Source organism: Streptomyces sp. NPDC092369, from assembly GCF_044755245.1.
In the GTDB taxonomy this organism is placed as follows: Bacteria; Actinomycetota; Actinomycetes; order Streptomycetales; family Streptomycetaceae; genus Streptomyces.
The window spans coordinates 2,139,962-2,197,632 of the sequence record NZ_JBIVQP010000001.1 but is presented as its reverse complement, the minus strand read 5'-3'; the positions used below and the strand labels follow the sequence as shown (position 1 = coordinate 2,197,632).

At 69.5% G+C, this 57,671-nt stretch carries 46 protein-coding genes and 1 pseudogene (1 of these 47 cut by a window edge); 33 read left to right on the top strand and 14 right to left on the bottom strand.

Going from position 1 to position 57,671, the window contains the following annotated elements; all coding sequences use genetic code 11:
• Nucleotides 1-850: the 3' portion of a M1 family metallopeptidase gene (locus ACIQI8_RS09540; RefSeq protein ID WP_402346557.1), read on the top strand. It extends 683 nt beyond the left edge of the window; only the last 850 of its 1,533 coding nucleotides appear in the window; its start codon lies off the left edge, out of view; its stop codon occupies nt 848-850.
• A gap of 176 nt (nt 851-1,026) precedes the next feature.
• Complete coding sequence (gene hflX / locus ACIQI8_RS09535) at nt 1,027-2,520, top strand: GTPase HflX (RefSeq protein WP_402346554.1); 1,494 nt, start codon at nt 1,027-1,029, stop codon at nt 2,518-2,520.
• An 81-nt stretch (nt 2,521-2,601) separates the two neighbouring features.
• Here hflX and ACIQI8_RS09530 read toward each other — a convergent pair whose 3' ends face one another.
• Entirely contained in the window at nt 2,602-3,828 is a 1,227-nt protein-coding gene (locus ACIQI8_RS09530) for a trypsin-like serine peptidase (RefSeq protein WP_402346552.1), read from the bottom strand.
• Nucleotides 3,829-4,053: 225 nt separating this feature from the next.
• On the opposite strand from ACIQI8_RS09530, the gene ACIQI8_RS09525 reads away from it, so the two are divergent.
• The 6 genes and pseudogenes from ACIQI8_RS09525 to ACIQI8_RS09500 all read left to right on the top strand — a co-directional run bounded on the left by ACIQI8_RS09525 (nt 4,054) and on the right by ACIQI8_RS09500 (nt 13,290).
• Nucleotides 4,054-4,686, top strand: coding sequence for a DUF1345 domain-containing protein (locus ACIQI8_RS09525; protein WP_402346550.1), 633 nt, complete (start codon nt 4,054-4,056; stop codon nt 4,684-4,686).
• 138 nt (nt 4,687-4,824) lie between these two features.
• A complete protein-coding gene (locus ACIQI8_RS09520) occupies nt 4,825-5,760 on the top strand; it encodes a Dyp-type peroxidase (protein WP_402346548.1) in 936 nt (311 codons plus the stop codon).
• 240 nt (nt 5,761-6,000) lie between these two features.
• A pseudogene (locus tag ACIQI8_RS09515) lies at nt 6,001-6,375 on the top strand (formate dehydrogenase); the annotation flags it as partial.
• A gap of 1,139 nt (nt 6,376-7,514) precedes the next feature.
• Entirely contained in the window at nt 7,515-9,488 is a 1,974-nt protein-coding gene (locus ACIQI8_RS09510) for an IucA/IucC family protein (protein ID WP_402346546.1), read from the top strand.
• A gap of 167 nt (nt 9,489-9,655) precedes the next feature.
• Complete coding sequence (locus ACIQI8_RS09505; protein WP_402346544.1) at nt 9,656-10,498, top strand: GNAT family N-acetyltransferase; 843 nt, start codon at nt 9,656-9,658, stop codon at nt 10,496-10,498.
• Between the two features lie 725 nt (nt 10,499-11,223).
• Nucleotides 11,224-13,290 (top strand): ATP-dependent DNA helicase, encoded by a 2,067-nt coding sequence (locus ACIQI8_RS09500; RefSeq protein WP_402346542.1) that lies wholly within the window; start codon nt 11,224-11,226, stop codon nt 13,288-13,290.
• 162 nt (nt 13,291-13,452) lie between these two features.
• On the opposite strand, the gene lexA is transcribed toward ACIQI8_RS09500, so the two are convergent.
• Nucleotides 13,453-14,232 carry a transcriptional repressor LexA gene (gene lexA, locus ACIQI8_RS09495; protein WP_123997280.1) on the bottom strand — a complete coding sequence of 260 codons (780 nt, stop codon included), beginning with the start codon at nt 14,230-14,232 and terminating at the stop codon, nt 13,453-13,455.
• 563 nt (nt 14,233-14,795) lie between these two features.
• Between lexA and nrdR the strand changes: the two genes are divergently transcribed.
• Both nrdR and ACIQI8_RS09485 read left to right on the top strand, forming a co-directional pair.
• Complete coding sequence (gene nrdR, locus ACIQI8_RS09490; protein ID WP_402346539.1) at nt 14,796-15,347, top strand: transcriptional regulator NrdR; 552 nt, start codon at nt 14,796-14,798, stop codon at nt 15,345-15,347.
• A gap of 164 nt (nt 15,348-15,511) precedes the next feature.
• Nucleotides 15,512-18,412: a vitamin B12-dependent ribonucleotide reductase gene (locus tag ACIQI8_RS09485; protein ID WP_402346537.1), complete on the top strand. Its 2,901-nt coding sequence runs from the start codon at nt 15,512-15,514 to the stop codon at nt 18,410-18,412.
• Nucleotides 18,413-18,527: 115 nt separating this feature from the next.
• On the opposite strand, the gene ACIQI8_RS09480 is transcribed toward ACIQI8_RS09485, so the two are convergent.
• The gene (locus tag ACIQI8_RS09480; RefSeq protein WP_123997277.1) at nt 18,528-19,061 is read right to left on the bottom strand and encodes a TerD family protein; all 534 of its coding nucleotides are present in this window, start codon (nt 19,059-19,061) and stop codon (nt 18,528-18,530) included.
• A 159-nt stretch (nt 19,062-19,220) separates the two neighbouring features.
• Here ACIQI8_RS09480 and ACIQI8_RS09475 point away from each other — a divergent pair, with 159 nt between their 5' ends.
• The 3 genes from ACIQI8_RS09475 to ACIQI8_RS09465 all read left to right on the top strand — a co-directional run bounded on the left by ACIQI8_RS09475 (nt 19,221) and on the right by ACIQI8_RS09465 (nt 21,523).
• A complete protein-coding gene (locus tag ACIQI8_RS09475) occupies nt 19,221-19,826 on the top strand; it encodes a YdbC family protein (RefSeq protein WP_402346535.1) in 606 nt (201 codons plus the stop codon).
• Between the two features lie 119 nt (nt 19,827-19,945).
• Nucleotides 19,946-20,605, top strand: a complete 660-nt coding sequence (locus tag ACIQI8_RS09470; protein ID WP_402346533.1) for a histidine phosphatase family protein — start codon at nt 19,946-19,948, stop codon at nt 20,603-20,605.
• A gap of 12 nt (nt 20,606-20,617) precedes the next feature.
• Nucleotides 20,618-21,523: an ADP-ribosylglycohydrolase family protein gene (locus ACIQI8_RS09465; RefSeq protein ID WP_402346531.1), complete on the top strand. Its 906-nt coding sequence runs from the start codon at nt 20,618-20,620 to the stop codon at nt 21,521-21,523.
• 360 nt (nt 21,524-21,883) lie between these two features.
• Here the strand turns inward: ACIQI8_RS09465 and ACIQI8_RS09460 are convergent, their stop codons facing one another.
• On the bottom strand, nt 21,884-23,416 hold the full coding sequence (locus ACIQI8_RS09460; RefSeq protein ID WP_402346529.1) for an MFS transporter: 1,533 nt from the start codon (nt 23,414-23,416) through the stop codon (nt 21,884-21,886).
• 229 nt (nt 23,417-23,645) lie between these two features.
• On the opposite strand from ACIQI8_RS09460, the gene ACIQI8_RS09455 reads away from it, so the two are divergent.
• The 3 genes from ACIQI8_RS09455 (at nt 23,646) to ACIQI8_RS09445 (ending at nt 25,763) form a co-directional block, all read left to right on the top strand.
• Nucleotides 23,646-24,269 carry a TetR/AcrR family transcriptional regulator gene (locus ACIQI8_RS09455; protein ID WP_402346527.1) on the top strand — a complete coding sequence of 208 codons (624 nt, stop codon included), beginning with the start codon at nt 23,646-23,648 and terminating at the stop codon, nt 24,267-24,269.
• An 82-nt stretch (nt 24,270-24,351) separates the two neighbouring features.
• Nucleotides 24,352-25,053, top strand: coding sequence for a ribonuclease HII (locus ACIQI8_RS09450; protein WP_402346525.1), 702 nt, complete (start codon nt 24,352-24,354; stop codon nt 25,051-25,053).
• Nucleotides 25,054-25,121: 68 nt separating this feature from the next.
• Nucleotides 25,122-25,763 (top strand): hypothetical protein, encoded by a 642-nt coding sequence (locus ACIQI8_RS09445; protein ID WP_402346523.1) that lies wholly within the window; start codon nt 25,122-25,124, stop codon nt 25,761-25,763.
• Between the two features lie 161 nt (nt 25,764-25,924).
• Here the strand turns inward: ACIQI8_RS09445 and ACIQI8_RS09440 are convergent, their stop codons facing one another.
• Entirely contained in the window at nt 25,925-26,548 is a 624-nt protein-coding gene (locus ACIQI8_RS09440) for a hypothetical protein (RefSeq protein ID WP_402346521.1), read from the bottom strand.
• Nucleotides 26,549-26,866: 318 nt separating this feature from the next.
• Between ACIQI8_RS09440 and ACIQI8_RS09435 the strand changes: the two genes are divergently transcribed.
• The 8 genes from ACIQI8_RS09435 to ACIQI8_RS09400 all read left to right on the top strand — a co-directional run bounded on the left by ACIQI8_RS09435 (nt 26,867) and on the right by ACIQI8_RS09400 (nt 40,355).
• A complete protein-coding gene (locus ACIQI8_RS09435; RefSeq protein WP_402346519.1) occupies nt 26,867-29,026 on the top strand; it encodes a RecQ family ATP-dependent DNA helicase in 2,160 nt (719 codons plus the stop codon).
• Nucleotides 29,027-29,372: 346 nt separating this feature from the next.
• A complete protein-coding gene (locus ACIQI8_RS09430) occupies nt 29,373-29,801 on the top strand; it encodes a cold-shock protein (protein WP_402346517.1) in 429 nt (142 codons plus the stop codon).
• Nucleotides 29,802-30,136: 335 nt separating this feature from the next.
• On the top strand, nt 30,137-31,747 hold the full coding sequence (locus ACIQI8_RS09425; protein ID WP_402346515.1) for a DUF4192 family protein: 1,611 nt from the start codon (nt 30,137-30,139) through the stop codon (nt 31,745-31,747).
• A 275-nt stretch (nt 31,748-32,022) separates the two neighbouring features.
• Nucleotides 32,023-34,287, top strand: a complete 2,265-nt coding sequence (locus ACIQI8_RS09420) for a glycogen debranching N-terminal domain-containing protein (protein ID WP_402346513.1) — start codon at nt 32,023-32,025, stop codon at nt 34,285-34,287.
• Nucleotides 34,288-34,427: 140 nt separating this feature from the next.
• Nucleotides 34,428-35,186 (top strand): NUDIX hydrolase, encoded by a 759-nt coding sequence (locus ACIQI8_RS09415; RefSeq protein ID WP_123997261.1) that lies wholly within the window; start codon nt 34,428-34,430, stop codon nt 35,184-35,186.
• 92 nt (nt 35,187-35,278) lie between these two features.
• A complete protein-coding gene (locus ACIQI8_RS09410) occupies nt 35,279-37,336 on the top strand; it encodes an ATP-binding cassette domain-containing protein (RefSeq protein WP_402346511.1) in 2,058 nt (685 codons plus the stop codon).
• A 161-nt stretch (nt 37,337-37,497) separates the two neighbouring features.
• Nucleotides 37,498-38,388, top strand: a complete 891-nt coding sequence (locus ACIQI8_RS09405; protein ID WP_402346509.1) for a FadR/GntR family transcriptional regulator — start codon at nt 37,498-37,500, stop codon at nt 38,386-38,388.
• A gap of 422 nt (nt 38,389-38,810) precedes the next feature.
• Nucleotides 38,811-40,355 (top strand): RNA polymerase sigma factor, encoded by a 1,545-nt coding sequence (locus tag ACIQI8_RS09400; protein WP_402346507.1) that lies wholly within the window; start codon nt 38,811-38,813, stop codon nt 40,353-40,355.
• Nucleotides 40,356-40,495: 140 nt separating this feature from the next.
• On the opposite strand, the gene ACIQI8_RS09395 is transcribed toward ACIQI8_RS09400, so the two are convergent.
• From ACIQI8_RS09395 to ACIQI8_RS09365, 7 genes are all read right to left on the bottom strand, one after another.
• Nucleotides 40,496-41,152 carry a hypothetical protein gene (locus tag ACIQI8_RS09395; RefSeq protein ID WP_402346505.1) on the bottom strand — a complete coding sequence of 219 codons (657 nt, stop codon included), beginning with the start codon at nt 41,150-41,152 and terminating at the stop codon, nt 40,496-40,498.
• Nucleotides 41,149-41,709, bottom strand: a complete 561-nt coding sequence (locus tag ACIQI8_RS09390) for a hypothetical protein (protein ID WP_402346503.1) — start codon at nt 41,707-41,709, stop codon at nt 41,149-41,151. Before ACIQI8_RS09390 ends, ACIQI8_RS09395 begins: the two co-directional genes overlap by 4 nt.
• A gap of 88 nt (nt 41,710-41,797) precedes the next feature.
• Nucleotides 41,798-42,229, bottom strand: a complete 432-nt coding sequence (locus ACIQI8_RS09385) for a hypothetical protein (protein WP_402346501.1) — start codon at nt 42,227-42,229, stop codon at nt 41,798-41,800.
• 134 nt (nt 42,230-42,363) lie between these two features.
• A complete protein-coding gene (locus ACIQI8_RS09380; RefSeq protein ID WP_402346499.1) occupies nt 42,364-43,641 on the bottom strand; it encodes a putative T7SS-secreted protein in 1,278 nt (425 codons plus the stop codon).
• 47 nt (nt 43,642-43,688) lie between these two features.
• Nucleotides 43,689-43,988: a WXG100 family type VII secretion target gene (locus ACIQI8_RS09375; RefSeq protein ID WP_402346497.1), complete on the bottom strand. Its 300-nt coding sequence runs from the start codon at nt 43,986-43,988 to the stop codon at nt 43,689-43,691.
• A gap of 23 nt (nt 43,989-44,011) precedes the next feature.
• Nucleotides 44,012-45,052 carry a hypothetical protein gene (locus ACIQI8_RS09370; RefSeq protein ID WP_402346495.1) on the bottom strand — a complete coding sequence of 347 codons (1,041 nt, stop codon included), beginning with the start codon at nt 45,050-45,052 and terminating at the stop codon, nt 44,012-44,014.
• On the bottom strand, nt 45,040-45,702 hold the full coding sequence (locus tag ACIQI8_RS09365) for a hypothetical protein (protein WP_402346493.1): 663 nt from the start codon (nt 45,700-45,702) through the stop codon (nt 45,040-45,042). Before ACIQI8_RS09365 ends, ACIQI8_RS09370 begins: the two co-directional genes overlap by 13 nt.
• 322 nt (nt 45,703-46,024) lie before the next feature.
• On the opposite strand from ACIQI8_RS09365, the gene ACIQI8_RS09360 reads away from it, so the two are divergent.
• The gene (locus ACIQI8_RS09360) at nt 46,025-46,900 is read left to right on the top strand and encodes a serine protease (protein ID WP_402346491.1); all 876 of its coding nucleotides are present in this window, start codon (nt 46,025-46,027) and stop codon (nt 46,898-46,900) included.
• Between the two features lie 104 nt (nt 46,901-47,004).
• On the opposite strand, the gene ACIQI8_RS09355 is transcribed toward ACIQI8_RS09360, so the two are convergent.
• Entirely contained in the window at nt 47,005-47,235 is a 231-nt protein-coding gene (locus ACIQI8_RS09355) for a hypothetical protein (protein WP_123997256.1), read from the bottom strand.
• A 440-nt stretch (nt 47,236-47,675) separates the two neighbouring features.
• Between ACIQI8_RS09355 and ACIQI8_RS09350 the strand changes: the two genes are divergently transcribed.
• The 6 genes from ACIQI8_RS09350 (at nt 47,676) to ACIQI8_RS09325 (ending at nt 54,987) form a co-directional block, all read left to right on the top strand.
• Entirely contained in the window at nt 47,676-49,796 is a 2,121-nt protein-coding gene (locus ACIQI8_RS09350; RefSeq protein ID WP_402346490.1) for a type IIA DNA topoisomerase subunit B, read from the top strand.
• A gap of 516 nt (nt 49,797-50,312) precedes the next feature.
• Nucleotides 50,313-50,837, top strand: coding sequence for a DUF1453 domain-containing protein (locus ACIQI8_RS09345; RefSeq protein WP_402346488.1), 525 nt, complete (start codon nt 50,313-50,315; stop codon nt 50,835-50,837).
• The gene (locus tag ACIQI8_RS09340) at nt 50,834-51,985 is read left to right on the top strand and encodes a sensor histidine kinase (RefSeq protein ID WP_402346486.1); all 1,152 of its coding nucleotides are present in this window, start codon (nt 50,834-50,836) and stop codon (nt 51,983-51,985) included. The genes ACIQI8_RS09345 and ACIQI8_RS09340 overlap by 4 nt, the downstream gene beginning before the upstream one ends.
• Nucleotides 51,982-52,668 (top strand): response regulator, encoded by a 687-nt coding sequence (locus tag ACIQI8_RS09335; RefSeq protein ID WP_402346484.1) that lies wholly within the window; start codon nt 51,982-51,984, stop codon nt 52,666-52,668. Before ACIQI8_RS09340 ends, ACIQI8_RS09335 begins: the two co-directional genes overlap by 4 nt.
• A gap of 163 nt (nt 52,669-52,831) precedes the next feature.
• Nucleotides 52,832-53,398 carry a DUF485 domain-containing protein gene (locus tag ACIQI8_RS09330; RefSeq protein ID WP_402346482.1) on the top strand — a complete coding sequence of 189 codons (567 nt, stop codon included), beginning with the start codon at nt 52,832-52,834 and terminating at the stop codon, nt 53,396-53,398.
• Nucleotides 53,395-54,987: a cation acetate symporter gene (locus tag ACIQI8_RS09325; protein ID WP_402346480.1), complete on the top strand. Its 1,593-nt coding sequence runs from the start codon at nt 53,395-53,397 to the stop codon at nt 54,985-54,987. Before ACIQI8_RS09330 ends, ACIQI8_RS09325 begins: the two co-directional genes overlap by 4 nt.
• An 84-nt stretch (nt 54,988-55,071) precedes the next feature.
• Here the strand turns inward: ACIQI8_RS09325 and ACIQI8_RS09320 are convergent, their stop codons facing one another.
• Nucleotides 55,072-55,764, bottom strand: a complete 693-nt coding sequence (locus ACIQI8_RS09320; protein WP_402346478.1) for a response regulator — start codon at nt 55,762-55,764, stop codon at nt 55,072-55,074.
• A 161-nt stretch (nt 55,765-55,925) separates the two neighbouring features.
• Between ACIQI8_RS09320 and ACIQI8_RS09315 the strand changes: the two genes are divergently transcribed.
• Nucleotides 55,926-56,741 carry an ABC transporter ATP-binding protein gene (locus ACIQI8_RS09315; RefSeq protein ID WP_402346476.1) on the top strand — a complete coding sequence of 272 codons (816 nt, stop codon included), beginning with the start codon at nt 55,926-55,928 and terminating at the stop codon, nt 56,739-56,741.
• Entirely contained in the window at nt 56,731-57,597 is an 867-nt protein-coding gene (locus ACIQI8_RS09310; RefSeq protein WP_402346474.1) for an ABC transporter permease, read from the top strand. The genes ACIQI8_RS09315 and ACIQI8_RS09310 overlap by 11 nt, the downstream gene beginning before the upstream one ends.
• Nucleotides 57,598-57,671: the final 74 nt, after the last annotated feature.

The window sequence follows — 57,671 nt, the reverse complement described above, 5'->3', positions numbered from 1 at the left end:
CTGGACGTACCGCACCCAGCACCCCATGGCCACCGAGCTCGCCCAGGTCTCGATCGGCCGCTCCAGCGTGGTGCACCGCGACGGGCCCAACGGGCTGCCGGTGCGGGATGTCGTGCCCACCAAGGACCGCGCGGCGCTCGAACCGTGGCTCGCCAAGACGCCCGACCAGATCGCCTGGATGGAGAGCAAGGTCGGCCCGTACCCCTTCGAGACGTACGGCGTGCTCATGGCTGAAGCCACCACGGGCTTCGAGTTGGAAACTCAAACCCTCGCCCTCTTTGAGAAGGACCTCTTCACCGAGCCCGCCTACCCGAAGTGGTACGTCGAGTCGATCATGGTGCACGAGCTGTCCCACCAGTGGTTCGGCGACAGCGTCAGCCCGCGCGCGTGGTCCGATCTGTGGCTCAACGAAGGACACGCGACCTGGTACGAGGCCCTGTACGCGCAGGAGAAGGCGGGCCGGTCGATGGAGGCGCGGATGAAGGCCGCGTACGGCGCCTCGGACCGCTGGCGTGCCGCCGGGGGACCGCCGGCCCGGCCCAAGGCGCCCGCCCCCGGCCAGAAGATCAGCATCTTCCGCCCCAACGTCTATGACGGTGCCGCGCTCGCCCTCTACGCCCTGCGCGAGGAGATCGGCCGCTCCGACTTCGAGCGCCTGGAACGCACCTGGGTCGAACTCCACCGCGACGGCACCGCGACGACCGCCGACTTCGAACAGCTCGCCGCCGAGATCTCCGGCCGCGACCTGAACGACTTCTTCAAGGACTGGCTGTACGGCGAGAAGACCCCGCCGATGCCCGGTCACCCGGACTGGAAGGCCGTCGAGCCGGTGAAGAAGGCCGGGAAATAGGCGGCCGAGACCGGAAAGGAAGGCACCGTGGCCGGGAAATAAGTCGGTGACGAGACGACGCGTCCCGTGCGACCATCGTCGGGTCGGCGCGGGACGGGACACGGGAATCTCCCGGGGTACTCGGACGTTGAGACTGATGAGCGCCGTATCGCACTCCCCATCTACGTAAGGATCCAATGACCTCCTCTTCTTCCCCTTCCCAGGACGCCAAGCGCTTCGCGCACGACAACCCCGACGGTCTTCGGGCCGATGCCCTGATGGAAGAGGACGTCGCCTGGAGCCACGAGATCGACGGAGACCGGGACGGCGAACAGTTCGACCGCTCCGAGCGCGCGGCCCTGCGTCGCGTGGCCGGCCTCTCCACCGAGCTCGAGGACGTCACCGAGGTCGAGTACCGCCAGCTCCGGCTGGAGCGGGTCGTCCTCGTCGGCGTGTGGACCACGGGAACCGCACAGGACGCGGAGAACTCCCTCGCGGAGCTCGCCGCCCTCGCGGAGACCGCCGGCGCACTCGTGCTCGACGGCGTCATCCAGCGTCGCGACAAGCCCGACGCGGCCACCTACATCGGATCCGGCAAGGCGACCGAGCTCAGGGACATCGTCCTGGAGACCGGCGCCGACACCGTGATCTGCGACGGTGAGCTCAGTCCGGGCCAGCTCATCCATCTCGAGGACGTCGTCAAGGTCAAGGTCATCGACCGTACGGCCCTGATCCTCGACATCTTCGCCCAGCACGCCAAGTCCCGAGAGGGCAAGGCGCAGGTCGCGCTGGCGCAGATGCAGTACATGCTGCCGAGGCTGCGCGGCTGGGGCCAGTCGCTGTCCCGGCAGATGGGCGGCGGCTCGGGCGGCGGCCTCGCCACCCGTGGTCCCGGTGAGACCAAGATCGAGACGGACCGGCGACGGATCCGCGAGAAGATGGCGAAGATGCGCCGGGAGATCGCGGAGATGAAGACGGGCCGCGACATCAAGCGCCAGGAGCGCAAGCGCCACCGGGTGCCGTCGGTCGCCATCGCGGGCTACACCAACGCCGGCAAGTCGTCCCTGCTCAACCGCCTCACGGGCGCGGGTGTCCTGGTCGAGAACTCGCTGTTCGCGACCCTGGACCCGACCGTCCGCAGGGCGGAGACCCCGAGCGGCCGGCTGTACACGCTGGCCGACACCGTCGGATTCGTCCGGCACCTGCCGCACCACCTGGTCGAGGCGTTCCGCTCCACCATGGAGGAGGTCGGCGAGTCCGACCTGATCCTGCACGTGGTGGACGGCTCGCACCCGAACCCGGAGGAGCAGCTGGCCGCCGTGCGCGAGGTGGTCAGGGATGTCGGCGCCACGAAGGTGCCCGAGATCGTCGTGATCAACAAGGCGGACGCGGCCGACCCGTTGACGCTCCAGCGGCTGATGCGGATCGAGAAGCGCTCCATCGCGGTCTCGGCCCGTACCGGCCAGGGCATCACGGAGCTCCTCGCGCTCATCGACAACGAGCTGCCGAGGCCGTCCGTCGAGATCGAGGCGCTCGTGCCGTACACCCACGGCAAGCTGGTCGCCCGCGCGCACGACGAGGGCGAGGTGATCTCCGAGGAGCACACCCCGGAGGGCACGCTGCTCAAGGTGCGGGTGCATGAGGAACTGGCGGCGGAGCTCATGCCGTACGTTCCGGCGCCGCTGGTCTGACCGCCGTAGGACGTCTGTCCTGTTGAACGGCCCGAAGGCCCGCCCCCGTTGGTTCGGGGGCGGGCCTTCGGCGTTGCCCGCTCACTGACCGGCGAACTTCTCGCTCACCGAGTCGTACACACCCTTCGCCACATCGCCCAGACGCGGACCGGCCAGCCAACCCGCGGTCACCGGGCCGATCGAGGTGTTGGACACCAGCGCCGGCTTGCCGTCCGAGCCCGTCGCGACCCAACCCCCGCCGGACGAACCGCCGGTCATCGTGCAGCCGATCCGGTACATCGTCGGGTCCGCGGCATTGATCGACAGCCGCCCCGGCTTGTCCTGGCACTGGTACAGCAGTTGGCCGTCGAACGGCTCCGCCGCCGGGTAGCCGGTCGCGGTGATGCTCGGCACCTTCGGCACGGCCGGAGCCTTGAAGTTCACCGGCAGCGCCGAACCGACCGTCTCCTCAAGGGACTTGCCGCTACCGCCCTTCTCGGGCGTCACATGAATGACGGCGTAGTCGTACGAGGCACCGTCGCCGCCGGTCTCGCCACCCTGCTCGATCCACTGCTGGGAGGTCTGCGCCCAGTCACCCCAGTACACGCCGTAGGGAGCGGTCTCCTCGCGGGTGGCGTTCTCCAACTCGGCCGCCGACTTGCCCTGGTCGTTGTACGACGGCACGAACGCGATGTTGCGGTACCAGCCGCCCTTCTTGCCGGCGTGCACGCAATGGCCCGCCGTCCAGACCAGGTTGGACTTGCCCGGGTGCGCCGGGTCCTGGACGACCGTCGCCGAGCAGACCATCGTGCCCTCGGGGGAGTCGAAGAACACCTTGCCCGCCGTCGCCGCGTTGTCGTGGTACGTGGGCGGCACGGCCTTCGCGTCCACCGGCTCGGGCGTCGGGTCGGTCACGCCCTGGTCGCCCGTGAGGTCGCTGGCGTCGACGCCCTTGTCCGGGTCGTCGGCGTCCCGCATCCGCTCCGGGTTCCACAGGCCCTTGATGATCGGGTTGACGAAGTCGTCGGCCTCGCGCAGCCAGTCGTCCTTGTCCCAGTTCTTCCAGGCGCCGTCCTTCCACTTGTCGATGTCGATGCCGTGCTCTTTGAGCTTGTCCCTGATGTCGTCCGGGATCCTGATCCGGCCGTCGTCCGACGCGGCGGCCGTGGCCGAGGCCCGCCCGTCCGCGTTCGTGTCGTCGCCGGAGTCACAGGCGGTGGCGGTCAGCGCCAGCGCGGAGGCGAGGGCGACGGCGGTCAGCACGGGGGAGACTCTGCGGCGCGCACTCCTCCCCGGGCGGGTGGTGAAGGACGGCCGGATGGGTCGCATGGTCTGACTCCCCCTGGGTTCAACGGAATTCGGCGGAACGGCACCACAGACTATGGGTCCGCTGTGGGTGTCGTCGCACGGAACGGCAACGGTTCGGCTACAAGCGGTCTGACCTGGGGGTCAAGGGTTCTGACCTGGTCGTCGAGGGGGCGGGCGCGATCCGCTGCGCCGACCCGGCGGGCCCTACCGGGCCGGACGGTGCCGATGGGGCTACCGTGTTCACTCATGGGGACTCGTCAGCCGCTGAACGCCCTGTCCAGGCTCGCCGGCGCGATCGTCCTCGGGGCCGTCGTCGGTGTGGGCGTCGGACTGTTGACCGACCGGATCCTGGGCATGCTCGCCGGCATCGCCGCCACGCAGCTCATCTTCGTCGTGACCGGCTGGGTGGTGCTGTGGCCGATGGACGCCGACGACACCCACCGCAACGCCCAACGCGAGGACTTCCGGCCACTCGTCGAGGAACTCTTCGTCATCGCGGTGGCCCTGTGCGGACTGATCGCCATCGTGCTGCTGCTCGTGCGCGGCAGATCCGACCCCGGCCACGCCGCCGCCACGACCGCCCTGTGCGGGGTCTTCCTGGCCTGGGCCGCACTGCACCTGATGTACGCCGCGCGCTACGCGTACGTGTACTACGAGACCGGCAAGGGCATCGACTTCAACTCCGACCAGCCGCCGGCGTACCGGGACTTCTTCTACTTCAGTTACAACCTCGGCATGACCTACCAGGTCTCCGACACCGACGTCTCCAGTACGGAGATCCGCGCGATCGTGCTGAGGCACTCGCTGCTGTCCTACGTCTTCGGCACCAGCATCCTCGCCACTGCCATCAACCTCGTCGTGGGCCTTGTCGGCGGCTGAGTCGGCTGAGTCGGCCAAGTCGGCTGAGTCATCGTGTCCTCGTGCGGATTTCCCGGGGACACAGCAGGATGACGGGAAACGGACCCACCCCGGGACCCCTCGCGGGACCCGTCTCGTACAGGTTGAGGAGGCCGACCCGTGGTCGAGTCGCAGCCAGTGATCGTCCCTCCGCCCAGGGCCGCCATGTTTCTCGTGGTCACCATCGTGCCGGGGCAGGAGGAGACGGTCCGGGATCTGCTGGAGGACGTCTCGGGGCTGCGGCGCTCGGTCGCCTTCCGCGCCCCCGACGACGAACTCACCTGTGTCGTCGGCATCGGATCGGACGCCTGGGACCGGCTGTTCAGCGGACCGCGCCCGCGGCAACTGCATCCCTTCGTGGAGCTGGCCGGAGACCGGCATCGGGCCCCGGCCACGCCGGGGGACCTCCTCTTCCATGTACGGGCCCGTCGTATCGACCTCTGTTTCGAACTGACCCAGCTGTTCGCGGAACGGCTGGCCGGCGCGGTCACGGTCGTCGACGAGGTGCACGGCTTCAAGTACTTCGACCAGCGCGACCTGCTCGGCTTCGTCGACGGCAGCGAGAACCCCGAGGGCCGGCTCGCGTCCGACGCCGTGCTCATCGGCGACGAGGACCACGCCTTCAAGGGCGGCAGCTACGTGATCGTCCAGAAGTACCTGCACGACATGACGGCGTGGAACGCCCTGCCGGCCGACGAGCAGGAGAACACCATCGGCCGCACCAAGCTGACCAACCTCGAACTCCCCGACGACGTCAAACCCGCCGACTCCCACGTCGCCCTCAACGTCATCACCGACGAGGACGGCAACGAGCTCAAGATCGTGCGGGAGAACATGGCGTTCGGGACCGTGGGCGCCGGCGAGTTCGGCACGTACTTCATCGGCTACGCCCGTACGCCCGACGTGACCGAGCGGATGCTCCGGAACATGTTCCTCGGCGACGGCAGGGCCAAGCACGACCGGATCCTCGACTTCTCGACCGCGATCACGGGCTGCCTCTTCCACGTGCCGACCATCACCTTCCTGGACGACCTGCCTGCGGCCCCGACGGGCTGACCTGCGCGGACTGGAAGGGTGGTGCGGAAGGGGGCGGCGGTTCGGGGGGTCCGGGAGGTCCGGGAGGTCCGGGAGGTCCGGGAGGTCCGGGAGGTCCGGGAGGTCCGGGAGAGAGCCTGCCGTGCCGAATCGCGTCGGCGTGGGCCCTATGGAATCGTGGATGTTCGCAAGAGTGTGGTTATCCCGGTACCTCGCACGGGACTGCGGGGTGTCCGCCCGGACGGGGAGAGGGTGGGTCCGTTGACCACCACGCACGACGGCCAGAATGATCCGCAGCCGCACGTGGGGCCCGATCCGCAGGGCGAACCGCAGTTCCACCCCTACCACCACCCCACCGCGGGCTGCGGCGCGGCCAAGAGCGTGGGCAAGGTGCTGGTGCGCGAGGGCGCGCTCGTGCAGGGGCCACGGGCGATCAAGCGGATGAACCACGAGAACGGCGGCTTCGACTGCCCCGGGTGCGCCTGGCCGGACGACACCAAGGGCCTGCACCTGGACATCTGCGAGAACGGCATCAAGCACGTCACCTGGGAGATGACCCCCAAGCGGGTCGACCGTGACTTCTTCGCCGCGCACTCGGTCAGCGAACAGTCCGGCTGGAGCGACTTCGACCGCGAACGCGGCCTCGCCGAGTTCGACCCCGTCGACACCACCAGCACCGCCAAGGACGGCAGCCGCCGCCACCTCAACGGCTACCTGGCCATCCCCTTCGACATCCCGCGCGGCTGCGCTGCCGGCTACATGCGGGAGATGAATGTCCTGTGCGCCATCGGCGACTTCAGCACCCAGAGCGACCAGCCCCTGATGAAGCACGTAGAGGTCACCATCGAACCGGCCCCCTGGCAGCGCGGCTTGGGGCGCGACGATGCCAATGACCCTGACCCGCCAAGGATCTTGAGGCAACCCGTAACCCGGTGAACGCTGCGCGGTTGGTAGCGATGGGGGTCCCGCTGTCCGCGTCCGGTCCCCGCGTTGGCGAAGCCCTTTTGCGCGGCGAGAGGACGGAGAGCCTTGGCCGAGTCCGCAGTTGGCGAGCCGGCGGTGGGAGAGACCACGCCGGAGCGGCGCCGCCACGAACATGCCGGCACCCATCGATCCCGGTCCGGCGCAAGCGTGGGAGCGGCTGCGCAACCCGCGCCCGCGGCAGCGCCCGAGACCTCGACCGCCCACGCGATACGCACGGTCCGTGCGGTGCATGAAAGCACCCGGCGGCGGCAGTTGAGGCGGGAGGTGGGGCCAGAGATCTGCGCCCGCGCCCTGCCGCCCGGTATCGCCGACCCCGCGCGTATGCAGTTCCGCCGGCTGTTTGCCACACATGACCGATAACCCCCTAACCCCTTGTACGTAGCGCGATGACCAGACGAGACCCGAAACGCGAGACCAGGCAGAGCCCCAGGTAGACCACCAGGACGAGCCGCTAGCGCGAGCCAACCAGCACGGCCCAGAACCACCCTTGAGGAACCACCTTGAACACCACCTCCGCACCCGATTCCCACGCACCGACGCCGACACCGGTGCACCGCCAACAGGGAGACACCTCGGAGCGTGAACGGCTGTCCGGCGAAGCGAGACGGACGGGGGAGCCGGGGGCAGCGAGGGCGACCGCCGCGCTGGGGGCGGGCTCGGCTGTGGGGACGGAGCCAGAGGGGTGCGGGAAGTCAGAGGAGTGCGGGAGGGTGGAGGCGTCACGGGCGTCACAGGAGTCACGGGCGCCAGAGGAATCAGGGGAATCTGGGGCGTCGGCGGTTGAGGCCTGGGTGCGAGCCAGGGTTCCGGAGCAGGCCAAGGCACCGTACGACTCGGCCCCGGACCCGGCGCAGAGCCGAGCCTCGCTCGCTGAGTCTTCCCGACCGGCTCACCTTCTCGCCGATCCACTGGAACATGCCGACCCGGTCACCGCAGCCGACGCCGCCGCCGTCGAAAACCTCCTCCGCTGCTGGGTACGCGAGGCCGACCTTCCGGCTCCCATCGACGGCACCCTCCGCATCCCCCTTCCTGCAAGCGGTACGACTCTGCACGCCCCGATCCGCTACTGGTCCCCCACCGGCTGGCACCGGTTCGGTCTCCCGTACTTCGCCGACACCCCCGACCCGGACCGGTCCCCACCGGCCGACGCGGTCACGGTCGCGGCGCTGCTCGCCCGGGAGACGCCGGTCGGTGTCGACGACTACCTCGGTCCCGATGGGAGGGACGATGACTCCGACGTTGGGGACGCCGCCCAACCGTCCGCAGACTCCGCAGCCAACCCCGCGTCCGCACCTGACTCCAACTCCGCATCCGGTCCCGATCTAGTCGCCCGGGTCATCGACTCCCTCCGCCGTACCGCCACCTTCCTCACCGAACGCCGCCGACGTCCTTCCGACGGCCTCGACCTCTTCCTCGCGGCCGAACAGGCCCTCCTCCTCGGGCACCCCCTGCACCCGACCCCCAAGAGCCGCGAAGGCCTCTCCGAGTCCGAAGTGCAGCTGTACTCACCGGAATTGCGCGGCTCCTTCCCCCTGCACTGGCTGGCCGTCGCCCCATCCGTACTCGCCGCCGACTCCGCCTGGACTGAGCGCGGTCGGCTTATCCCAGCGGCCCACCTCACGGCACAACTCGCAGGTGACGAGCGTCCGTTGTCGGTGCCGGAGGGCTATGCGGCTCTGCCCATGCACCCCTGGCAGTTGCGCGAGGTCCGCCAGCGCAGCGAAACCGCGGCTCTGCTCGACGCCGGCCTGCTCCGCGACCTCGGGGCACATGGCCCCCCGTGGCACCCCACCTCCTCCGTACGAACCGTCCACCGCGCCGGCGCCCCCGCCATGCTCAAGCTGTCTCTGGCCCTCCGCATCACCAACTCCCGTCGTGAGAACCTCCGCAAGGAACTGCACCGAGGCGTCGAGGTCCACCGTCTGCTGCGCAGTGGCCTGGCCAAGCAGTGGCAGGCAGCCCACCCCGGGTTCGACATCGTCCGCGACCCTGCCTGGCTCGCCGTCGACGATCCGAACGGTGCCCCGGTCGCCGGCCTCGACGTGGTGATCCGGCACAACCCGTTCAGCCCATCGGACGACGTCTCCTGCATCGCCGGACTCGTCTCGCCCCGACCGCGCGACCCGGAGGAGGGTCGGTCGACCCTGCGGTCCCGACTTGCCGACATCGTCACGACCCTGGCCTGCCGAACCGGCCGTCCGTGCGGAGCCGTTGCCGCCGAGTGGTTCCTGCGCTATCTCGAACACGTCGTCCGACCCGTGCTGTGGCTGGACGCGGAGGCCGGGATCGCGCTGGAGGCCCACCAGCAGAACACGCTGCTTCTGCTGGACGCCGACGGTTGGCCCGCAGGCGGTCGTTACCGTGACAACCAGGGCTACTACTTCCGGGAGTCACGTCGCGCGGAACTCGACGCCCGGCTGCCCGGTATCGGCGAGCACAGCGACACCTTCGTCTCCGACGAGGTCACCGACGAGCGGTTCGCCTATTACCTCGCCATCAACAACGTGCTCGGCCTCATCGGCGCGTTCGGCTCCCAACGTCTGGCCGACGAACGCGTGTTGCTCGCCGCTTTCCGCCGCTTCCTCGGCGACGTCGCCTCCGGTCCCGCCCGGCTGCGCACTTCCCTGCCCGCCTACCTGCTCGACTCACCTGTACTGCGCTGCAAGGCCAACCTCCTGACCCGACTGCACGGCCTCGACGAACTCGTCGGTCCGGTCGACACCCAGTCCGTCTATGTCACCATCGCCAATCCCCTCCATGCCTGACGCCTGCCGCTCGCCATCTCCAACTTCCTTTCTCCTAGTACCACTTCACCCTGTCCTTCCTTCATCTCTGAGTGCCTGCACACCTGCACACCTGGGCCCCTGAGCCCCTGAGCCCCCCAGGGACATGTCCCATCCCGTCTACTGAGACCTCTGAGAGGAGCGTCACCGTGCCTCCCACCGACGCCGGTGCGAACGCAGCCCCAACCGCCGCCTCCGCCGCCTCTGCCTCCGCCGTCACCGACCGAGGCGCCGGCATCGGCTCCGAGTGCGAGGACACACTGGACCTGCGTCTGCCCGACGAGCTGATCGCGCTCTTCGCTCAGGACACCGGCGCGGGCATCCGTACTGGCACCGGCGTTCGCACCCGCACCCGCACCCGTACCGGCACCGGCACCGGCACCGGCACCGGCACCGGCACCGGCAGTGACCGAGTCTCCGACGACCTCCTCGACCACGTCGCCGAGTGGGGCCCGGCCCCCACACCCGCGGGCGTGTTCCAACTCGTCCCCGTCCACATCGAGCGAGACCTTGCGCTGATCAGCCGCTGGATGAATGACCCCGCCGTCGCGGAGTTCTGGGAGTTGGCCGGCTCCCCGACCGTGACCGAGGACCACCTGCGAGCCCAGCTCACCGGCGACGGACGTAGCCTCCCCTGTCTCGGTGTGCTTGAGGGCACGCCAATGAGCTACTGGGAGATCTACCGGGCGGATCTGGACCCACTGGCCCGCCACTACCCCGCTCGACCTCATGACACCGGAATCCACCTCCTCATCGGCGGCGTCGCCGATCGCGGGCGAGGGCTCGGCAGCACGCTCCTCCGAACCGTCGCCGACCTCGCCCTGGACAAGCGGCCCGCCTGCGCACGTGTTATCGCGGAACCCGACATGCGCAACACCCCTTCCGTAGCTGCCTTCCTGCGCGCCGGGTTCCGCTTCTCCGCCGAGGTTGACCTGCCCGCCAAGCGAGCGGCACTCATGATCCGAGACCGGTCCCTACGCGACCTGCTGTAACGTTGTGTCGCGACATCGCTACTTTTGGTACACCGCTCGGGTCGATCCGGTTCCCAGTTCTTCCGAACCGATTTCCGCGCTCGCGGATCGGCTGCCGCGGTGCCGAACACTGCCGCAGGCCCGCCGCCAGCCTCACTCCCAGCCGAGCTTCCGGACACGTCGCTTTCGGACACCCGGACTCGCGACCGGGTCCCGCACGACCCCTTTTCGCGACCGCGTTCTCCGCGATCCCAACGCGAAGCCGTTCCCGTGCCCCATGCCATCCCAACGCGGAGGAGTCTCGTGCGCTTCGCACCCCCACTCGCGACGACGCCACTCCCCAACACACCGCCTCGACCACGAGTCGACGAACGCGCGCAACCCGGCACCGCACCCGCAGGCACCGGGCACCGGGCACCACCAATGTCCGCTACCCGCACCCGCATCGCACCGCTCCCTGCGGCCACGTCCACGTCCACGCTCACGCGGTCACACCCACGTCCGCCCTCACCCCACCCGCGTCACACCGTGCCCCCCACCCCCACCCACGTCCCACCGATCGGACCCGATGCCACACCGACCACAACCGATCCCCACTCGGCGCGATCCGATCCGACCCCGATCGGACTCCGACCCCACGCCACTCCATTCCGGTCACCGACCGAGACGAGCAAGGTCTTGATCCCATCGCTCTCACCAGGCTTGATCACCCGCTTGTCAGTCCCGGGCCGTAGGGTGGTCGCCCTATGACGAAGTCCTCACTCCCCGAACTCCTGCATGCTGCCGTCACTGCTGTCGGCGGTTCGGAGCGCCCTGGCCAGGTGACCATGGCCGAAGCCGTCGCGGAGGCTTTCGACGGCGGTTCCCATCTGCTGGTCCAGGCCGGCACCGGCACCGGAAAGTCGCTGGGCTATCTGGTGCCCGCGCTCGCGCACGGGGAGCGTGTCGTCGTGGCGACGGCCACCCTCGCCCTGCAGCGCCAACTCGTCGAGCGCGACCTGCCGCGCACGGTCGACGCACTGCATCCGTTGCTGCGCCGCCGCCCAGAGTTCGCGATGCTCAAGGGCAGGTCGAACTACCTGTGCCTGCACCGTCTGCACGAGGGGGTTCCGCAGGACGAGGAGGAGGGCCTCTTCGACCAGTTCGAGGCGGCCGCGCCGACCAGCAAGCTGGGCCAGGACCTGCTGCGCATGCGCGACTGGGCGGACGAGACGGAGACCGGCGACCGCGACGACCTCACGCCCGGCGTCTCCGACCGCGCCTGGGCCCAGATCTCGGTCTCCTCCCGTGAGTGCCTGGGCGCGACCAAGTGCGCATACGGCGCCGAGTGCTTCGCCGAGATGGCCCGCGAGCGCGCCAAGCTCTCCGACGTGATCGTCACCAACCACGCGCTGCTGGCGATCGATGCCATCGAGGGCGCCCCGGTCCTCCCGTCGCACGAGGTGCTGATCGTCGACGAGGCGCACGAACTGGTATCCCGAGTCACCGGTGTTGCCACCGGCGAGCTCACGCCCGGCCAGGTAAACCGAGCCGTTCGCCGCGCCGCGAAGCTGGCCAACGAGAAGGCCGCCGACCAGCTCCAGACTGCCGCCGAAGGCTTCGAGCGGCTGATGGAGCTGGCTCTGCCGGGGCGTCTGGAAGAGATCCCGGAGGATCTCGGGTACGCGCTCATGGCGCTGCGTGACGCCTGTCGTACGGTGATCTCCGCGATCGGCGCGACGCGTGACAAGTCGGTCCAGGACGAGGACGCGGTCCGCAAGCAGGCCCTGGCGTCCGTGGAGAGCGTCCACGACGTGGCGGAGCGGATCACGAACGGCTCCGAGTGGGACGTCGTCTGGTACGAGCGCCACGACCGCTTCGGCGCCTCCCTCCGGGTGGCCCCGATGTCCGTGTCGGGCCTGCTCAGGGAGAAGCTCTTCACCGACCGTTCCGTGGTCCTGACCTCGGCCACGCTGAAGCTCGGCGGTGACTTCAACGGCGTCGGCGCATCCCTCGGACTGGCCCCGGAGGGCACCGAAGGCGAGGACATCCCGCAGTGGAAGGGCGTCGACGTCGGCTCGCCCTTCGACTACCGCAAGCAGGGCATCCTGTACGTCGCCAAGCACCTGGCGCGTCCGGCGCGCGACGGTGACCGCGGGGACATGCTGGACGAGCTGACGGAGCTGATCCAGGCGGCAGGCGGACGCACCCTCGGCCTCTTCTCCTCGATGCGGGCGGCTCAGCTCGCCGCCGAGGAACTGCGTTCCCGGATCCCGGAGTTCCCGATCCTGCTGCAGGGCGAGGAGACCCTCGGCGAGCTGATCAAGAGCTTCGCGGTCGATCCGAAGACCTGCCTCTTCGGCACCCTCTCCCTCTGGCAGGGCGTCGATGTCCCGGGAACGAGCTGCCAGTTGGTCGTCATGGACAAGATCCCGTTCCCCCGCCCGGACGACCCCCTTATGAGCGCCCGCCAGAAGGCAGTTGAGGACGCCGGGGGCAACGGCTTCATGGCGATCGCCGCCACCCACGCGGCGCTGCTCATGGCCCAGGGCGCCGGCCGCCTCGTACGCGCGTCGGGGGACCGTGGCGTGGTCGCCGTACTGGATCAGCGCCTTGCCACGGCGAGGTACGGCAGCTATCTGAAGGCGTCGCTGCCCGACTTCTGGTTCACGACGGACCGCAATCAGGTCCGGAAGTCCCTCGCCGCGATCGACGCGACCGCGAAGAAGGCCGAAGAGCAGGCTAAGGCGGAAGTGCAGGCGAAGGCGGAAGAGCCGACGACTGCGGCAGACCAGACGACTGCCGAGGTCGAGGAGGACGCGGAAGACGAGTGATGGGGGTGGGGGGGGGGGGGGGGGCGCCCCCCCCCCCCCCCACCCCCATCCAGATCCAGCATCCGTCGGGGTCCGTGCACAACACAGGGCCCCGGAACCGGCGCAGGGGTCCCGGGGCCCGGTCAGGGAGCGGGGTCCGTCAGGGCCCGCCCGTCGCGGCTGTCACACGCGCCGCAGGACCGCCACCACCTTGCCCAGGATGGTCGCGTCGTCGCCGGGGATCGGCTCGTAGGCCGAGTTGTGCGGGAGGAGCCAGACGTGGCCGTCCTCGCGCTTGAAGCGCTTGACGGTGGCCTCGCCGTCGAGCATCGCGGCCACGATGTCACCGTTCTCGGCGACCGGCTGGCGGCGGACCGTGACCCAGTCCCCGTCACAGATCGCGGCCTCGATCATCGAGTCACCGACGACCTTGAGGACGAACAGTTCACCGTCACCGACCAGTTGGCGGGGGAGGGGGAAGACGTCCTCGACCGACTCCTCCGCCAGGATCGGGCCACCGGCGGCGATGCGGCCCACGAGGGGGACGTACGACGCGGCGGGCTTACCGGCGGTGTCGGTGGGCTGCACGGATGCGGCCTGGTCGGAACCGCGTACCTCGTACGCGCGCGGGCGGTGCGGGTCGCGGCGCAGGAAGCCCTTGCGCTCCAGAGCCATCAACTGGTGTGCGACCGAGGAGGTGCTGGAGAGGCCGACGGCCTGTCCGATCTCTCGCATCGACGGCGGGTAGCCGCGCCGCTGCACCGAGTCCCTGATGACCTCGATCACCCGGCGCTGCCGGTCGGTGAGCCCTGAGCTGTCGGCCCGGATGCCTGGCGGTCGCCCTGGTAGGGAACGCTTGTGTCCCTCGGGATTCACGGCTTCGTTCATCGCATGCACCGGCTCGAGTCGGCCCTGGGAGCGGTCCTGGGCAGTGATGGTGGCACTGTCTGCGGTGGTGGTCACGTCGGCCCCTCTCGATGGTCTCCCTGCTGGACAACGGTAGTTGCTTTCGAAAGGTTGCGCCAAACACACGTTCGAGTGAAAAACCGTGGATAACCTGACTTGATCATGTGTCTGGGTGTATGGCTGACGCGCTTCCGGCGGACGAAGGGGCCCGAGTTCGTGCTCTTCACCGCCGGGGTGGTGGCCTCGTGGGTCGTTGCCCCAGTCTGCCATCCGGCGCCCCGCCCACCGGGTACCGGCCCCCATCTGTGCGGGAGTCGCACGGCCTCTCCGTGTGGCGCTCACGGTATCTCCGCATGTGTCGTATCGGTACGGTCATGCCCGCTCGTTTCCGGCGTGGCGGGTACAGGCGTACGGCACATGCCAATACGTGCGCGACACGAGTGTTCGGCGTGTTTGACGCGCCAATCCCCACATCTAGTGGTTGGATTGCGGCAGCAGCCCAGAAGTTGTGGTCCCCCGGGTCCTCGAACGCTTGGCGATCGCCTATGCTGGGGGCTGCTTCGAGGGTCCAAAGGGCCCGGCGAGGCCATTGAGTCTGCTGTGAGGAGGGTTGGGAGATCATGCACTGCCCCTTCTGCAGGCACCCCGACAGCCGTGTCGTCGACAGCCGTACGACCGACGACGGCACGTCGATCCGCCGGCGCCGCCAGTGTCCGGACTGCTCCCGTCGTTTCACGACCGTGGAGACGTGTTCGCTCATGGTGGTCAAGCGGTCCGGGGTCACCGAGCCGTTCAGCCGTACCAAGGTCATCAACGGTGTGCGCAAGGCATGCCAGGGGCGACCTGTCACCGAGGACGCACTCGCCCAGCTCGGCCAGCGGGTCGAGGAGGCGGTGCGCGCCACCGGAAGCGCCGAACTGACCACCCATGACGTCGGGCTGGCCATACTCGGCCCCTTGCAGGAGCTCGACCTCGTCGCCTATCTGCGATTCGCCTCCGTCTACCGGGCGTTCGACTCGCTCGAGGACTTCGAGGCCGCGATCGTGGAACTGCGGGAAGCGACGCCAGGCCCCGCCGCGGACGACGAAGACGCGGGATCGGGGAACCAGGAAGACGACGGCGGGTCCGGAGGGACTGTTCAGGTCCCCGTGCCCGCCCACTCCGCCGACTGACCGACGGGCCGGAACCGGGCGGGAGCCCCGGGTCCGGCCGGGCAGCGGCGAACCAGGACTTGTCGCGGAGCCATGAGCATTTGGCGGCCGCGACACCAGACAAACACTCTGCCACGGGAACATCGTGGCATTTCAGGGCGTTTTTGCCTGTACAGGGAGGCGGCATGACAGAGACGGCGAGCGGTCCGGCACGAGGTTCCCGCGCGAAGGGCACCAAGACCACCAAGGGACTGCGCATCGAGCGTATTCACACCACCCCCGGCGTGCACCCGTATGACGAGGTGGAGTGGGAGCGTCGTGACGTCGTCATGACCAACTGGCGCGACGGCTCGGTCAATTTCGAGCAGCGTGGCGTCGAGTTCCCCGCCGAGTGGGCGGTGAACGCGGTCAACATCGTCACCAGCAAGTACTTCCGCGGCGCTGTGGGCACCCCGCAGCGCGAGGTGAGCCTCAAGCAGCTCATCGACCGCATCGTGAAGACGTATCGGAAGGCCGGCGAGGACTACAAGTACTTCGCCTCGCCCGCCGACGCCGAGATCTTCGAGCACGAGCTGGCGTACGCGCTCCTGCACCAGATCTTCAGCTTCAACAGCCCCGTGTGGTTCAACGTGGGCACTCCGCAGCCCCAGCAGGTCTCCGCCTGCTTCATCCTGTCCGTCGACGACTCCATGGAGTCGATCCTCGACTGGTACAAGGAAGAGGGCATGATCTTCAAGGGCGGCTCGGGCGCCGGCCTGAACCTCTCCCGGATCCGCTCCTCCAAGGAGCTGCTGTCCTCCGGTGGCAATGCCTCCGGTCCGGTCTCCTTCATGCGCGGCGCCGACGCTTCCGCGGGCACCATCAAGTCCGGTGGCGCCACCCGCCGCGCGGCCAAGATGGTCATCCTGGACGTCGACCACCCCGACATCGAGGACTTCATCCAGACCAAGGTCAAGGAAGAAGAGAAGATCCGCGCCCTGCGTGACGCGGGCTTCGACATGGACCTGGGCGGCGACGACATCACGTCGGTGCAGTACCAGAACGCCAACAACTCGGTGCGCGTGAACGACACGTTCATGAAGGCCGTCGAGAACGGCGACAAGTTCGGCCTGACGTCCCGCATGACCGGTGAGGTCATCGAGGAGGTCGACGCCAAGCAGCTCTTCCGCAAGATGGCCGAGGCGGCCTGGGCCTGTGCCGACCCGGGCATCCAGTACGACGACACCATCAACCAGTGGCACACGTGCCCGGAGTCCGGCCGTATCAACGGCTCGAACCCGTGCAGCGAGTACATGCACCTGGACAACACGTCCTGCAACCTCGCCTCGCTGAACCTGATGAAGTTCCTCAAGGACGACGGCAAGGGCAACCAGTCCTTCGAGGTCGAGCGCTTCGCCAAGGTCGTCGAGCTCGTCATCACCGCGATGGACATCTCCATCTGCTTCGCGGACTTCCCGACCCAGAAGATCGGCGAGAACACGCGCGCGTTCCGCCAGCTCGGCATCGGCTACGCCAACCTCGGCGCCCTGCTGATGGCGACCGGCCACGCGTACGACTCCGACGGCGGCCGTGCCCTCGCGGGTGCCATCACCTCCCTGATGACCGGCACGTCGTACAAGCGCTCCGCCGAACTCGCCGCGGTCGTCGGCCCGTACGACGGCTACGCCCGCAACGCGCAGCCGCACCTGCGGGTCATGAAGCAGCACTCGGACGCCAACTCCACGGCCCCGCGCGCGGACGACCTGGACACGCCCATCTGGGCCGCTGCCACGGAGTCCTGGCAGGACGTGTTGCGTCTTGGCGAGAAGAACGGTTTCCGTAACTCGCAGGCGTCCGTCATCGCCCCGACCGGCACCATCGGTCTCGCGATGTCCTGCGACACGACCGGACTTGAGCCCGACCTCGCGCTGGTCAAGTTCAAGAAGCTGGTCGGCGGCGGCTCGATGCAGATCGTCAACGGCACCGTCCCGCAGGCCCTGCGTCGCATGGGCTACCAGGAGGAGCAGATCGAGGCGATCGTCGCCCACATCGCCGAGAACGGCAATGTGATCGACGCTCCGGGCCTCAAGCACGAGCACTACGAGGTCTTCGACTGCGCCATGGGCGAGCGTTCCATCTCCGCGATGGGCCACGTCCGCATGATGGCCGCAATCCAGCCCTGGATCTCCGGCGCGCTGTCCAAGACGGTCAACCTGCCGGAGACGGCGACCGTCGAGGACGTCGAGGAGGTCTACTTCGAGGCCTGGAAGCTCGGCGTCAAGGCGCTCGCGATCTACCGTGACAACTGCAAGGTCGGCCAGCCCCTGTCCGCCAAGACCAAGGACAAGGAGAAGGCCGAGGTCACCGAGAAGGCCGAGGCGACCATCCGCGAGACGGTCGAGAAGGTCATCGAGTACCGCCCGGTCCGCAAGCGCCTGCCCAAGGGCCGCCCCGGCATCACGACGTCCTTCACGGTCGGCGGCGCCGAGGGTTACATGACCGCCAACTCCTACCCGGACGACGGGCTCGGCGAGGTCTTCCTGAAGATGTCCAAGCAGGGCTCCACCCTCGCGGGCATGATGGACGCCTTCTCCATCGCCGTCTCGGTCGGCCTCCAGTACGGGGTGCCGCTGGAGACGTACGTCTCGAAGTTCACGAACATGCGCTTCGAGCCGGCCGGTATGACGGACGACCCGGACGTGCGGATGGCGCAGTCGATCGTCGACTACATCTTCCGCCGCCTGGCGCTCGACTTCCTGCCTTTCGAGACGCGGTCCGCGCTCGGCATCCACTCCGCCCCGGAGCGCCAGCGTCACCTGGAGACGGGTTCGTACGAGCAGGCCATCGCCGATGACGAGGTCGACGTCGAGGGCCTGGCCCAGTCGGCGCCGCGCGCCCAGGAGCTCAAGGCTGTGGCCACGCCGAAGGCCGAGGTCGAGGCGGCCAAGCCCGCCCCGCAGCAGGCGCACACCAGCGCGGAGCTGGTGGAGATGCAGCTGGGCATCCAGGCCGACGCCCCGCTGTGCTTCTCCTGCGGCACCAAGATGCAGCGGGCCGGCTCCTGCTACATCTGCGAGGGCTGCGGCTCGACCAGCGGCTGCAGCTGACGGAGGGCGGGACTCGGTCCCGCCTGACGAGCAGTCCCTGCGAGAACATCTTTAAAGAGGAGGGGCACCGGCCACGGCCGGTGCCCCTCCTCTTTCTCATGTCGCCGCTCCTCGGTCAGGGCTGGTGCGCCTGGCCCATGCTCCTGATGAAGGTGGCGGGATCGTCCTCGAAGCCGTGGATCCCGGGACGGAACGTCCAGGTGCCGGAGTCCTCGCGCACGAACTCCCCGACGGCAGCCGCCGTCGACCCGAGGACGTCACCGAAGTCGTCCTCGGCCAGGACGGTGTAGCCCTCGCGGATGCGCAGGCCAGGGTTGATCACGCCGACGAAGGTCCGGTGCGTCGAGGGCTGTTGGATGACGACACCGACGACCACGCGCGTGTACCGGCTGTTGAGCCGGTCGAGCTCCAGCGTCATGACCTCGTCCCAGCCGAAGCCCTTGCCGTCCTTGCTGTCCCGGTTGAGATAGATGGTGCCGTCGGGGGACCTGCTGTCGAAATACACCACATACGAGGGAGCGCCGTACGGATCGCTCTCCAGGTAGGTGGCGGCAACGATGTCCAGATCGGTGGGCGGCTGCCCGGTGGGACTCGGATCCCATTTCAGCCCGACCTCGACCTTGCGGATGCCCTTCTTGAGGCCGTTCACCAGACTTCCCCTTCCCCGTTTCCCATGTGCCTGCTGCGGCCCGAACTAGCGGGCGGACAGGGCCGATTGTCCATCCTGCCACGCGCGCGTGTACGTGTACGGACGAGCTGTCCGTCCGAGCGTGACCGGCGCCACGCTCGGTGGCCTTACGATGGCGCGGTGCTGGTCAAGTGGATTCGCTGCACCGTGGTGGACCGCCGCGGCTTCGAGCGCGGGCAGCGAAAGTGGGCGGGGCTTCTGGGGGAGCCGGGGTTTCGGGGACAGGGTGGTGGGTGGAGTCGGCAGAGGCAAGGCGTGGCGCACGTTTTCGCGTTCTGGGAGAGCCGCGCCTTCTACGACTCCTTCATGGCCCGCTCGCACGACCGGCTGGCCTCGGCCCAGGCGGGTACGTTCAAGGACGCCCAGGTCAAGCTCTTCGACTACCGCTTCGACGTGAAGACCGGCTTCGAACCGCGCTTCACGGACGCCGACCTGGTGCGGGTGGCGCTGGCTCGTATTCACGAGGAGCGCGTGGAGAACTTCACGCTCATGCAGGAGAAGGTCTGGAACCCCGCCATGGCCGGCTCACCGGGCATGATCCGCGGGCTGTTCGGCGAGGCGCCCGGGCACGAGTTCCTGGTGCTGTCCATGTGGCGACAGGCCGCCGAACACGGCAAGTACCGCACGGAACGGATCGAGCGGCTCGCCCTGCGGGCCCAGACGGAGGCGGATGTGGCGGCTCTGACGGGCGACATCGTGGAGCTGGAACCGACCTGGACGGTGTGATCATCGCACGCGTGGCACACGCACCCTTGTGGAGCGCATGGTGCGGAAATTGTGTGACCTACGCCGTATGGAGCCCGTACGAGTGCTCGATCTGCCCTCACCCGATCTAGGGTTTTGGCATGGCACGACCACGGCGGATCATCCTTGTCCGGCACGGAGAGTCAACGGGCAATGTTGATGACACCGTGTACGAGCGCGAGCCCGACCATGCGCTCGCGTTGACCGAGCGCGGCTGGCAGCAGGCGGAGGAGACCGGCAAACGGATTCGCGAGGTGCTGGGCCGGGAGCGCGTCAGCGTGTACGTGTCCCCGTACCGCCGTACGCACGAGACCCTGCGCGCCTTCCACCTCGACCCCGACCTCATACGGGTGCGCGAGGAGCCACGGCTGCGCGAGCAGGACTGGGGGAACTGGCAGGACCGCGACGACGTACGCCTTCAAAAGGCCTATCGCGATGCGTACGGTCATTTCTTCTACCGCTTCGCCCAGGGCGAGTCCGGTGCCGACGTGTACGACCGGGTCGGCGGCTTCCTGGAGAGCCTGTACCGCAGCTTCGAGGCCGCCGACCACCCGTCGAACGTGCTGCTGGTGACGCACGGACTCGCCATGCGGCTGTTCTGCATGCGCTGGTTCCACTGGACGGTCGCCGAGTTCGAGTCGCTGTCGAACCCCGGGAACGCGGAGATGCGGATGCTCGTACTCGGGGACGACGGCAAGTACGTCATGGACCGGCCGTTCGATCGCTGGCGCGACCCGGAGCCGTACGGGATCACCGGATAGAGTCGGAGGGACATGACCTCTGACTTCTCTTCCAGCGGGCGCCTGGATCGCGCCCTGAACAGTCTGCGCGGCCTGGCGGTCGGCGACGCGTTGGGTTCGCAGTTCTTCGTGCCGGAGAACTATCCGCTGTTGCAGCGCCGCGAACTGCCCTCCGGCCTCTGGCAGTGGACCGACGACACGGAGATGGCGGGCTCCGTGGTCGCCGTCCTGGCCGCTCATCACCGCATCGACCAGGACGCCCTGGCCCGCTCCTTCGCCGTGCGCCACGACTTCGACCGGGGGTACGGCCCCGCCGTCAACCGTCTGCTGCGGCTGGTGCGGGAAGGCGGCGACTGGCGCGAGCTCTCCGCCCAGCTCTTCAACGGACAGGGGTCCTGGGGGAACGGCGCGGCGATGCGAATCGCCCCTCTGGGCGCCTGGTACGCGGACGACCCCGAGCAGGCGGTCCACCAGGCGGAGATCTCGGCGTACCCCACGCACCAGCATCGTGAGGCCGTGGTCGGCGCCATGGCCGTCGCCGCGGCCGCGGCGCTGGCTGGTGCCCCCGGCGGGCCGCCGAGCCCCGAGAAGCTCCTTGACGGCGTTCTCGCGCTCGTCCCGAAGAGTGCCGTCGGCGCCGGGCTGCGCCGTGCCCGGGACATGCTCGACTACGACGACGCGGGCACCGTCGCCGCCGTACTGGGCTGCGGACGGCGTACGTCCGCCCACGACACCGTGCCCTTCGCGCTCTGGTCTGCGGCGCGGGGCCTCGGGGACTTCGAGCGGGCGTTCTGGACGACCGCCCAGGTCGGCGGAGACGTGGACACCACCTGCGCGATCGTGGGCGGTGTGATCGCCGCCGAGAAGGTGGGGGCGCCGCCCGCCGAGTGGGCGGAGCGGACGGAGGCGCTGCCGGACTGGGTGCCGGCGGCGGATTAGCGGCCGACGGGTGGGCTGACGGGGTGGGCGGCGGTTGCCGAGTGGCGGCCGTCGGATGGCGGCTTCGCAGTGGTCCGTTCCGGTCGTGAAAACTCTCTGCGTTCGTTGGGAACTCTCCGTGACCAGCCGGGCGTTGTGCTGGCAGATGCTGTGCGGCGTATGGGTCCGCACATGCGGGTGAGGTGCCAGGGCCAGGGGGTGGTCATGGAGTTTCTGCGGGCGTTGTTCGTGCCGATCGTGCTGTTGGTCGTGCTGTCGTGTCTGCGGTTCGGTCCGGGGCGGATGGCCGGACCGGCGTCCTCGCCGTCGGTCCCCGGGACGAGGTCCGGCCATCCGCGGTCCTTCGTGGGGGCGGCCGGGTCAGACGGCCGCGGGACCCGCCGTTCCGGCGAGCGCCTCCAGGTCGCTCTTGCGCACCCGGATCACGAACCAGGCGGTGGCCAGGGCGAGTACGGCCATCGCGGCGGCCGGAATGAAGGCCGTCGAAATACCGTGTGCGAGGACCTCGTGCCCCCAGGGCGCCGGAAGTTGGTGCGTCTTGGCGAACTCCGCCTTCTGCGCCGGCGAGCCGTCGGCGAGGAAGGAGGGCAGTTGCTTCTTCGCCTCGTCCTTGCTGGCCGATCCGAACACCGTCGTCAGAATGGACAGGCCGAGCGAACCGCCCACCTGCTGCATGGCGTTGAGGAGTCCGGAGGCCGCACCCGCCTCGTGCGGGGCGACACCGGAGACAGCGGTGACCGTCAGCGTCACGAAGTTCAGGCCCATGCCGAGCCCGAACACCAGCATCGGTCCGAGCACGCCGCCGACGTAGGAACTGTCGGAGCTGATGAGGGTCTGCCAGGCGAGCCCGATCATCGCGAGTGTCGAGCCCACGAGCATGAACGGCTTGGGGCCGAGTACGGGCAGGAACCGCTGCGAGAGCCCGGCGCCGAGCGCGATCACGACGGTCACCGGCAGGAAGGCGAGACCGGCCTCGATCGGGGTGTACCCCAGCACGTTCTGCACGAAGAGCACGATGTAGAAGAACATGCCGAACATCGCCGCGGCCAGGCAGAGCATGATCACGTATGTGCCCGAGCGGTTGCGGTCGGTGAACATTCGCAGCGGGGTGATGGGCTCCTTGGCCCGGGACTCGATGAGCCCGAAGCCGACCAGCAGCACCACGGCAGCGGCGAAGGAACCGATCGTCACGCTGTCCCGCCAGCCCTGGTCGGCCGCCCGGATGAAGCCGTAGACGAGGGCCGCCATGCCGGCCGTCGAGGTCAGCGCCCCGGGGAAGTCGAAGCGGCCGGTGTGCCGTTCGGACTCGTTGATGTACATCGGCGTGAGCACCGCGATCAGTATGCCGATGGGCACGTTGACGAAGAGGACCCAGCGCCAGTCGAGCCACTCGGTGAGCATGCCGCCGGCGAGCAGGCCGATGGCGCCGCCGCCCGCGGAGACCGCGGCGAAGACGCCGAACGCGCGGTTGCGCTCGGGGCCTTCGGGAAACGTGGTGGTGATCAGTGCCAGCGATGTGGGCGAGGCGATCGCACCGCCCACGCCCTGCAGGACGCGTGCGGCCAGCAGTTGCCAGGGTTCCTGGGCGAGACCGCCGAGCAGGGAGGCGAAGGTGAAGAGCAGGATGCCGGACATGAAGACCCGGCGGCGGCCGAGGATGTCGCCGGCCCGGCCGCCGAGCAGCAGCAGGCCGCCGAAGGTGAGCGTGTAGGCGCTCACGACCCAGGTGAGGTCGGTGGTGCTGAACTTGAGAGCGTTTTGAATGTGCGGGAGCGCGATGTTCACAATCGTCGCGTCGAGGACCACCATGAGTTGGCAGGCCGCGATGACGGTGAGCGCAACACCGGGATGCCCGTCCCGGCGAGCGGCACCGGGCTTCCGTTCTTGGAGCACAGGAGAGGTTGTCACTATGGGTCCCCCACGAGAGAGTTAGTGAACGCTCGCGTTCACTGTCATGGCAACGGTAGTGAGTCCCCACTAGTGAACGCAAGCGTTCACTTATCTTGGAGTCGTGTGGCGGGTCCCCCGTCGCTGTCACACGGCGCGCACCTGCACCTTCAGCCCCACCCGCACGCACCCGCACCCGAAATCCCCGCTCCCCTTGCTTGCTGGAGACACTCAGATGGTTACCTCGCGCTGGACGGCCGCCCCCGCTCAGGCGGCCTCCCTCCGTCGGCGCGGAGCTGTGCTCGAACGCGCGATCCTCGAGGCCGCGTTGGAGCAACTCGGCACGGTCGGCTGGAACGGCCTCACCATGGAAGGCGTCGCCGCCGGCGCCCAGACCGGGAAGGCCGCGGTCTACCGCCGCTGGCCGTCCAAGGAGGATCTCGTCGCCGACGCGCTGCGGGCCGGGCTGCCGCGGATCGAGGACGCCCCGGATCTGGGCAGCGTGCGCGAGGACCTCCTCGCGCTGTGCCGGAAGGCTCGTGACGCGATGTTCTCGCGGCCCGGGTTCGCGGTCCGGTCGGTGATTCACGAATGCGATCCGGTACAGGCGGAGCGCTTCCACAGTGTGATCTTCAGCGGGATCGTGGAGCCGACCGTCAACCTGCTCCGGGAGGTCATCACCCGTGGGATCGAGCGGAAGGAGGTGCGGGCCGACGCGGCGAACAGCTACGTCATCGATGCCATGCCGGCCATGATGATGTACCGCTCCAAGATGAGCGGAAGCGAATGGGGCGATCGTGATCTGGAGGAAATGGTCGACCAGTTGATGGTTCCGCTGCTGCGGCCCGACGTCGGCTGAGCGGGCGCCGGGAGGGTCGTGCCGCCGCATGGGGAAACGGGGGTGTCGCGGGGTGATCCCGGCGGCGTACGCTTAGCTCGCCATGCCGTACGAACCTCCTACTCACACTGTCGAGCGCTCCCTTCGCGCCACGACCGGAGCCAAGGTCATTGCCGGTGTCGACGAGGTGGGGCGCGGTGCGTGGGCCGGCCCCGTCACCGTCTGCGCGGCCGTCACCGGACTGCGCCGGCCGCCCGAAGGTCTCACCGACTCCAAGTTGATCGCCGTCAAGCGGCGGACCGTGCTCGCCGAGACACTCCAGCAGTGGGTGACCTCGTACGCGCTCGGTCACGCCTCTCCGGAGGAGATCGACCAACAGGGCATGACGGCGGCGCTGCGGTTGGCCGCGGGGCGTGCTCTGGAAGCCCTGCCCGTCCGACCCGACGCGGTGATCCTCGACGGCAACCACGACTATCTCGGGGTGCCGTGGAAGGTCCGTACCGTGATCAAGGGCGACCGGTCCTGTGTGGCCGTCGCGGCGGCGTCGGTGATCGCCAAGGTTCAGCGCGACAAAATGATGGCCGAACTGGGTGCGGACCATGCAGACTTCGGTTTTGCGGACAATGCCGGGTATCCGTCGCCCGTGCACAAGGCCGCGCTGGAGGAGCGGGGACCCACCCCGTACCACCGGTTGTCGTGGGCGTATCTTGATGCGCTGCCCCAGTGGCGGCACCTCAAGAAGGCCCGCAGCTGGGCGGACGGGAGCGTTCCGGAGATCGAGGGGCAACTCGGCTTCGACTTCTGACGATTCCGCTCGCACTCATGTGCCACCCGCTGACGCGAGTCGTACCAATGTTTGATAGATATCAGCCCATGCCTCTCATTCCCGAGGAGCCTCAGATTCACGAGAGTGCCCAGGGTCCCCGCGCCACGCCGGCCAGCGGCCGTACCGCGCAGACCCCTCGTCCCGTACCCGGTCCCCGTCCCACGGGATCGCCGCGCCCCGGTCGTCCCGGTCCGCTCCGGCCTGCGCCGCCGGTGCAACGTACGCCGCGAGACATGGTCGCGCCGAAGCCCGACCCCTCGGGGCCGGTCGCTCCGGCCGCGCCCGTCGCGTCTTCGGCGACCCCCCAGATCCAGCTGATCCCGGCCTCGGTGGAGGGCGCGCTCGACGCCGCCGAGGAGGCTGTGGATCTGCTCCTGGACTCCGGCCGTGCCCCCGGTGACGTGCTGGTGATCACCACCGGCGAGCAGCATCCGTGGGCCGCCCACGAGTTGTCCTTCGGTGAAGCCGCCTACTGGGCGCAGCACGACGCGGGGGACGACGTCTTCTACACGGACGCCTCCGTCGCCGAACGTGCTGTGTCGCGTCCCGTGGTCGTGGTAGCCGTCAACGGCGGTTCCGCCGCGAACGTCGCCTCGGCTCTGCCGCTGGCCCATGCCCGGGCCGGTGCCCTGCTGGTCGTCTGCGGCGACCCGCAGCAGATCAACTCGCTGCTGGGCGCGGGCGTCTGAGTCCGCTCCGGTAGGTCCGCGAGGACCCGCACCGGAGCGGTAGGGGCGTCGGGGCGGTATCGCACGGTGGGCACTTCGGCGTGCGCGGACGGTCGATGGGCCTCCGCCCCGGCGTGAGCGAGGGGGACGTGCCGTGCGGTGGGCACGGCTCGTCGACTCCCTCAGCGGGCCGCTACGCGGCGCAGGACCTCCGAGGCGGCACCGCCGGTGCGGGGCAGCGGGGGCGGAGCCTCGGACAGGGCGAAGGGCTCTGGCGTCGAATCCGCGTTGGGGCGGCGACCGCCGCGTCCCTCGCCCAGGACCTGCCAGCCGTCCCGGGTCAGCGTGATGTACGCCCCGCAGCGCAGACCGTGCAGTGTGCAGGCGTCCCGCAGCCCCCACATCCACGCGCCGTCCTCCTCGGTCCACCGGGCGTCGCCGTCACGGCAGTAGAGCAGCACGGCGGTCCGGATCGGGGTGCGGCGCCGCAGGTCGTGCGGGATGACCCGGCGCAACTGGGCGAGCAGCGCGTTGCGGAACATCCAGCCGTCGGCAGGGGCCGGGCGGCGGGTGAAGGAGGCGCTGGCCCGCAGCCGTTCGTCCGCGTCGAGCACGGCCACGACCGCGGCTCCCGGCCTCGGGCGGTGCCGGGAGTGGAGGCCGCTGACGACCTCCCGGGGATTGCGCAGCAGGGGGATGCCGGCGGCGGCCCACTCCGCCGGTTCGAGCACGCGGGCGAGGGAGGTGGCGGAAGCGGTGGACAGGTCGGCGGAGGTCGACGTGGACGGAGCGAATCCGAAGGTCACGGTCCTCCCTTCGGCTACGCGCCCACACTGCGGGCGGGGTCGGAATCGGGGGAGCGCACACCACAGCAGAGCCCTACCGTGTCACGGGCGAGCCATGCGGGGAGCGGAGTTCAATTCTTGCTGTCGAACTGGGATGCGGCAACGAGCAATTGGGGCCAGAGACCGAAATCTGGCGGGATGGGGCTTAGATCCCTACCCGGTGATCCCCTACGCGATGCGTGAGACGACCGTTCACTCTCTGTTCGTACACCGTTCGAGTGCGGCCGGTCCAGAGCGGTGCGGTCGCCGATTGTCAGTGGTATCGGGTTGCATGGGGGTATGGACGAACTGGAACTGCGCGCCGAAGCCGATGCCATCCTCGCCGAGCTCGTCGGCGACCCGGGGGGTTCCGCGCGGTTGCGGGAGGACCAGTGGCAGGCGGTGTCCGCCCTGGTGGAGGACCGCCGACGCGCCTTGGTGGTGCAGCGGACCGGCTGGGGCAAGTCGGCGGTGTACTTCGTGGCCACCGCGCTGCTGCGCCGACGCGGCTCCGGCCCGACCGTGATCGTCTCGCCACTGCTGGCCCTGATGCGCAACCAGGTCGAGGCCGCGGAGCGGGCCGGCATCCGGGCGCGCACCATCAACTCCGCCAACCCAGAAGAGTGGCAGACGGTGTACGAGGAGGTCGAGCGCGGCGAGACCGACGTGCTGCTCGTCAGCCCGGAGCGCCTCAACTCCGTTGACTTCCGCGACCAGATGCTGCCCAAGCTCGCGGTCACCACCGGTCTGCTGGTGGTCGACGAGGCCCACTGCATCTCCGACTGGGGACACGACTTCCGACCGGACTACCGTCGGCTGCGCGCGATGCTCACCGAACTCGCCCCGGGCGTCCCGGTGCTGGCCACCACCGCCACCGCCAACGCTCGGGTCACCGCGGACGTGGCCGAGCAGCTGGGCACCGGCGCGGGCGAGGCCCTGGTGCTGCGCGGCACGCTGGAGCGGGAGAGCCTGCGGCTTGGCGTGGTCCAACTGCCGGACGCCGCGCACCGGTTGGCCTGGCTCGCCGAGCACCTGGAGGAACTGCCGGGCTCCGGGATCATCTACGCCCTCACGGTCGCCGCCGCCGAGGAGGCCACCGCCTTCCTGCGCCAGCGGGGCTTCCAGGTGGCCTCCTACACAGGCCGCACGGAGAACGCCGACCGGCTGCAGGCCGAGGCCGATCTGCTGGGGAACCGCGTCAAGGCGCTGGTCGCGACGTCGGCGCTCGGGATGGGCTTCGACAAGCCCGACCTGGGCTTCGTGGTCCACCTCGGTTCGCCGTCCTCGCCGATCGCCTACTACCAGCAGGTGGGCCGCGCCGGCCGCGGGGTGGAGCACGCCGACGTGCTGTTGCTGCCGGGCAAGGAGGACGAGGCCATCTGGCGTTACTTCGCCGATACCGCGTTCCCGCCCGAGACCCAGGTCCGCCAAACCCTTTCGGCCCTCGCCGACGCCGGGCGGCCACTGTCCGTGCCGGCCCTGGAGGCGCAGGTCGATCTGCGGCGCACCCGGCTGGAGACCATGCTCAAGGTGCTCGACGTGGACGGGGCGGTCAAGCGGGTCAAGGGCGGCTGGAGCTCCACCGGCGAGCCGTGGACGTACGACTCCGAGCGGTACGCGTGGGTGGCGCGGCAGCGGGCGGCCGAGCAGCAGGCCATGCGGGACTACGTGAGCACCGACGGGTGCCGAATGGAGTTCCTGCGCCGGCAACTCGACGACGAGGGCGCGGTTCCGTGCGGCCGCTGCGACAACTGCGCGGGGACGTGGGCCGATTCCTCCGTCTCGGCCGATTCGCTCACAGGGGCGGCGAAGGAGCTGGACCGGCCGGGCGTGGAGGTCGAGCCGCGCCGGATGTGGCCGACGGGGCTGGCCACGCTGGGCGTCAACCTCAAGGGCCGTATCCCGGCCGGAGAGCAGTGCTCCACCGGGCGCGCCCTGGGACGGCTCTCGGACATCGGCTGGGGCAACCGGCTGCGCCCACTGCTCGCCGAGCACGCCCCCGACGGGCCGATTCCCGAGGCCGCACTGCGGGCCGCGGTGGACGTCATCGCCGACTGGGCGCGCTCCTCGGGCGGTTGGGCGTCCAACGGTCCGGACGCCTCCGCGCGGCCCGTCGGAGTGGTCGCCGTACCGTCCCTGGCCCGCCCGCAGCTGGTCGGTTCCCTCGCCGAGGGCATCGCGACCGTCGGCCGCCTTCCCTTCCTGGGCGCCCTGGCGTACACGGGTCCGGGTGGCGAGCACGCGACCCGGCGCAGCAACTCCGCGCAACGCGTCAAGGCGCTGTCCGGAGCCTTCGCCGTACCCGACCAACTGGCCGAGGCGCTGGCCGCTTCACCTGGTCCCGTCCTGCTCGTGGATGACTACAGCGACTCCGGCTGGACCCTCGCGGTGGCCGCCCGACTGCTTCGGAAGGCGGGCAGCGGGCCGGTGCTTCCGTTGGTCCTCGCGGTGGCGGGCTGAGCCGCGGAGTTGGAGTTTGGCGAGGATGTGCGTCACGTAGATCTTCACGGTCACCTCGCGCAGGCGGAAACCGCGGCCAGTTCCGCGTTGCTCCCGGCCTGCTGGTCCTGCTCACTTTGGGAGGCGTCGTCATCGCGGCGGCGGGCGCGTTGCTGCCGGCGGGGTGGGCGGCACGGAGGGGGGCAGGGCGGATGTTGCGTGCGGAGTGAGGGGAAGCGGCGACGGCGTTGACCTGAGTCGCGGGAGGGGCGACAGCGTTGACCTGTGCCGCGCGGGTGACATGCTGGAGCGGTGTGTCCGGGGAAGGGCCCCGGACGGGTGTGGTTTCGAAGAGTTGGGGGTCCGCATGGTCGCGGGTCGTGTACTGCGTTTCGACAGTGTGCGTGGTTATGGGTTCATCGCGTCGGATGCCGGCGGCGAGGACATTTTCCTGCATGTGAACGATCTCCTCATTCCCGAGGAGTACATCCGCTCAGGGCTGGTCGTCGAATTCGAGGTGGAGAGCGGCGAACGAGGGCTCAAAGCGTCGAACATCCGCCTCCCCGAGGGCGCCGCACCGCCGGTGCCGCGTCGGGCCCACGAGGGGGCACCGAGGACGGTGACGGTCGACGAGAGCGGCAACGTGATGTGCGACGTGCTCAGTGCCCAGGAGTACCGGCGTGATGTGACCGAACTGCTGCTGGCCGCGAGTCCGTTGCTGACCGCGGAGCAGATCCTCACCATCCGCGCCGCGCTGGTGAAGTTCAGCGAGGGCCACGGCTGGGTGGAGGACTGAGCGGCACTTTCGGATAGTCAACGCCGTCGGTTGCTGTCGGCGGCGGGCACGCGTGCGTTGGGGCCGGAAGCGGGGGTCGGGGCGTTTGTCCGCGGCATCGCGATCGGCTCCGGCGGCGCGTGGTCGCCGTCGCGGATGACGCCCCTGGGCAGGGTGATCCTCGGCGTGGCGGGCGCTGCCGCCAGGATCGGTGTCGCCGTGACCGGTGCGGCAGCGGACGGTCTGGTGCTGACCGGTGTCGCTGGAAGCCGTGTCGGACATGGCGTTGTCGTGTCCCTGGCCCGAGTTATCCACAGGGCAAAGCGGAATATCAAGATCCGCGAGATCGTCTGCGTATGACGAATCATGGCGAAACCGCTGGATCACCCGAAAACGGCACACCACCGCTCGAACCGAGCGCGTACGACCATCACGGCGCCGACCACCAGGTCACCCTGCGCACCCCGGCAGAACTGGCGGACGCCCTGCCGTATCTGCTCGGGTACCGCCCCGAGGACAGCATCGTGCTGGTCGCCCTGCACGACAAGGACGGCCGCGGCAGGTTCGGCGGCCGGGCCAGGCTGGGCATTCCGCCCGGCGCGGACGACTGGGCGTCCGTGGCCCGACAGTTGGCTCACGGCCTGGTGACGGGCAGCGAGCGCAGGGGCGCCAAGCCCGAGCAGATGGTCGCGTACCTCTGCCAGGAACCCGCGGCGGGCGAGTCGGGCCGCCAAGTCATGGAGCGGCTGCGCCCGTTGGCCCAGAAGTTGCGCGTCGAGTGCGGTCACCTGGACGTGCCGGTGATCGAGGCCCTGTGCATCTCGGACGGCCGATTCTGGTCCTACTGCTGTGCCAACGAAGCCTGTTGCCCGCCTGAGGGCCTCCCCATGGGCCTGCCCGGCACTTCCGTGCTGGCGGCCGCCGCCACCTACGCCGGCCTCCAGGTGCGCGGCACTCTGCGCGAACTGCGCGCCAGGCTGCTGCCCTGGGAGACCGCGGCCGCCCTGGAACAGGAAGCCGCCCTGGACACGGCCAATATGGCCCTGGTCCCCAGGATCCTCGACGAGGCCAGCCGCACGGAGGTGGGCAGGGAAACCCTGGAGTTGGCGGCCCGAATCATCTGCCGCCTGACCGAAGTCCCGCCCGCCTCCGGCCCGTTCGCATCGGACCTCCGCGACGACGAACTGGTCGGACATGACGAGGCGGCCACCCTGATCCTCGGCCTGCAGGACCGCGCCACCCGTGACCGCGCTGCCGAATGGATGGAGGGCGACGACGCCGCCCCGGCACTCCGGCTCTGGCGCACCCTCGCCCGCCGCTGCGTCGGCCCGTACCGCGAACACGCCGCGGCACCCTTGACCCTCGCGGGCTGGGTCGCCTGGTCCACCGGCGACGAACTGGAGGCCCGCGAAGCCCTCGCCATGGCACTCGGCGCTGACCCCGACTACCTCTTCGCCCGCCTGCTCCACCAGGCGTGCAACGAGGGCCTGGACCCGGAGTCCATCCGCCGCTGCCTGCGAGCGGAACGGCATGAGCGGGGGCGGACGGGCGCGCGGGCGGGACAGGGAGCGGAGCGGGGAGCGAAGCGGGGAGAAGAGGGGGAGCCTGAGGTGTCGTTCGAGGGGGATTCCGACGGGGATACGGCGGAGGCGGTGCCGTCGACGGGATCTGGGCCGGCGAGTGGGTCGGCATCCCGGTCTGCGTCGGCGACTGGGTGCGCGTCTGCGGGTCGGCATGCGGCGACAGTTGGACGGGTGTCGGCGGTTCGACCGGCGTCGGCCCCGGAGGCAACACCCGCGTCCGCATCGGGAGGTTCCTCCCGCTCCCGACGCCGTGTTCGCACGACCGGCGCCCGCTCCCGTCCTCGCCCGGCCCGCCCGGCCCGGACTGACGGTCCCGGAAGCGGGGCGAACGTCCCGCGTCCTCGGGCGCCGTTGGCAGACGACGGCGTCGAGGGCACGGCGTGAACAACTGCCAGGTGGGCAAGGGGTGGTGCTGTCGAACCGACGACTCCCGCGGAGCGAGCCGCGGGCGGCGAGAGGCAGTGGACGGAGGCGATCCGGTACACCGCCGCCATTCGGTCGGCTCGGGCCGCTGGGGGCGTGACCAGGAGGAGCCCGGTTCCGTTCACCTGAGTGGCGGAACGCCTGGATGGGCCCTGCCGCCGCACCGCCCACGTCCGTCCGGATCTCCTACGGCGCCGCGCACGCCCGAGGTGCACAGAGAGCAGAAGAAGCCGCCCATGCATGAGCCGACTCCGCCCTCCTCCGCCGCCGACCGTTCCGATCACCACGAACCCGGAGGACGTCCCGCCGGCCCGCGCCAGCCTCTACCCTCGCCCCCACTTCCAGCCCCGTCCGTACCCTCACCCACGCCCCCGCTCTCGCCTCCGTTCCCTCCCCGAGCCACAGACCAGACGCGTCACTCACCGGCGCCTGGGCCCGCAGGAGTTGGGCCGGGGCAGCCACCCCGCGGCGGTCCGCCACCGCCCGGCCCCTACGGTCAGTCCGGTGCGTCCGGCCCAGCCAGGCAGCCCGGTACCCAGGCCCCCCACCGCCCCTTCGACCTGCCCCCCACCCACACCACCCTCATCTGCGTAGCCCTCCCCGCCCTCGCCATCTCCACGGACCAAGGACAGTTGACCGGCCGGGGATTGGAGGGTTTCTACCGGGCGGGCCGACGCGTGCTCTCCCGGTGTCAGATCCGGGTCGCCGGACGCGAACCGCTGGCGATTCAGGCCCGGATGACCGCCGCCGACCGAGCCCGCTTCGTGGGCACGCTGCGTGCGTCCCCGCAGGCCGGCCCGGACCCGGACGTCGTCGTCGAACGCGTCCGTCACGCGGACGGCACCGAGCGGATCACGCTGCACAGCGCGTCCCTCCGCCCGCTGCGCGTACCGGTCGAGGTCGCGCTCGCCACGGACCTGGCCGACCTGGCGGCGATCGCGTCCGGATCCACGGGCCCCGAACTGCCCGCCAGCGTCCACGAGTCGGGCCTGCGCTGGACCGGCACCACCGGGCGCTCGTCGGTCACGGCGGACCCACCGCCCGCCGACATGCTGGCCTCGGCGGGGCTGCTGCGTTGGGAGTTCGAACTGCCCCCGGGCGGCAGCCGGAGCCTTGAGCTACGGGTGCGCTCGGACGGAACGGGACCCGCCCGAGCCGTGGGCCGCACCGCGACGAGTTCGCTCGCTGCCGCCCGCGCCTCGGGCGACGACCCCAGAGTCGAGCCGCTTCTGCGGACGAGCATCGAAGATCTCCAGGCCCTGCAGTTACGGGACCCCGCGCACCCGTCCGACACACACCTCGCGGCAGGAGCCCCCTGGCGCTGCGGTCTCGCCCCGGCCGAGGCGCTGGCCGCCGCCCGGATGACCCTGCCCCTCGGTACCCGCCTCGCCTCGGGCATCCTGCGCACCCTCGCACGAACCCAACTCCGGGCCCCCGGACCGCGGTCGGGCATGATCCCCGGACCGCGCCGGGACGCGGGCCCTCATCTGCCGCCGGGCTGCACTGGCACGGAAGCCACATTGCTCTTCCCCGCCCTGCTCGCGGAGGCCCGTCGTTGGGGGCTCCCCGAGCAGGAGACGGAGGTGTTGCTGCCGGCGGCAGAGCGCTGTCTGACCTGGCTGTTGACGACCGTGGGCGACGGCACCTACCTGCACTACCCGCACCCCGATGGTCCTGTCCGCTGCGAGACACAGGCCCACGCCCACCGCGCGGCCCTGCTCGGCGCCGATCTGCTTCAGGACTTCGGAAGACCGGGCGCCGCCGAACTGCGGCGGTGGGCGCAGGCGCTGCGCGGGGCGTTCCGGGAGGAGTTCTGGATCGACGACCTGGGCGGAGGCAGGCCGGCGGCCGCCCGCGCGCCTGACGGAAGCGTGGTGCCCCACCTGGGCGCGACTGCCGCCCATCTCCTGGACACCGGTCTGCTGGGCGGCGGCGAACTGGCCCCGGGCCTGCTCGACAGGGTGCAGACCGAGCAGCTCGCACGACTGCTCGGCGGCCCCGCCATGGACTCGGGCTGGGGGCTGCGCGGGCTCGGTGCGAAGGAAGCCGGATACAACCCCTTCGGTCACCGCAGCGGCGCGGTGCGGGTCCACGAGACGGCGGTCGCGGTCGCCGGCCTCGCCGCCGCGGGCTACGAGAAGGAGGCGGCCTCGCTCCTGCGGGGCATCTTGGCGGCGGCCGAGGCCTTCGGCCACCGGCTGCCCGAGATGTACGCCGGTGTGCAACGTACCGACGGGAGTGCGCCCCTCCCGCACCCGGCGGCCTGCCGACCGGCGGCCACCGCGGCGGCGGCCGGCGTGCTGCTCCCCATCGCACTCGCGGGCATCCGCCCCGACGCCCCGGCGGGCACGCTCACACTGCGCCCCGTGCACAGCGCGCCGCTCGGCGAACTCGTCCTGACGGGGCTGCGGGTCGCTGGCGCACCCTTCTCCGTCCGGGTCAGCCGACTGGGCCTCGCCATGGTCGAGGAGGCGGCCGACGGTCTGCAATTGGGAGCGTGACCTCGGACGACCCACCGGCGCACGCCGGGCGTGAGCAGGCGTGCGCGGACGACGAGACCCGTATCGGACCGAAGTGGATCAGCCACGAAGCGACCGACGAAGGGAGTGTTTATCGTCAGGCAGACGACTATGATCGCCGCATGCCCTACGACCCGTCAGCCTTTCCGCCCTTCGCCGTCACCGTGGACCTGGTCGTGCTGACCGTGCGCCGCCATGCCCTGTGCGCGCTGGCGGTACGGAGGGGCGAGCCACCCTTCCAGGGGCGTTGGGCGCTGCCCGGCGGATTCGTACGGGCCGACGAGGATCTCGCGCAGGCGGCGGCACGCGAACTGGCCGAGGAGACCGCGCTGCGCGCCCACGACCAGACGGTCCCCGCCCAGGACAACGGGGCTCACCTGGAACAGCTGGCGACCTACGGCGACCCCAAGCGGGATCCCCGGATGCGCGTGGTCAGCGTCGCCCACCTTGCCCTCGCGCCCGACCTGCCCGCCCCCCGGGCCGGCGGCGACGCCAGCTACGCCCGCTGGGCACCGGTCGACGAACTGCTGCAACAGAGCGGCTACGGCCGTGACGAGGAGCCCGTGGCACCGCTCGCCTTCGACCACGCCCAGATCCTGGCCGACGGTGTCGAGCGCGCCCGCTCCAAGATCGAGTACTCGTCGCTCGCCACGGCGTTCTGCCCGACCGAGTTCACCGTCGGCGAGCTGCGCCGCGTCTACGAAGCCGTGTGGGGCGTGGCACTGGACCCCCGCAACTTCCACCGCAAAGTGACGGGCACGCCCGGCTTCCTGGTCCCCACCGGCGGCACCACCACACGCCAGGGCGGCCGCCCTGCCCAACTCTTCCGAGCCGGCGGCGCCACACTGCTCAACCCCCCGATGTTGCGCCCCGAGGTCTGACGAGGCGAGCCCGAGCGCGGCGCCGATCCCCGTTCGTGGGGCGGGCCGTGCGATGCCCGGAAAACGGGACATAGCCCGCTATCTTGCTACGGGTGATCCAGGCCTTCGGACTGACCAGCAACCCCCGCAAGGACCTTCCGCCCGCCGTCGACGACGTCTCCTTCGAGGCGCGCGCGGGCCGCGTCACCGCGCTGCTCGGAGCGTCGGGGGCGGGCAAGACGACGGCGCTCAGACTGATGCTCGAACTCCAACAGGGCCGTGGCATCACCTACTTCAGAGGCCGCCCCCTGCATCGCATCGCGCACCCGTCGCGCGAGGTCGGCGTACTCCTGGGCGACGTACCGGGACACCCCTCCCGCTCGGTCCGCGGCCATCTCCGCATGCTGTGCGCGGCAGCCGGCGTGCCCGGTCGTCGCGCCGACGAAGTGCTCGAAGTGGTCGGCCTGGTCAGTCTGCGCGACGAACGCCTCGGTACCCTCTCGCGCGGCATGGACCGCCGCCTCGGCCTGGCCTGCGCCCTCCTCTCCGACCCGCACACCCTCGTCCTGGACGACCCGGCCGACGGGCTCTCCACCCGCGAGGCACACTGGCTGCACGGCATGCTGCGCGCCCACACGGAACAGGGCGGCACGGTCCTGCTGACCACGGCCGACCCCAAGGAGGCCGCGCGAGCGGCCGATCGGGTCGTCACGCTGGAGCAGGGCAGGCTCGTCGCCGACCAGGAGGCCACCGAGTTCGCACGTACCCGACTGCGCCCCCGAGTCGCCGTCCGCACCCCGCACGCCGCCCGCCTCGCCGCCCTCCTCGCCAAGGAGGCCCGCACCGCCCAACGCTCCGTGGAGGTTGTCCGCGAGGCCGGTAACCGGCTCTCCGTCTACGGCAGTACGTGCGCCGACGTCGGAGAGACAGCGTTCCGTCACAGCATCCTCGTACACCAACTCGCCGACGAGATCGGAGACATGGGCCCGGGATCGACCGTGAACCCGGACCCGGACCCGAGCCCGGAACCACGAACGAACGTTGAGCCGCAGCCGCAGCCGCAGCCGCAGCCGCAGCCGCAGCCGCAGCCGCAGCCGCAGCCGCAGCCGCAGCCGCAGCCGCAGCCGCAGCCGCAGACGTCGATGGGGATCGCTAAGCTCTCGTACGTCGCCGACGAGTCAGCCGAAGTTGCCGCGCAACGTGAACCCGACGGACTCCGCGAACCCGACGCCGAGCCGCAGCGCCCAGGCCCGGACGAGTCCCGGGACCCGCAGACCACGCAGGCCAAGCCGAAGCTCAGGCCCGCCGCACCCAACGGGACAACCCCAACCCCCCGCCCCACCCGAGCCCGCACCCTCGACGCCCTCGCGCCACTCCCGCCCCCCATCTCCGTCCGCTCCGCCCCCAGCCCCCTCCGCCCCCTGCGCTACGAGATCCGCCGTGCCGCAGGAATCGGCACCGGGTTCCTCACGGCCGCCGCCGTGCTCGTCGTGTCCGCGCTCACCGCCGTGCTCCTGGCACGGATCGGCCACACCCCGCAGTCGCGTCTGCTGGCCGCGTGGCCGCGGGAGCTGCCGCTGCCGCCCGCCGCGCTCGGCGCGGGACTGCTCGGGGCGCTGGCCTTCGGCGACGAGTTCCGCCACCCCGCCCTGGCGGCGGACCGCGGCACCGTGCCCCGCCGGCTGGGGCTGCTCGCCGCGAAACTCCTCGTCGCCGCGGCCACCGCGCTGATGCTGGCTTTCCTCACGGTCGGCTGCGACGCCGAAGTGCTCTATCTCGTCTACGGACGGGAGCTCGCACAAGTTCCCGCCGACTGGCTGCCGCTGAGCGCGAGTTGGATCGGGCTCATGGTGGGCTGTTCCTGGGCCGGGGTGCTGGCCGCCGGGGTCTTCCGGTCCACCACGGCGGGACTCGCGGCGGTGGTGGCGGTGCCCGTCCTCGTCGTTCCGCTCGTACACAAGGCCTTGGCGGGACCGTCTGTGCGGATGGCGGCCGGACTTCCGCTGCGGCTGCGCGAGGCGCTCCTGCTGCAGTGGCCCTTCGGCGGAGAGCGCTATCTGTCCGCCATGGCGCGCGTGGTCGGTCAACCCGTGGGCGGCGCACTCACGTTGTCGCTGACCGCGCTGCTCTGCGCGTATCTGCTCACGACCCTGCGCAGCAGGGTTCGATGACGACCGTCCGCGCTCTTCCGACGCACCTTGCGCACAACTCCCCGAGGAAAGCCCATTTCTTTCCGATAAGGCGTCAATTGCGACGGGGTGAGCGATCACCCTTTCGTGTGCTTTTCACCAAAGACCTCAAGGGAGTTGGGGAGAGAGCCGACAAAGGATCCGTGAGTACCCTTGCGCACACCATGATGACCGCCGCCCGCTCCGCAGACTCCGGCCTCGCCGGCCCGGGCGAACTCGACCGCTACCCCTATGCCGAGGCCCCTGTCGCCGACCGGGTCGGCACCTCCGTCTGGGACGGCGCGGACCACCAGGAGCTGGGCCGCGTGGGCCGGCGTGCCGCGGGCAGCCGTGGCCGCGGGCTGCACGGCCAACTCGTCCAGCAGCTGGGGCAGATGATCGTCTCCGGCGACCTGGGCGCCGACCGCCCACTGGTGCCCGAGGAGATCGGCCAGCGCTTCGAGGTCTCCCGTACCGTCGTCCGCGAGTCGCTTCGCGTCCTTGAGGCCAAGGGCCTGGTCAGTGCCCGGCCGAACGTCGGCACGCGCGTGCGTCCCGTCAGTGACTGGAACCTCCTCGACCCGGACATCATCGAGTGGCGGGCCTTCGGACCGCAGCGCGACGACCAGCGCCGCGAGCTGACCGAGCTGCGCTGGACGATCGAGCCGCTGGCCGCCCGCCTCGCCGCCGGGCACGGACGCGAGGACGTCCAGCAGCGGCTCACCGACATGGTCGAGATCATGGGGCACGCGATGGCGCAGGGCGACGCGCTGACGTTCTCCCGCGCGGACGCCGAATTCCACTCCCTGCTCATCCAGGTCTCCGGGAACCGCATGCTGGAGCACCTCTCCGGGATCGTGTCGGCCGCCCTGCAGGTCTCCGGCAATCCCGTCACGGGGTGTGACCGGCCGACCGAGGCGTCGTTGGCGTACCACGGCCGGATCGCCGACGCGCTCGCCACAGGTGACGGCGGGGGCGCCGAGGCGGCCATGCGTCAACTGCTGACCGTCCACCCCGAGGTGGAGCGCGTGGTGCCCGCGCCGCGCGAGCACTGACCGCGGTCCGAGGGCGGCGCGGCCGGGGGATGCCTCCCCCTCCTGGGCATCACTCGGCTGTCGACCGTCTACCGTCGGACCCCGCGCGATCCCCGGATCCCGCGGGGTCCGACGGTATGACAAGGCCGTCGGAGTGCCACGGAAGCCCCGATCGAGGGCATACGTGACCTCCTCTGCCCGTGTCTGACCGTTTTTGAGTGCTTACGGGGTGTGACTCGGGCCACGCAGATTGGGCGTAACGCTCGCGGGAACAGCACGATGACCTAAGAGGTGACTGCCGAGGAGGGAATACGGACGCCGTTCCAGGCGCTGTGTATCTCCCCGGCCTCCGCGCCGTCGGCCCAATCCCCAAGCCGGCGGTCGGCTCCTGTCCGTCATGGACGGGGCCGGAAGCCGTTTTCCAACGTTCCGAGAGGTTGTTCGTGTCGGCCAGCACATCCCGTACGCTCCCGCCGGAGATCGCCGAGTCCGTCTCTGTCATGGCTCTCATTGAGCGGGGAAAGGCTGAGGGGCAGATCGCCGGCGACGATGTGCGTCGGGCCTTCGAAGCTGACCAGATTCCGGCCACTCAGTGGAAGAACGTACTGCGCAGCCTCAACCAGATCCTCGAGGAAGAGGGTGTGACGCTGATGGTCAGTGCCGCGGAGCCCAAGCGCACACGAAAGAGCGTCGCAGCGAAGAGTCCCGTCAAGCGCACCGCCACCAAGACGGTCGCGGCGAAGACGGCGACCGCCAAGAAGGCCACCGCCACCGCCACGCCGGCGGCGCCCGTCGCGGACCCGTCCGTCGAGGACGACTCCGCGCCCAAGGTCGCTGCCAAGAAGACGGCCGCCAAGAAGACCACGGCGGCCGCGAAGAAGACCGTCGCCAAGAAGGCAGCACCCGCGGCGGCGAAGAAGACCGGTGCCAAGAAGGACGACGCCGAGGTCACCGAAGAGGAAGCCCTCGAAGAGACCCCGAAGACGGGCGACGAGCCCGAGGGTGCCGAGAGCGCGGGCTTCGTCCTCTCGGACGAGGACGAGGACGACGCGCCGGCGCAGCAGGTCGCCGCCGCCGGTGCCACCGCCGACCCGGTCAAGGACTACCTCAAGCAGATCGGCAAGGTCCCGCTGCTCAACGCCGAGCAGGAGGTCGAGCTCGCCAAGCGCATCGAGGCCGGTCTGTTCGCCGAGGACAAGCTGGCCAACGCCGACAAGCTCGCCCCCAAGCTCAAGCGCGAGCTGGAGATCATCGCCGAGGACGGCCGCCGCGCCAAGAACCACCTCCTGGAGGCCAACCTCCGCCTGGTGGTCTCCCTGGCCAAGCGCTACACCGGCCGCGGCATGCTGTTCCTGGACCTCATCCAGGAGGGCAACCTCGGTCTGATCCGCGCGGTCGAGAAGTTCGACTACACCAAGGGCTACAAGTTCTCCACGTACGCCACCTGGTGGATCCGTCAGGCGATCACCCGCGCGATGGCCGACCAGGCCCGCACCATCCGTATCCCGGTGCACATGGTCGAGGTCATCAACAAGCTCGCGCGCGTGCAGCGCCAGATGCTCCAGGACCTGGGCCGCGAGCCCACCCCGGAGGAGCTGGCCAAGGAACTCGACATGACCCCCGAGAAGGTCATCGAGGTCCAGAAGTACGGCCGCGAACCCATCTCCCTCCACACCCCCCTGGGTGAGGACGGCGACAGCGAGTTCGGCGACCTCATCGAGGACTCCGAGGCCGTCGTCCCGGCCGACGCGGTCAGCTTCACGCTCCTCCAGGAGCAGCTGCACTCCGTCCTGGACACCCTCTCGGAGCGCGAGGCGGGCGTCGTCTCCATGCGCTTCGGCCTCACCGACGGCCAGCCCAAGACCCTCGACGAGATCGGCAAGGTCTACGGCGTCACGCGCGAGCGCATCCGCCAGATCGAGTCCAAGACCATGTCGAAACTGCGCCACCCGTCGCGCTCGCAGGTGCTGCGCGACTACCTCGACTAGGCGAATCCTCCGGTCGATTCTTCGAGAGTGCCCCCACCCGGTGGTTTCCGGGCCGGGGGCACTCTCGCGTACGAGCACGCCGCTGCAGGGCCCAGCCAACTCATTGACCAGGCAGGCAGTACGACGTTCTCCGCCCGGACCTACGACATCCCCTCCGCCGAGGCCCCGTCCTCCGCTTCGAGATCCCACACCGCCACGCTCACCTGGTGTGCCAGCTCCTCGATGTCCTGGGCCGCCCGGATGACCCGCGCGGTGTCGTCGGTGGCCGTCCAGAGCACCACATCGGCGCCGACTTCCACGTCACGCCAGGCATAGCGAAGGGCTGCGACCACCTCGGGGGCGTCGTCCTGCCGCAGGTAGCGGAAGGCCCGCAGTCCCTCGCCGAATTCCGTGCGGAAGGTCTCGACGACGGGTGGTTCCACGGCGTCCGGATCCTCCGCTCCGACCAGGAAGCGCAGCGTCTCCTCACGGTCGCCCAGCGTGGGCTTGACCATGGTGAACACCTGGAGCGGCATGCTCGTCGGTTCCCACATACGCAGCAGTACGCGCGTGTCGAACGGTTCCGGAGCGAAGGCTTCCGCGAAGCGTCGCAGCGTACCCGCGAGGAAGGAGATCCCCGCCTGTTCTGGATTCCGCTCGTACGACCGCCAGAACAGCTCGGCACACCTGCCCGCCCAGACGCCGATGTCCGGCCACTCCTCGGTGTCCCAGCGCGGCGGGAGCTCCAGCCAGCGGCCCGGGTTGTAGTCGATGTCGAGACTGAATTCGTGCTCGAGCTCGACCTGGGGATCTGTCATGCCCAGCTCCACCTGAAGGTCGTCATTAGCGCGTCGAACCACTCGACCAACGCGTCGGAGAGATCGTCCCGCGGATTTCCGGCCCCGATGGTGGAGAAGGCGGCCACGAGCCAGCGACCCGGATCGCCGGGCACGGATACGAAGTAGTCGACCCGCCGGCTGGCCATCTCGGCTCCTCGGTCGACAGCCGCCGGTGCGACACGTTCCCGGCGCACACCCAGCGCACCGTCGACTTCACCACTGCTCACGTCCACGTCGGCGGCCATGTCTCCGGAGAGCAACTGCAAGGCGATCTCCGTTGGGTCGGAGGCCGTGCCAGGGGCGCCGTCGGAGCAGGTGCGCGCGGGGAGCAGCGCCTCGGAGACGATGATCGACGCACCGAGATTCACGTTGCCCGACAGCCGCATGGGGAGGTACAGCTCCAGCGCGTCGGCCCTCCGTGCCTCGGCTACGGCCGCTCGCAACCGCCGCTCCAACTCCAGTCGGAGGGGCGTCAGGTTGTCGCGCGGAACATCGGCCGGCACGCGGGCGTAGGCCGAAGTGACAATGGAACGCACGGCCTCCTCCACGTCTCCTTGCCGCAGCGGAACCTGCACCCAGTCCGAAGGCAGGAGCAGGTGATAGCCGGTAGGCGGCGACGTCGGCTCAACCACGGGCGCGGGCTCGCCTGTTCGTGTACCAGATGCCTGCGAAGACAGCGAAGCTGAAGACCATGGCGGGGAGGAGTAGCCAGAGTCCCTCACGCACGGCACCCGCCACGGCCATGAAGAGGTAGAGGCTGCCGAGGACCTTCAGATCGAATTCCACGGTCACCCCGCTTTCCCTGTCCGCAGGATCCCGGAACCGGATCAGCGCCAGAAGGGGAGTGAGAGCCGCGATATCAGTCCACCAGGTAGGCATGGGAACTTCCCAGCCTGCCACCGTCGCGTTCCTCAGCGCGGGAAGAAACCACACAAGTGTGAACGCGAGCACGGCCACGAGTGCATAGCGCATCATGGTCGCGAGTTTGAGAACCCGCTCGTCCTGACGGGCGGTGTCCTGGTCGGTGTCTGCGACAGCGGTGGCAGCAGTCGCCATCCGCTCCCGGAGAGACCGTCCGGGCGAACGGGGATGATGTGGGCCGGCCGCACGGACACGTCCTTGTGCCTGACGCACCTTTTGAGCACGGGCACTGTCAGGGTTTCCCGCTCCCCGCTTGACGGGCTTGAACCTCACCACTGCGACCCCAGACCCGCTGCCGGGGCGGTCATGTGCCCCTTGGCGCTCGTATACGTGGACGAGAACTCATCGCCGAGCCTGCCGCCGAAGTCGAGGGCAGTGCTCGCGCCCCAGCTTGAGCGGGCGACTCCCAGGTGACGACCCGCTTCGCTTGCAGCAGTGTCCAACCGGGCATTGCCGGGGTACTGGTTCCGCCACCGGAGGATGTCCTTCACCTGCTTCGACGTGCCCCGGTCCCCGAAGGCGAGGACCTTCTCCTTGCTCGTCAATACAGGCAGAGGCTCGTCCCGTACCTGCCTGCCCGCAGTGCGTCCCATCGCGTTCTCGCGGGCCCGGTGCATCCGACCGAGCCGACCGCCACCTCGTCGGCTGGCCGCGTTGGCGCGCGTGGCCGCCCGCCTCGCCTGCGCTCTGGCCAGCCCCTGCGACAGGCTGCGAGCCTCCTTCTGCAGGCTCTTGACGGCCTTGGCCGCCTTGACGCCGTTACGTGCCATTTTGAACGCCGCGATGTCGGTGAGGACGTCGAACCAGGAACCGTTGCCTGTTGTCACCTGAACGAGGTGGATCGCCATGACGATGCCAGTGAGGAGAGCCGCCAGGGCACCAACTGCTGGAAAGAAGATCGCGATGATGGACAGCACGGTGGTGATGTCGCTCAACCACTCGCCCAGGTCTCCCAGCCAGTCCCCGCCGGCCCAGGCCTTGAAGTCGTTCCACCCACTGTCTTCCATGTCGTCGTCGATTGACGACCGGATCTTGCCTGCGTAGTGGTCCGCGCGCTCGCCGTAGAACGACACCGCCGAGTTCAGCTTCCGGCGAGCCGTCTCAAGGCGCTCCTTGGCCTGCGTGACAGCCGGATCCGCGGACCCCGTGCGTTTGTCGGACTTATCGGAGCTCTTCTTTGCGTCATCGTCCGGCTCATGGGCGTCGAGGACACGTTGCGCGTCCTTGGCATCATCCAGAGCCCGATCGGCCTTCCTCTGGGCGGTCTCCAGGTCATCCGCCCAACCGTTGAGGTGCCCTTTCACCTTGCGGTAGCGATCCTCGGCCAGGTCAAGCCTGCGCCCGAGGCCGCGCGCCTTGTCGCCCAGCTCGTCCGCGTACTTGCCCTTGAGGCCGTCGCAGTCCGCGATCGCCTGCATGGCGGCGGCCTGCGTACGCAGCTTCTCGGCCATCTTCTTCATGTGCATGACCTCGCGCCGGATGCCTTCCGGATCACCCGGAACGGGATCGGCCTTTGCGAGCGGCGCCCAGTCAGCCGGCCGCGCCATGGATGCTCCCCCTGAGGAATGCCGTCAGTCCGTGTACGCCCAAGGCGCTACTTCTTCCCTCCGCGGCCGGCGTCGGCGAGGTCGTCGTCGAGCGACTTGAAGGCGTCGCTGGTCGTCTTGATCATCTTCCCGATCTCCTGGATCTCCTCGACCAGCCGCTTGCGGTTCCTGTCCCAGTTGTCCACGAAGTCAGCCGTGGCGCTCTGGACGCGGCTGTCGCCGAGCAGGGACCTGATGTCCTGCTTCCAGTCCACCAGGCCCTTGAACTCTCGGTGGATCTGCGCGAGTTGCTTGGCGCTCGTGGACAGCAGATCGTAATCGACCTGCAGGTCCGATCCCTTCGGCATATGTGCTCCCCGTGTTGGACCCGTCAGCGGTTGACGGCCTGGATCTCCTGGACCACGACGTCCTGGGTGGCTCCGAACGTGCCGTCGGGCAGGTCGCCGCCCGCTTCGCCCGAGCCCGTCCAGTTGATCTTCCAGGTGACGGTGGCCTTGAGCGGGTAGGTGCCATCGCCCGAGGAGCGCAGGTACTTCGCCCCGCACGGCGGGGTCTCGTTGGCCTTTCCCTTGGCGTAGGACTCGCCTAGGGAACCATCGGCCCTCAGCCGGCACTCGCCGGAAGCAGGGTAGGTGACGGCGTCGTCAGTGCCCGGGTCGATCTTCAGCAACACTGGCTCCGCGGTCGCCGTGGCGTAGGCGCCCAGCAAGGGGACTCTCGCTGTCACTGACACCGGCTTGAACCTGGCCGCTTCAAGCCATGCCCAGGTCGGGAGGTTGACCTTCGTCGAGCCGGCCGGGGCAAGCTTCACTGTTGTCGATGGCACTCGGATCTCCGCGTAGGCCAGTTCGGCAAGCACTTTGGGGGTGACTGCCTGTGGAGCGTCGGCGGGCGGATGTTGGCCCTTGGCCACCCAGAAGATCGACTTGCTACACGTCAGAGACGCCGGGTCGCCTTCTCGTCCCGGTGTGACATGCCTGTCCCACCAGTAGCCCTTGTCGGCGTTCTCCTTGTTGAAGTCCTTGTAGGGATGTCCGTTGACGTACCGCTCGCGCTGCGAGGCGTCCCATTCGTAGCCCGTCGACTCCTGCGCCCAGATCCGCTCCATGTACGCCTTGAGGCTGCCAGGGGTATAGGTCGGGGAGTAGTAGCAGGCTGGCGGTGTCCACGTGGTGGTCGAGGCGACTGGGCCTGCGGATTGGTCGAAGCCGTTCTTGGAGCGGTCGAAAACGACCGCTCCGGCTTCGACCGCAACTTTGTCCCCGCTGCTGTCGGCCGCCACATCGGTGTCGGTCTCACGACTTCCGTCCCCAGAGGTGATGCCTGCCCAAGCACTCGATGCTTTCAGCGTGACGAGAGCCGCAGTGAGGGCGAGGATGCCGAGCGCTCGTCCTGCTTTCACGTCAGGCACTGCTTCGCTCCGGCCGTGGAAATGATGCGCGAGGTCTGCCAGACGCCGGCGCCGTTCTTCTCCAACCGGGTGTTGTAAAGGACGTAGTTATCGTCGGAAGCGGCGGTGACCTTGGCCTTGTTGCTCTTGAGGTCCTTGGCGTATCCCCTGCTCTCGTCGGCGCAGAACACGACCGAGGCCGCCCTGGCACCGTTGACTGTCACGGTCCGGTCGTAGTACCGGATCGCACCTGTCATGCCGAGGTTGGCCTTTTTGAACTTCCCCACCCAGATCACGGCAGCTTGCAGCGCCCTGCCGGTGTCGTAGAACTTCAGCGCCTCCTTCTTGGGATCCGTCCCTGCGATTGCCGCGTTGACGGCACGCATGCGTTCGGCGCTGTCAGCGAGTACGGCGTCCTTGATGGAGCTGCCCGTCCTCCCGCCCTCGAACGTCATGGTGAGGTCCGACGGCAGATTGATCTCGGGGCGACTGGCGGCTGTCGAACGGGACGCACTTGCCGGCGCCGAGGACGGCGAGTCGTCTCCGATGGCAGCACCGGCGATCTTGTCGGTGCCCTTGGAGCTGTCGTCACCGCTCCCGCAGGCGGAAAGCGACAGGGCCGCGACAGCGGTCAGCGCGGCGGCTGCGAGCAGGGTGGGCCGGCGATTCACGGATGGCTCCCGGTGAGGCGATGGTTCTCACGAGTTGCCAAAGCTATCGATTCGATCTGTTGGGCACCAAGTGTGATCGCGTCAGCAAGAGTCGGCCAGCTGCATATATTGACGCGAGTCTCCGCCGAGCATCAATTCATATGTTCGCTATTTCGTAACGCAATGCTGCAGGCGAACATAGATCTGTCCGTCGAATGAGAGCCGCTCGCCGGTCTGCGTCAGTGCGAAGAGCTGGGCCTTCTCATGCTGTCGCGCAGGTGCGCCGCGCCGCCGCTTGGATGACTCTGGGTCTCCAGTGACCACCCCAGAGTGAGGAACGTGCATGCGCCGTCCTTTTGTCCGGGCCCTTGCCCGGCCGTTGGTCCTTGTGGCCGCGGCGACCGCAATACCACTGCTGTCGGCGGCCTCGGTGGCCGCCGACGACATCGTCGTGGGAGGTTTCCCGGTCGACGTGTCCGAGAGTCCGTGGACGGTGGCGCTGTCCAGCCGTGACCGGTTCGGGGGTACCCGCGCGGGGCAGTTCTGCGGCGGAGTGGCGGTCGGTCCTACGACCGTGCTGACCGCGGCCCACTGTCTCGGCGACGACGTTCTGGGGGCGCCGCCTAACAGAGCGCGCGACCTCAAGGTCATCACCGGCCGTACGGATCTGCTGTCGAACCAGGGGCGGGAGATCGCGGTGCGCGACACCTGGGTGAATCCGGACTACGACAGTGGCACCAATGCGGGGGACTTCGCTGTGCTCACCCTCGCCGAATCCGTCCCGCAGAGTTCGGTGGTCAGGGCGGCGGCCGACGGCGATTCCGCCTACGCGCCGGGGACGAGTGCCGTCGTCTACGGCTGGGGCGATCTCACGGGTGGCGGCGACTATGCGCGCAGTCTGCGGGCGGCGCGCGTGCACGTGCTGCCGGACGCCCAGTGCGAGCGGGCCTATCCAGGCAGTTCGGACGGCGCTTATGCCGCCGACAGCATGCTGTGCGCCGGCGAGACGGCGGGCGGGCCGGACGCCTGCCAAGGGGACAGTGGAGGGCCGCTCGTCGCCCAGGGGAAGCTCATCGGACTGGTGTCCTGGGGGAGCGGTTGCGGCCGTGCGGGCAGTCCTGGCGTCTACACGCGGGTGTCCGCCGCCGTACGGGCCCTGGAAGGGCGTGGAGGGGGTGCCGGGTCAGCGGGCCCCGGGCGGGCCGCTGACGGCGGCTGAGGGCCTTTGCGCGAAAGAGCGCGGGCGGTGTGGCCCCTGTGGAAGGGGTCACACCGCCCGTCGACCGGCCTGTGCCGGAGCTGGCTCGTCGTGGACGCGAGTTGTCAGCGCTCTTCTTCGTTGGAGGTTGCCGGCACAGCCGTCAGCCGCTCCGTCTCGTCCTGTATCTCAGCGGCGATCTTCTTGAGTTCCGGCTCGAACTTGCGTCCGTGGTGGGCGCAGAAGAGCAGTTCACCGCCGCTGAGCAGGACCACGCGTACGTACGCCTGGGCGCCGCAGCGGTCGCAGCGGTCAGCGGCCGTCAGCGGGCTCGCGGGGGTCAGAACAGTAGTCACGTCGCCTCTTCTCTAGCTCGACGAGCTGTCGTACCAGGGTCAACATCCAACCAGCCCCAAAACGTTCCCGCTCAGGGCTTTCCCTCGAAAAAATCTTTCGAGGCCGGCTGTCTGCTGCCGGTTGGCGGCGAATGTGCCGTATTGCGTGTCTGTGTGTCTTACGGGTTCGCACGGTCTGTCAATGTCTGTCCTCCCGGCTGGGTTGCCGGTTGTTCTTGAGGACGTGCCCGGAGCCTAAATGGTTCATGCCCCGAAGGGAACGTGATATGTACTTCACTCCATCGAGGGATCGAACACTCATGCGACTCTGGACTAGTGTGAACTCAGACGAGGGTGGCGTTACAACGGCTCTACCAGGCCTGGGTACCCTCTTGGCGGCGACCGAAGCCGCGCCCTTACCCCAAAGGGCCCCACTTGAAATTCAGCGAGGAGCGAACCGCGTGACCGCCGAGACGTCCGTGCCGTCCACAGCGCTGCTGGCAGCAGACCGGGACGGTTCCAACTACACCGCGCGGCACCTGCTCGTCCTCGAAGGACTCGAGGCCGTGCGCAAGCGCCCGGGCATGTACATCGGCTCCACCGACAGCCGCGGTCTGTTGCACTGTCTGTGGGAGATCATCGACAACGCGGTGGACGAGGCCCTCGGGGGCTACGGCGACCACATCGACGTGATCCTCCACGACGACGGCTCCGTCGAAGTGCGGGACAACGGTCGGGGCATCCCGGTCGACGTCGAACCCAAGACCGGCCTCTCCGGCGTCGAGGTCGTCATGACCAAGCTGCACGCCGGCGGCAAGTTCGGCGGTGGCTCCTACGCCGCCTCCGGCGGTCTGCACGGTGTCGGCGCGTCCGTGGTGAACGCGCTGTCCGCCCGCCTTGACGTGGAGGTGGACCGCAGCGGCCACACGCACGCCATCAGCTTCCGGCGCGGTGTGCCCGGCGCCTTCGCAGGCAACGGCCCCGACGCCAAGTTCGAGGCCGCCAGCGGACTGCGCAAGACCAAGAAGGTGCCCAAGAACCGCACCGGCACGCGCGTGCGCTACTGGGCCGACCGCCAGATCTTCCTCAAGGACGCCAAGGTCTCCCTGGACACGCTGCACCAGCGCGCCCGCCAGACCGCCTTCCTGGTGCCCGGCCTGACCATCGTCGTCCGTGACGAACTCGGTCTCGGCGAGGGCGGCAGCAAGGGCGAGGAGTCCTTCCGCTTCGACGGCGGCATCAGCGAGTTCTGCGAGTACCTGGCCACCGACAAGCCCGTCAACGACGTGCTGCGCCTCACCGGGCAGGGCACCTTCAAGGAGACCGTCCCGGTCCTCGACGACCACGGCCAGATGACGCCCACCGAGGTCACGCGCGAGCTCGGCGTGGACATCGCGCTGCGCTGGGGGACCGGCTACGACACCACCCTCAGGTCGTTCGTCAACATCATCGCCACGCCCAAGGGCGGCACCCACGTCGCGGGCTTCGAACAGGCGATCACGAAGACGATGAACGAGGTGCTGCGTGCCAAGAAGCTGTTGCGCGTGGCCGAGGACGACATCGTCAAGGACGACGCCCTCGAAGGTCTGACCGCCGTCGTGACTGTCCGACTCGCCGAGCCGCAGTTCGAGGGCCAGACCAAGGAGGTGCTCGGTACCTCGGCGGCCCGCCGGATCGTGACCAACGTCGTCACCAAGGAGCTCAGGGACTTCCTGACCACCACCAAGCGCGACGCGGCCGCACAGGCCCGGGTCGTCATGGAGAAGGCCGTCGCCGCGGCACGTACGCGTATCGCGGCCCGCCAGCACAAGGACGCGCAGCGCCGCAAGACGGCTCTGGAGTCCTCGTCCCTGCCCGCGAAGCTGGCGGACTGCCGCAGCGACGACGTGGACCGCAGCGAGCTGTTCATCGTCGAGGGAGACTCCGCGCTCGGCACCGCGAAGCTCGCCCGGAACTCCGAGTTCCAGGCGCTGCTGCCGATCCGCGGCAAGATCCTCAACGTCCAGAAGTCGTCCGTGACCGACATGCTCAAGAACGTCGAATGCGGCGCGATCATCCAGGTCATAGGAGCCGGCTCGGGTCGTACCTTCGACATCGACGCGGCCCGCTACGGCAAGATCATCATGATGACCGACGCCGATGTCGACGGCTCCCACATCCGCACCCTGCTGCTGACGCTCTTCCACCGCTACATGCGGCCCATGGTCGAGGCGGGCCGGGTCTTCGCCGCGGTGCCACCGCTGCACCGCATCGAGCTCGTCCAGCCGAAGAAGGGCCAGGACAAATACGTCTACACCTACTCGGACCGCGAGCTGCGCGACAAGCTCCTGGAGTTCCAGAGCAAGGGCGTCCGGCACAAGGACTCCATCCAGCGCTACAAGGGTCTTGGTGAGATGGACGCCGACCAGCTGGCCGAGACGACGATGGACCCGCGCCACCGGACCCTGCGCCGGATCAACCTCTCCGACCTGGACTCCGCCGAGACGGTCTTCGACCTGCTGATGGGCAACGACGTGGCCCCGCGCAAGGAGTTCATCTCCAGCTCGGCGGCGACGCTGGACCGGTCGCGCATCGACGCGTAGTCGCTGCGCTGGGCTTTGGCGGGGGAGCGGGGCGGAGTCGGGCCGGGAGTGGTTGGCGTTCGGCCGGGAGCGGTTGGCGTTCGGTCGGGAGTGGGTGGCGTCGGGTTGGCAAGGTGGGGTGGCTCGACGTCAACTCACACCTGTCGGCGACGACGGAGGTGGGCCAGGACAGGAGTGTCGGGCGTGGCCGCGGTGTCACAGCTGAGCGGTAGCGCTGTTGCCGCTTAGGGCTCCGCTGCCTGGGGCCGGCCTGAGATCGGACGGGTGCCAGCGGAGGCAGGGCACCTGCAACCGTCTCTCGCGGCCTCGCGGCCTCGCGGCCTCGCGGCCTCGCGGCCTCGCGGCCTCGCGGCCTCGCCGCGCCTCGGTGCTCCACCCGTGGGTGGAGTCGGCCGGTGTCCAGGATCCACCCGTGATCCACCCCGGCTCCGATCTGCCGGCCCGTGAATTTCCGTAGCTTCGAAGACGTCGGCGGCGCTCGCTGCCGGAATCGTCTTCTCGCTCACGGAGGCTCTGATGTCCGGGCTGGTCAACGCGCTGGTGATCGTGGCCGTCGTATGTCTCGTGCTCGTGCGGCAGTTCCGCGCACAGCAGCTCGGCACCGGGAGGCGCTGGTGGCTGGTCCCCGTGGTGCTTGCCGTCGTGGCGGTGCGTGAACCCGGCATAGTCGACGCCCACCACCGCACCGAATCGGTCACCCTGCTCGCCGTCGAACTGCTCGTGGGTCTGGCCACCGGAGCCGGCTGGGCCTGGACCACCCGCATATGGGCGGAGCCGGACGGTGCCGTGTGGAGCAAGAGCACCAAGGCGAGCGTGACCGTCTGGGTCGTCGGCATCGCCCTGCGCGTCGGCCTCTTCGCGCTGGGTGCCGCCCTCGGCGTGCACCAGGACAGCTCCGCCCTGCTTCTCGCCCTCGCGGCCACCCTGCTGGTCCGCTCCGGGATCCTGGTCTGGCGGGCCCAGTCGTTTGCCCCGACGGCCGGTGTGGCCACGGCGTACGGTGACCGCATGGTCCGGCCCGCGCGGAAGGAGCGCGTGTGACGCGGAACTCCTGGTCGAGCTGGCCCTCGCCGGAGGCTCTCGGGCGCAACGGGCTCTCCAGGCCCCGGCGACTGCTCGCCTGGGTCGTGCGGGGGCTCGTGCTCGGCATCCTGTTGTGGGGCGCGTTCACCAGCAGCCACGAGCACGGTTGGGCCGTGGCCGCTGGCATCGGGGTGGTGATCGTCGCGGCCGGGCTGGCCTGGCTTCTGTACCGGACGACGCTCCAGCACAGGTTGGTGCCGTCTCTGGTGTCGCTCGCGCTGTTGCAGGGCGTCGGCGTCGTCGCCCAGGCTTCCGGTTTCCGGACGCTCGGTCTCGTGCTGTGGTGCGGCTGCGCGGTCGCCGGCCTGGAGCGGCTGCCCCTGAGGGTGGGAGTGCCGGCCGCGGGAGTGGCGCTGGCGCTCTACGGGGTCATCAACAACGACAACCATCTGACGACGGTCGTCACCTGCGTCGGCCTCGGTCTCGCCGGCTACACCCTGCGGCTGGACGCAGAGGCCAGGGGCAACGCCCAACGGCTGCTCGCCCAGGAGCGGGCCGCCCGGGCGGCGGAGGCCGAGTCGGCGGCACTGGGGGAGCGGGCCCGGATCGCGCGGGAGATCCACGACGTACTGGCACACAGTCTTTCGGCGCAGCTGGTGCACCTGGAGGCGGCGCGGCTGCTGATCGAGCGGGGGGCCGACCGCCAGCAGATCCTCGACCGGGTCGTGGCCGCCCGCGGCATGGCCCGCGACGGACTCGACGAGACACGGCAGGCACTGTCCGCGCTGCGCGGGGAGATGACGCCCCTGGAGGACTTCCTGGGCCAGCTCGTCGGGGTGACGGCCGGGGCCGAGGTCACCATTACGGGTGAGCGCAGACAGCTGCCGGCCGAGGCGTCGCAGGCGGTGCGCAGGGTCGCGCAGGAGGCCCTGACGAACGTCCGCAAGCACGCACCGGGGGCGAAGGTGCGGGTCCGGCTCGACTACGGGGCGCACCAAGTGACGCTGGACGTGAAGGACTTCGGGGGTTCGCCGGGCGAACTCGCGGGCGCGGGGGGCGGGTACGGTCTCCTGGGCATGCGCGAGCGTGCCGAGCTGCTGGGCGGCTCGCTGCGGGCGGAGCCGGACGAGGAGGGGTTCGTGGTGACGCTGAAGGTGCCCGTATGACGGATGGGGCGGAGAAGCGGACCGCGCGGGTGATCGTCGCGGACGATCAGACCGTCGTCCGTGAGGGCATCGTGATGCTGCTGGGCCTGTTGCCGGGGATCGAGGTCGTCGGAGCCGCGGGGGACGGGGACGAGGCGGTGAAACTCGTCGCCGAACTCGCCCCGGACGTGGTGCTGATGGACCTGCGCATGCCGCGTTGCGACGGGGTGGAGGCGACGCGGCGCATCCGCGCGGAGCACCCCGGGACGCAGGTCGTGGTGCTGACGACGTTCGGCGACGACGACTCGCTGTTCCCGGCGCTGCGTGCGGGAGCGCGCGGCTACCTCACCAAGGACGCCGGAGGGGACGAGATCGTCCGGGCGGTGCACAACGTGCTGTCCGGGGACGCGGGACTGTCGCCGAGCATTCAACGGCGGCTGCTGGAGCGGCTGTCCGAGCCCGAGCCGCAGCTGGCCGAGGGGCCCGGCGAGCCACCGGACGGGCTTACCGCGCGGGAGACCGAGGTACTGGTGCTGATCGCGGACGGTCTCAGCAATCAGGAGATCGCCCGACGGCTGCACGTGTCCACGGCGACCGTGAAGACCCACATCAACAACCTCTTCGCCAAGACGGGCCTCAAGGACCGCGCCCAGGCGGTGCGTTACGCGTACGGCAAGGGGCTTGTGCGGCCACCGGCGGGTTAGGGCCTGCCTTTTCGGGTCAGGTCGGTGTCGCGGGGGCAGCTCGGCCAAGGCGCACCGCACCTCGCAGGCGACCTGATCAGAAAGGCAAGCCCTGGTCACCTGATGGGGTGAAGCGGATGGCGAAGAAGAGTCGGGGATCTTCCCGTTCTGTCCATGCTTGGGCATGCAGTCAAGCAACGGTCGTCCCCGCGGAGGCGGGGGTGGTCCCGAGAGTCCGGCCGGGCACCACAAGGGCAGTGCCCCGGCACCAGCACCCGAAGCGGTGAGGTACGACGACCCGTGGTACGACGCGTTGGCCTCAGGTTGGGGCGAGTCGGCCGGTGTCGGTGCGCCGGAGCCGGTGCCCGTTCCCGCGGTCGTGGCGCAGCGCAGGACGGGCGCGCAGGAGCGGATCGCCGCGGCCGACGTCTATCTCGAGGTGCAGCGCAGTGCGGCCTTCCAGGAGGTGCGCAGCCGGTACCGGAGGTTCGTGGTGCCGGGCTTCGCCGCCTTCTTCGCCTGGTACGTGGGGTACGTGGTGACCGCGACGACCGCGCCGGGGCTGATGGCGCGGCCGGTGGCTGGAGCGGTGAACGTGGCGATGGTCGCGGGGCTCGGACAGTTCCTGACCACCTTCGTGCTCGCCTGGGCCTACGCCCGCCACGCGCGGCTGCGCAGAGACCGTGCCGCGCTCGAACTGCGCTGGGACACCCAGGAACTGACCCGCGGCGTCCGGGGTGGTAGGTCGTGACGGGCAATCACCAGACGCTGGCGTTGCTGCTGTTCAGCGCGTTCGTCGCCGTCACCCTGGCGATCACGACGTGGGTGAGCCGCAACAGGCGTGGCTCCGCGGAGGAGTTCTACGCGGGCGGGCGGCTGTTCTCGCCCATGGAAAATGGTTTTGCCATCGCGGGCGACTACATGTCGGCCGCCTCCTTCCTGGGCGTCACGGGGCTCATCGCGCTGTTCGGCTACGACGGGCTGCTGTATGTGGTCGGCTTCCTCGTGGCCTGGCTGGTGGTGCTGTTCCTCGTCGCCGAACTGGTGCGCAACTGCGGGCGTTTCACGCTCGCGGACGTCATCGCGGCGCGGATGAGCGAGCGGCCGGTCCGGATCGCGTCGGGAACTTCCTCGGTCACCGTGTCCGTTCTGTACTTGGTTGCGCAGATGGTGGGCGCGGGCAGCCTGGTTTCGCTGCTGCTCGGCGGGACGAGCGCGGCGGCGCGGGCCTGGACCGTGATCGGCGTCGGCGCGCTGATGGTGATCTATGTGTCGTTGGGAGGGATGCGGGCCACCACCTGGATCCAGATCGTCAAGGCGGTTCTGCTGCTCAGCGGCACGGTCGCGCTGACCGTGCTGGTGCTGCTGCGCTTCCACGGCGACTTCGACCGACTGCTGCTGACGGCGGCCGAACGCAGCGGTCACGGGAACGCGTTCCTGGTGCCGGGGCTGAAATACGGCGGGGACTGGACGGCCCGCTTCGACTTCATCAGCCTCGGCCTCGCGCTGGTCCTTGGCACGGCCGGCCTGCCGCACATCCTGTCCCGCTTCTACACCGTGCCGACGGCCAAGGCGGCGCGCCGTTCGGTGCTCTGGGCGATCGGGCTGATCGGCGGCTTCTACCTGATGACGATCGTCCTCGGCTTCGGCGCGGCGGCGATCGTGGGACCGGATGCGGTACGCGGATCGAACGCGGCCGGTAACACGGCGGTCCCCCTGCTGGCGCTCGATCTGGGCGGCGGGGCCGACTCCACAGGCGGAACGGTTCTCTTTGCGATCGTGGCAGCCATCGCCTTCGCCACGATCCTGGCGGTGGTCGCCGGCATCACGCTCGCCTCTTCCGCGTCCGTGGCCCACGACCTGTACGCGTCCCTGCGGCGCAAGCACGCCAAGCCGCACAGCGAGGTGGCCGTGGCGCGGATCGCCGCGGCGGGCATCGGTGTCGTGGCCATCGCCCTCGGCCTGCTCGCCCGCGACCTGAACGTCGCCTTCCTGGTGGGCCTCGCCTTCGCCGTCGCCGCCTCCGCGAACCTTCCGGTGCTGCTCTACTCGCTGTTCTGGCGGGGCTTCACCACACGCGGTGCTGTGTGGGCCGTATACGGCGGTCTCGTCCCATCACTTCTGCTCGTGCTGCTGTCCCCGGTGGTGTCCGGCAGCCCCGAATCCCTGTTCCCCGGCGTCGACTTCCAGTACTTCCCCCTGGAGAACCCCGGCCTGGTCTCGATCCCGCTGGGCTTCCTCGCGGGCTGGCTGGGCACGGTCACCTCGGCCGAGGTCCCGGACGAGGCCAAGCACGCGGAGACCGAGGTGCGGTCGCTGACGGGCGCGGGGGCCGTGTAAGGGCGGCGCCTTCATGGCCGTAGCCACTCTGCTGTCGTAGCCGCTTCTTCGGCGTAGCCAAGGAATCCGTGCACCGGCCCGCGGTTACGGGGCCACCCACGCGTACAGGTGCTCCGGGCGGCCTGTGTCGCCGTATTTGAGGGTGAGGCGGAGGCGGCCGGCCTGTTCGAGGTGGCGGAGGTAGCGCTGGGCGGTGGAGCGGCTCAGGCCGGTCTCGGCGGCGACCTCGTGGGCCGAGAGGGGGCGGTCGGAGTGGTGCAGGACGTGGCAGATCAGGTCGGTCGTCGGTTCCGAGTGGCCGCTGGGCAGGCCGGGGGAGGACGGTACCGGCGCGGTGCGCAACGCGCCGAAGATGCGGTCGACCTGCTCCTGGCCGGCCACGCCCCGGCCGCCGACGCGGTCGACGGTGCGGCGCAGGGCGGCGTACGAGTCGAGGCGGGTGCGCAGGGCGGCGAAGGTGAACGGCTTGACCAGGTAGTGCAATGCGCCCAGCCGCATCGCGGCCTGCACGGTCGTCACGTCGCCGGCCGCGGTGATCATGATGACGTCGGTGGTGTGGCCCTGTTCCCGCATGCGGTGGACGAGTTCGAGGCCCGTCTGGTCGGGGAGGTAGTGGTCGAGAAGGACCAGGTCGATGGTCCCCCGCTGCACGCTGGCCAGGGCCTGGGCGGCGCTGTGTGCGCGGGCGGCGACCCGGAAACCGGGAACCTTTCCCACGTACTTGGCGTTGATCTCGGCAACGCGGAAGTCGTCGTCCACGACCAGGACGTCAATCATCGGGCCTCTTTCTGTCAAGGCCAGGCGGGCGTTAAGCCCATGTTTCGGCTCCGCTGTTGTAGCGCGAGCAAAACGAGCACAACAGGCCACAGGAAGCAAAAGAACGGCATGTGCCCACAAGGCTGATGCTGTGGTCCGCGCCACACCTACCGTCCCGGGCCATGAGCCCAGACACCAGCCCCGCCATCGAACTGCGGGGCGCGAGCAAGACGTTCCGGACCCCGTCAGGGGGACTGCACACGGCCGTCAACGGCCTCGATCTCACGGTCGGGCGGGGCGAGTTCGTGGCGGTCGTCGGCCCCACGGGCTGCGGCAAATCGACCACGTTGACCCTGGTCAGCGGGTTGGAGGAGCCCAGCGAGGGCGAGGTGCTGGTCGCCGGGGAGCCGGTGCGCGGCGTCGGTGACAAGGTCGGCTTCGTCTTCCAGCAGGACGCCACCTTCCCCTGGCGCACGGTCCTGTCCAACGTCATGGCTGGACCGCGTTTTCGCGGGGTGCCCAAGGCGGAGGCGAAGCAGAAGGCCCGCGAATGGCTGGCCCGGGTCGGGCTCAGCGCGTTCGAGGACCGCTACCCCCACCAGCTCTCCGGCGGCCAGCGCAAGCGCGTCGCGCTCGCCGCGACCTTCGTCAACGACCCCGAGATCCTGCTGATGGACGAGCCCTTCTCGGCGCTCGACGTGCAGACCAGGGCCCTGATGTCGGACGAACTGCTGGAGCTGTGGGAGGGCACCCGCGCCTCCGTCGTCTTCGTCACCCACGACCTGGAGGAGTCCATCGCGCTGGCCGACAAGGTCGTCGTGATGACCGCCGGACCCGCCACCGTCAAGCAGGTCTACGACATCGACCTGCCGCGCCCGCGCAAGGTCGAGTCGGTTCGGCTGGAGTCGCGGTTCATCGAGATCTACCGCGAGATCTGGGAGTCCCTCGGCGAAGAGGTCCGCATCACGCGCGAGAGGGGTGCCGCTCATGTCGCCTGACATTCTCAGCACGCCGGTGGTCGACACGGTGAAGACACCGCCCGACCGCGCGCACTCACGCGCGCGTGCCGCCCGCAGACGCAAGATCGTCGTCGCGGTCTTCCGGGTACTGCTCCTGGTCGCCGTCCTCGGCCTGTGGGAGCTGCTCGCCCGGACCAAGGCCATCGATCCGTTCAACTTCTCGATGCCCTCGAAGATCTGGGACCAGATCTACACCTGGCTGACCCACGGCACCGCACTCGGCTCCCTGGGCGAACAGATCTGGTACACGCTCTACGAGGCACTGCTCGGCTGGGTCATCGGTGTGGCCGCCGGTGTCGTGTGCGGTATCGCCCTCGGGCGGATCACCTTCCTCGCCGACGTACTTGGTCCATACATCAAGGTGCTCAACTCGATCCCCAGGATCGTCCTCGCGCCCATCTTCGTGATCTGGTTCGGCCTCGGCCCGGCCTCCAAGGTCGCCTCCGCCGTCGTCCTGGTGTTCTTCCCGGTGTTCTTCAACGCCTTCCAGGGCGCCCGCGAGGTCGACCGCAACCTGGTCGCCAACGCCCGCATCCTCGGCGCGAGCGACCGCAGGGTGACCCTTCAGGTAGTCATCCCGTCCGCCACCTCCTGGATCTTCACCAGCCTCCACGTGAGCTTCGGCTTCGCCCTGATCGGCGCCATCGTCGGCGAGTACATCGGCGCCACCAAGGGCATCGGCCTGCTCGTCGCGCAGTCGCAGGGCACCTTCAACGCGGCCGGTGTGTACGCCGCGATGGTCATCCTCGCCGTCGTCGCCCTCGTGGCCGAGGGGCTGCTCACCTTCGCCGAGCGCCGCATCTTCCGCTGGAAGCCGACCGGCTCCGACAGCTGACCCCGCGGCACGCACCCGCTGCCCTCGGCACGCACCGCTGCCCCAGCGGCCCGCCTCGCAGCCCGCCCCTCCCC

Coding starts and splice junctions, on each gene's coding strand:
- ACIQI8_RS09330 (WP_402346482.1), top strand. CDS start 52,832: ATGCAGTCAAGCAACGGTCGTCCCCGCGGAGGCGGGGGTGGTCCCGAG.
- ACIQI8_RS09360 (WP_402346491.1), top strand. CDS start 46,025: ATGCGCCGTCCTTTTGTCCGGGCCCTTGCCCGGCCGTTGGTCCTTGTG.
- ACIQI8_RS09420 (WP_402346513.1), top strand. CDS start 32,023: ATGCATGAGCCGACTCCGCCCTCCTCCGCCGCCGACCGTTCCGATCAC.
- ACIQI8_RS09310 (WP_402346474.1), top strand. CDS start 56,731: ATGTCGCCTGACATTCTCAGCACGCCGGTGGTCGACACGGTGAAGACA.
- ACIQI8_RS09335 (WP_402346484.1), top strand. CDS start 51,982: ATGACGGATGGGGCGGAGAAGCGGACCGCGCGGGTGATCGTCGCGGAC.
- ACIQI8_RS09500 (WP_402346542.1), top strand. CDS start 11,224: ATGACGAAGTCCTCACTCCCCGAACTCCTGCATGCTGCCGTCACTGCT.
- nrdR (WP_402346539.1), top strand. CDS start 14,796: ATGCACTGCCCCTTCTGCAGGCACCCCGACAGCCGTGTCGTCGACAGC.
- ACIQI8_RS09450 (WP_402346525.1), top strand. CDS start 24,352: ATGCCGTACGAACCTCCTACTCACACTGTCGAGCGCTCCCTTCGCGCC.
- ACIQI8_RS09375 (WP_402346497.1), bottom strand. CDS start 43,988: ATGCCGAAGGGATCGGACCTGCAGGTCGATTACGATCTGCTGTCCACG.
- ACIQI8_RS09430 (WP_402346517.1), top strand. CDS start 29,373: ATGGTCGCGGGTCGTGTACTGCGTTTCGACAGTGTGCGTGGTTATGGG.
- ACIQI8_RS09465 (WP_402346531.1), top strand. CDS start 20,618: ATGACCTCTGACTTCTCTTCCAGCGGGCGCCTGGATCGCGCCCTGAAC.
- hflX (WP_402346554.1), top strand. CDS start 1,027: ATGACCTCCTCTTCTTCCCCTTCCCAGGACGCCAAGCGCTTCGCGCAC.
- ACIQI8_RS09525 (WP_402346550.1), top strand. CDS start 4,054: ATGGGGACTCGTCAGCCGCTGAACGCCCTGTCCAGGCTCGCCGGCGCG.
- ACIQI8_RS09315 (WP_402346476.1), top strand. CDS start 55,926: ATGAGCCCAGACACCAGCCCCGCCATCGAACTGCGGGGCGCGAGCAAG.
- ACIQI8_RS09470 (WP_402346533.1), top strand. CDS start 19,946: ATGGCACGACCACGGCGGATCATCCTTGTCCGGCACGGAGAGTCAACG.
- ACIQI8_RS09530 (WP_402346552.1), bottom strand. CDS start 3,828: ATGCGACCCATCCGGCCGTCCTTCACCACCCGCCCGGGGAGGAGTGCG.
- ACIQI8_RS09435 (WP_402346519.1), top strand. CDS start 26,867: ATGGACGAACTGGAACTGCGCGCCGAAGCCGATGCCATCCTCGCCGAG.
- ACIQI8_RS09455 (WP_402346527.1), top strand. CDS start 23,646: ATGGTTACCTCGCGCTGGACGGCCGCCCCCGCTCAGGCGGCCTCCCTC.
- ACIQI8_RS09485 (WP_402346537.1), top strand. CDS start 15,512: ATGACAGAGACGGCGAGCGGTCCGGCACGAGGTTCCCGCGCGAAGGGC.
- ACIQI8_RS09395 (WP_402346505.1), bottom strand. CDS start 41,152: ATGACAGATCCCCAGGTCGAGCTCGAGCACGAATTCAGTCTCGACATC.
- ACIQI8_RS09345 (WP_402346488.1), top strand. CDS start 50,313: ATGTCCGGGCTGGTCAACGCGCTGGTGATCGTGGCCGTCGTATGTCTC.
- ACIQI8_RS09385 (WP_402346501.1), bottom strand. CDS start 42,229: ATGGCGACTGCTGCCACCGCTGTCGCAGACACCGACCAGGACACCGCC.
- ACIQI8_RS09425 (WP_402346515.1), top strand. CDS start 30,137: ATGACGAATCATGGCGAAACCGCTGGATCACCCGAAAACGGCACACCA.
- ACIQI8_RS09415 (WP_123997261.1), top strand. CDS start 34,428: ATGCCCTACGACCCGTCAGCCTTTCCGCCCTTCGCCGTCACCGTGGAC.
- ACIQI8_RS09380 (WP_402346499.1), bottom strand. CDS start 43,641: ATGGCGCGGCCGGCTGACTGGGCGCCGCTCGCAAAGGCCGATCCCGTT.
- ACIQI8_RS09320 (WP_402346478.1), bottom strand. CDS start 55,764: ATGATTGACGTCCTGGTCGTGGACGACGACTTCCGCGTTGCCGAGATC.
- ACIQI8_RS09445 (WP_402346523.1), top strand. CDS start 25,122: ATGCCTCTCATTCCCGAGGAGCCTCAGATTCACGAGAGTGCCCAGGGT.